The organism is Stutzerimonas stutzeri, assembly GCF_002909485.1.
GTDB lineage: Bacteria > Pseudomonadota > Gammaproteobacteria > Pseudomonadales > Pseudomonadaceae > Stutzerimonas > Stutzerimonas stutzeri_AH.
In genome coordinates, this window is record NZ_PPXG01000004.1 from 344,210 (window position 1) to 398,352 (window position 54,143).

Genomic DNA, 54,143 nt, shown 5'->3' on the forward strand with positions numbered 1-54,143 from the left:
GTAATTCAAGTGCTTAACGCACTCCGATGGGGCGCTCGGGTGGTTTTGATCAAAAAGTGTGCAGTTTTCTGAAGCGCCCGCAGCAAGCGCTTTCCAGGCGGCCATACAATTGTTATCCACAATTGCGTCCACAGTATTTGTGGGCAACGGCGTGTCTAGTTCAAGGTTTCCAGCTGGCTGCGCCCGCGGGTGATATCAGCGAGCAATCTTTCCAGCGGCTGCAGCTGAGCGGCGGGAAGGGCAAGCTCCAGGGTCGCGCCTTCGGCATCGAAGTGCTCGGCTTCCAGCAGCGCGTCGAACTCTGCCAGGCGTGCTTTGAACAGCGCCAGCTCGGCGAAACGGCAATGACAACGGCAGCGCGAGCGCGACACCAGCTCGCTGCGCTCGCCAGCCTGCAGGCATTTGGCCGTGGTGCCGCCATAGGCACGGGCGAGGCCGCCGGTGCCGAGCTTGATGCCGCCGAACCAGCGGATCACCACCACCGCAACCCGGTCGAAATCCTGTCCTTCGATGGCGGTGAGCATCGGCCGACCCGCCGTGCCGCCCGGCTCGCCGTCGTCGCTGAAGCGGTACTGGCTGCCGATTTTCCACGCCCAGCAGTTGTGCGTGGCGCCGGGGTCGCTGACTGACTGGATGAACGCTTGCGCTTCTTCCGCGCTTTGCACAGGGGCAGCCTTGGCCAGAAAGCGGCTCTTGCTGATGACTTCCAGCAATTCGCAGGGCGCGGACAGGGTGAAGGGCATGGCAGATACGGCGTCGCTGATGGTGTACGGGCCGCCATTGTAGCGACGCAACGGCCGCTGCGCTGTGCCTGTGCGGCCGAGGCCATCCGGCGAATGGTATGAACTTCCGCGGAGCTGTTGGCCCCTTAACCAGATAGGTGCGGTTCGCACACGGCCGTGTTTGAGCCTTGTGAAACCGTTTCCGCTGGCACACCAGATGGAGGAGAACCCATGCTCAATTCCAGTTACCAGTCATGCATCCAGGCCTGTTCAAATTGCGCACTGGTCTGCGAGACCTGCGCGGCATCCTGCTTGCGCGAAGACGACGTGAAGATGATGGCGCGCTGCATCGAGCTCGATCGTGACTGCGCAGATATGTGTGCGATGGCGGCAGTGCTGATGACCCGCGACAGCGCCTACGCCAAAGCTTTCTGCAAGCTCTGCGCACAGGTCTGTCGCGACTGCGCCGAGGAGTGCGGCAAGCACAAACACGACCATTGCCAGGCCTGCGCCGAAGCCTGTCGCAAGTGCGCTGAAGCGTGCGAAAAGATGGCCGCCTGATCGGTCGTTGGTTGGGAGGGTCGCAGCCGCGGTTGTTGGCCCTCCGGCTTCAGGCCAGCCAGTCCAGCGTCAGAATCAGACGGCGCTCAGCCGTTGTCGCTTGCGGCGAGCGATGAATGATCCCGGCGCCTTCGTTACCCAGCCATTTCTCCCCCTTGAACAACGCCACGTCTCCAACCCCGAGCTGCTGGATGGCAGCCGGATCAGTCGGTTCGGCTGCCGGATCGCCCAGGCGCCGACGCTGCATGCCGCCCTCATGAAGCCATTCGCTACCTGCGCCGGCGTAGGTGGTGATCAGCCGCAGCGGTACATGATCGACGTGAAAGCGCGGGCACATGGGTTTGTCCAGCACGCGCAGGCGCAGGCCGATACGCCGCGCGTCGACCAGGCAGCTGAACGCCCGCACGAGCCAGGCGATGTCGGCGACGAAACCGGCATGGCCGGACAGGTCCCGATAAGCAGCGGCCAGGGTTGGTAGCTGCACCTCGTCTTCGTCGACGGGTTCGAGGGTCAGCGATTCGGCCAGCGGCTCGCCCAGGGCCAGGAGTGTCTCGGCGAACTCGGCAATGTGCAGCGGCAGCTGGCGCTGCCATACGCTGAGGTTGACGCCGTCGTTCAGCGCTTCGCCGAGTACTGCCGGGGTGTCGCCCAGCAGCTGGCGCGGCTGTGGGCGGATGATCTGCTGCGCCAGCATCAGGCGACTTGCTCGTGCCAGGGGCCGAACGGGTCCGGCAGGCGCAGCCAGCCGGTGGCGCCCACTGCCCACTCGCTGTCGTTCAGCAGGCAGGCGTCGAGTTCGCGGCGCAGCTGGTCGAAGTTGATGTTCTGCCCGATGAAGACCAGCTCCTGACGGCAATCGCCGAACTCGCCACGGCATTTGGCCAGGATTGCCGTGCGGCTTTCGCTGTCGCTCGGCCAGGCCGATTCAGGGGTGAAGTGCCACCAGCGGCCGGCATAGTCGTAGCGCATCAACCCACCGGCCTGGGACCAGCTGCCTGCCTCTTCTGGCCGGGTGGCCAGCCAGAAAAAGCCTTTGGAGCGCAGCAAACGGCCGTTGCTCCATTCGCGATTGAGGAAGTTGTAGAAGCGTTGTGGGTGGAACGGCCGGCGCGCCAGGTAGGCGGTCGAGGCGATGCCATATTCTTCGGTTTCCGGCACATGCTCGCCGCGCATTTCCTTGAGCCAGCCCGGTGCCTGGGCGGCGCGCTCGAAGTCGAAGCGACCGGTGTCGAGGATGCTTGCGAGCGGCACCTGGCCCATGCTCATCGGCAGGATCTCGGCATGGGTGTTGAGCCGGCCGAGGATGGCGGTCAGCTCTTCGCGCTCGGCGGCGGAAATCAGGTCGATCTTGCTGATCAGGATGACGTCGGCGAACTCCACCTGCTCGATCAGCAACTCGGTGACCGAGCGCTCGTCGTCCTCACCAAGGGTTTCGCCACGGTTGGCGAGGCTCTCGGCCTCCTGGAAGTCGCGCAGGAAATTAACCCCGTCGACCACCGTGACCATGGTATCCAGCCGTGCAAGATCGGCCAGGCTCTGGCCCTGCTCGTCGCGGAAGGTGAAGGTTTCGGCCACTGGCAGTGGCTCTGAAATGCCGGTGGACTCGATCAACAGGTAGTCGAAGCGACCCTCACGGGCGAGCTTGCCGACTTCCTCGAGCAGGTCCTCGCGCAGGGTGCAGCAGATGCAGCCGTTGCTCATCTCGACCAGCTTTTCCTCGGCGCGATTGAGGCTTACACCGCGCTGCACCTCGTTGCCGTCGATGTTGATCTCGCTCATGTCGTTGACGATCACCGCGACGCGGCGGCCTTCGCGGTTCTTCAGAATGTGGTTGAGCAGGGTGCTCTTGCCGGCGCCGAGAAAGCCGGACAGGACGGTAACGGGGAGGCGGTTCATGGCAGTCTCTCAGGCGGATCGTTGGTGTTTTTCGCGCTGTTCCTGGCGTTGTTTCGCCTCGATGGACAGCGTCGTGGTGGGGCGCAGCAACAGCCGCTGCAGGCCGATGGGTTCGCCTGTTTCGGCGCACCAGCCGTATTCGCCGCGGGCGATGGCATCCAGTGCGTCGTCGATCTTGTCCAGCAGCTTCTTTTCCCGCTCCAACACGCGCAGCTGCCACTGGCGCTGCTCTTCGGCACTGCCGATGTCGGCTGGATCGCTGCTGGGTTCAACTTCGCGCAAGGCGTCGAATTCCTCGGCGATGCGGCTCTGCAATTCCTGGCGCTGTTGCAGTAGCAAGTCGCGGAAGAAAGCCTGTTGTTCGGCGTTCATGTACGCCTCGGTGGGTTGGGCGAGAAGTTCGGCTTCGGTCATGAGCGGGTGCCCGGCAAGATTGATTGTTTAGTTATAACATAACATTTGCGATCGGTACGAGTGCGTGTCGGGTAGTGGCGGGCGTTGCGCAAAGGATGGGTAGGCTTGGATCGGTGTACGAGGATGTTGCGATAGCGGTCTTTTCGCCGGTTGGGGCGAGTTGGCGCGCTCTGGTGGGCTGAAGCCCACCCTACGAGGGATGCGACGTGGAGCGCAGGCACAGAAAGCTTTGAGGCTTTGTAGGGTGGGCTTCAGCCCACCGCATTCACCACCGCGGATGCGCCCAAGCCCGCCCGATGGGAGAGCATTCGTTTGCTCAGCTGCTTGAAAGGCCGTGGTAGTTGCGGCCGAAGTAGACCAGCGCATCGCTGCTGTCACGGCGGTACACGGCGAGCACTTCGCAATAGAGGATGTCGTGGGTGCCGACGCTGGCGCTGTGGCTGATACGGCAGTCGAACGAGACAGTCGCGCCGTCGAGCAGCGGCGAGCCCGTCGCCCCTACACTCCACTGCGCCGCTGCGAATCGCTCGGCCATGGGCGTCTTGCCGCCGAACAGGTTGGATAGGTCCCGCTGTGCGCCGGCCAGGGTGTTCACGCACAGCTGCCCGTTGGCGGTGACGATCGGGTGCGCCGAGGCGCTGCGGTTCAGGCATACCAGCAGCGTCGGCGGTTCGTCGGTGACGCTGCACACCGCGGTGGCGGTGAAGCCGGCGCGCCCGCTAGGGCCGTCAGTGGTAATGATGTTGACCGCCGCGGCCAGGCGCGCCATGGCGTCGCGATAATCCTGACGAATCACTGGAGCGCTGAATTGACTGGTGGTTTCGCATTGAGCCAGTTGCATGGTCGTTTCTCCATCAGGCAAGAACGCAGGCCCGGTCGAAGGGCAGGCGTGGCAGGCGGTCGCGCAGCTTGCTGGCGTCGCCGTAGCCGAGGTTGATCAGCAGGTTGGATTTCCAGCTCGTGCCGGCGAAGAAGGCGGCATCCAGCGCCTTGCCGTCGAAGCCGGACATTGGTCCGCAATCGAGCCCCAAAGCGCGGGCAGCGAGGATCAGATAACCGGCCTGCAGCGAGCTGTTGCGCAGCGCGTTCTCGGTGATCAGCGCCGGCTGCCCGGCGTACCAGCTGCGGGCGTCGGCAAAGGGGAACAGCTCCGCCAGGGTTTCCGGAAAGTCCTCGTCATAGGCGACGATCACCGTGACCGGCGCGGCCATGGTCTTTTCCAGATTGCCCTTGGACAGGCAGGGCGCGAGCTTTGCCTTTCCCTCCGGCGTGCGTACGAAGACAAAGCGGCCGGGGCAGCTGTTGACCGCAGTGGGGCCGAGGCGGACGTGCTCGTAGAGTTGTTCGAGCAGTGCGTCCGGCACCGGCTTGTCCAGCCAGGCGCTGTGGGTGCGGGCCTCGCTGAACAGCGTTGCGAGGGCATTCAAGTCGATGGGGGCGTGCATGTTCGGGTCCTCAGGCTGCTGCGACCTGGCCGCATTGCTCGGCAAGATGGTCCAGCAGGATCTGGTTGAAGGGTTCGCTGTCGCTGACGCTGGACGCGTGGCCACCGTAGTTCAGCAGCGCCAGCTGTGCGTTGGGCATGACGTCGGCCAGGTGCTGCGAGCGCTGCCAGGGCACCAGCATGTCGTCGCGGTTGGCGATCAGCAGGGTCGGGGTGGTGATGCGCGGCAGCTCGGCCTCGATATCGAAGGCCAGCAGCGCCTCGATGCGCCGCACCAGATTCATCGTCGGCGGAAAGTGCGCCAGTGCATGGGCATCGTCGCGTGCTAGTCGCTCGCTATTGGCAGCGATCCAGTCGGCCGGGTAGAGGAACAGCGACTGCGCCTGCACATAGGCTGCCGGGCCACTGTCGTGCAGCAGTTTCAGGCGCACCGCGAAACAGCGCGCGCTGTGCGGGTTGGGGCTGCCCCAGGCATTGATCGGCACCAGGCTCTGCAACAGCTGCGGCCGCAGCAGCGCAATCTGCATGCCGATTAGCCCGCCGAGGGCATGCCCGATGAAGTGGCAGCGGCGGATGCTCAGGGTGTCCAGCAGCTCCAGTAATTCCACTGCCATGGATTCGATGGAATAGCCCGCCGGCAGGTTCGCCGGACTCTTGTTGGTCCCCAGCTGATCGTAGACCAGCACCCGGTAGTCCTGGGTCAGAGCGGGCAGCTGCGGCGTCCAGAAGGCGCCGGCGCCGCCGAGGCCGGAGCTGAGCACCAGGGTTGGCGCATCCGGCTCCATGCGGCCGTGAAGTTCGTAGTGCATGTCATACCTCCGCGGGGTCGAGATGCGGGCCGCCGGCGCGACCGGACGGCCCGCCCTGCAGGCGCTATTGGCCGACGTGGGCGATGCTGGCGATCTCGATCAGCGCATCGGGCTTTACCAGCCCGCATTGAATGCAGTAGCGCGCGGGCTTCTCGCCGGGGAAGAACTCGGCGTACACCTCGTTGACCTTGGCGTAGTTGGCCCAGTCGGTGAGCATGATCATGTTGAAGGTGACGTCGTCCATGCTGCCGCCGGCGGCTTCGACGACGCCCTTGATGGTTTCCAGCACATGGCGGGTCTGCGCGGCGGCGTCGCCGACGTGGACCACGTTGTTGTCCTTGTCGAAGGGCAGGGTGCCGGAGACGTAGACCACGCCATCGGCCATGGAGCCGGGCACGTAGGGGGCGAGCGGTTTGCCGGAGCCGGCGGGGATGATGGATTGCTTGGGCATGTCGTTGATTCCTTGCAAGGCATTCAGGCGAACCCGGCGGGCACCTCTGCGGGCGTCGCGGTCGGGCACTGGGGTGTAAATCAGCTGGCGACCGCCACTTCAGGTGCGGTCGCGAAGGTCTGGCAGAAGGCGTCGACGCTGGACACCCAGCCGAAGAACGTTTCGATGTTGTACAGCGCCGCCTGCTGGGCGAATTCCGGCCCGGCCTGGTGGGTGGCATCGGCCAGCACCACACCGAAATATTCCAGGTGGAAGCCGTCGCGCAGCGTCGATTCCACGCACACGTTGGTGGCGATCCCGGTGAACGCCAGGTTGCGGATGCCACGGGCACGCAGGGTGCTGTCCAGCTGCGAATTGAAGAAACCGCTGTAGCGCGGCTTGGGCACCAGGATGTCGCCGGTCTGCGGCGCCAGCTCATCCACCAGCGCGTAATCCCAACCGCCCTTGGCCAGCAGCGAGCCGGCCAGTTCCGGACGCTTGCGCATGGTCTTCAGCGCATTGGACTTGTGCCAATTGGGCGAACCCGGCCCGCCCGCCTCGACGTACCCGTTGTCCCAGCCGTTCTGCAGAAAGATCACCTGCATGCCGGCGGCGCGGGCTGCGCCCAGTGCCTGGCGGATCTTCTCGATCACCGGCTGGGTCGCCGAAACATCGAAACCTGCCAGGTCGAGATAGCCGCCGCGGCTGGCGTAGGCGTTCTGCATGTCCACCACGATCAGCGCGGTTTCGCTCGCCTTCATCGCCAGCGGCTCGGGTCGTGCCGGCAGTTGCACAGGTTCGTCCGTTGCGCTCAGGCCGTAGCCGGAGATCTGTTCGACGGCGTTCATCAGGCCGATTCCTTTAGCACGGTGACGTGCCGGCGGCTCTGCATCAGCGGCTGGATCTTCTGGCCGAAGGCTTCGACGCCCTCGAGGAAGTCATCGAAGGTCAGCATCACGCCCTGCATACCGGGTACGGTGGCGATCTCATCGAGCATCCTTGCCACGTTGGCGTAGGAACCCACCAGCGTGCCCATGTTGATGTTCACTGCCGAAGTCGGGTCGGCCATCTGCCGGATGTTGCTGTCGGCGCCCTTGTCGGCGGCACCCTGCTCGCCAAGCCAGGCGATGGCTTCCTCATCGGCGCCGGCCTTGTAGTGCTCCCACTTGGCGCGGGCGGCTTCGTCGGTTTCGTCGGCGATCACCATGAACAGCACACAGGAGGTGACGTGGCGGCCAGTCTTCTCAGTGGCCTTGAGCAGCCGCTCGGTGGCCGGGGCGAAGGCGGTGGGGGTGTTCACGCCCTTGCCGAAGCAGAAGTTGTAATCGGCGTACTGCGCCGAGAAGGCCATGCCGGCGTCCGAGGAGCCAGCGCAGATGATCTTCATGTCCGCCTGGGGTTTCGGGCTGACGCGGCAGTCCTCCATCTGGAAGTGCTCGCCCTTGAAGTCGCTACGCCCGGTGGCCCAGAGGTCGCGCAGCACCTGGGCGTACTCTCCGAGATACTGGTAGCGCGTGCCGAAGAATTCGTCGCCCGGCCACATGCCCATCTGGCTGTATTCCGGCTTCTGCCAGCCGGTGACGAGATTCACGCCAAAGCGCCCGCCCGAGATCGAGTCGATGGTCGAGGCCATGCGCGCGACGATGGCCGGCGGCAGGGTGAGCGTTGCGGCAGTCGCGAACAGCTGGATCTTGCTGGTGACCGCGGCCAGGCCCGCCATCAGCGTGAAGGATTCCAGGTTGTGCTCCCAGAACTCGGTCTTACCGCCGAAGCCACGCAGCTTGATCATCGACAGCGCGAAATCGAAGCCGTAGCCCTCGGCCTTCTGCACGATGGCCTTGTTCAGTTCAAAGGTCGGCATGTACTGCGGCGCATTTTCGGAAATGAGCCAGCCGTTGTTGCCGATCGGAATGAAAACACCAACATCCATGGGTAGCACCTCTGTACGCAATGGCTAGAAAGCGCTGCCCGAACGTGACGGGCAGGGTCGCAAGTGCATTAGCAGGATGCAGGCCAGAATCTTATTTTGCTTTTTAATCAAGGAGATGAGTTATCTAGGTGGTGTAATGTGGACCATTTGGTCTGAATCGGAGCACCTGGTTTGTGCGCGACGCACGAAGATCGTGCAAGCGCTGCTTTTCTTCGTTGCTCGTGCGCCACACGCTCACCGCGCTACAGTAGCGGCTCGTACGAACCCATCCGGTAATCCCGTGACAGATCAGCCTCCCGTTCCGCCCCGCAAGCGCCTCACTGCCAGCAAGACCCCTCGGCTCAAGGGTGCAACCCGCGTACCAAGCGCCAGCGCCCAGGACCGCCGCCTGCGCATGATCGAAAGCAAGCGCACCAGCATCCTCCAGGCCGCGCTCGAGCTGTTCTCCCGCTTCGGCCTGCACGGCACCAGCCTCGATCAGGTGGCGACCCAGGCAGACGTCTCCAAGACCAACCTGCTGTACTACTTCGGCAACAAGGAAGAGCTGTACACCAACGTCCTGCGGCAGCTGCTGGAGGTCTGGTTGCAGCCGCTGCAAGCATTCAGCGTTGAGCAGGACCCAGTCGAGGCGATCAGCGAATACCTGCGGGTCAAGCTCGAACTCTCCCGCGACCATCCCGCCGAATCGCGGCTGTTCTGCATGGAGATCATGCAGGGCGCGCCATTGCTACTGGGCGAGCTACAGCAGCCGCTGCATGACCTGGTCGAGAACAAGGTCGCCGTGATCCAGGCCTGGATCGACGCCGGCAAGCTCGCACCCATCGCGCCGCATCACCTGATCTTCTCGCTCTGGGCGACCACCCAGCACTACGCCGACTTCCGCGTGCAGGTCGAGGCGGTGGCCGGCAAGACGCTGGATGATCCGGCGTTCTTCGAGGAAACGCTCAAGAGCTTGCAATCGCTGATACTCAATGGGGTGAGGCCACGTTGAGGCATTAGGTCGGAACCGATAGCGCCCGCTCCTTGGCTTGCACGATTGGCCTCTGCTGTCTGTACTGGCTGATCAACCCACGCGCGGGCCGGGGCGCCTTGGGTAAGTCACCCTCCGGTCAGCGCCCCCACGGAGTGAAACGATGAAACCGACATTCCAGCCCGGCCGAAACATCGCGATGAAGGTACCTGCCCACGAGTACCAACACACCGTCGCGTTCTACCGCGAGATGCTCGCACTGAAAGAACTCACCCCTGCAGGCGCTGAAGGCGAGCATACGCCGCGCTTCGATTTTGGCGACAAGGTGCTCTGGCTGGATTGCGTGCCAGGCATCAGCCAGGCGGAGATATGGTTGGAGGTCGTTACGGATGACCTGGAAGGCGCCGCCGCCCACCTTGAGCGGCACGACTGCGCTCGGCGGGATGAAATCGAACCCCTGCCGGAAGGGTTCAGGGCTTTCTGGATATCGAGCCCCGCCAATATCATCCATCTGGTTTCCGAACGAGCTACGCTCTGAACACGCGAAGTGCCGGGCTCATTCAAGCCATCTGCCGCTGCCGATACCCCTGCGCGATCTGCACCATCACCACCAGCGTCACGATCGGCAGCAGCCCGATATTCACCGCCGCCCAGCCCGCGTGCGCGATCAGCGCGCCGGAGGCGAACGACATCACCGCCGCGACGCTGCCGTTACTCAGCTCCATCAAGCCTTGCGCCCGTGCGCGCTCATCCAACGCATGGCCCTGTCCCAACTGCGTCGAGCCGGCGACAAGCATGAGGTTCCAACCGATACCGAGTAGGCAGCTGCTGACCATGAAGTGCCAGTGGCTGACGCCAAGCAGGGCGACGACTGCGCTTGCGATCAGCAGGCCACCGCCCACGCAGGCCACCATGCGACTGCCCAGCCGATCTACCAGTGGCCCGGCGACGAAGGCCGGAAGGAACATCCCGAGCATGTGCCACTGGATCACCTGGCCGCTGGCCTGTAGATCCATCCCCTCGCCATGCATCGCCAAAGGCGTTGCGTTCATCACCAGAATCATCAACCCGTGACCGGCGGCGGTGGTCAGCACCGCGGCCCTGATGGTCGGCCGAGAAAGCAGTTCTCGCCACGACACCCGCGACGGTGCGCTCGGTGATGCGCTTGCCGTGCCAGTCGTGCTGAGGCCGGAAAGTACCGCTACACCCACTGCTGCCAGCGCAGCGATCAGCAGATAGGCGCCCGCGAAGGGTGTATCGATCAGTCCGCGAGCGGCATTGCCGAGCGAAGGGGCGACCAGCGCGGCGACTACGCCACCGCCGATCACACAGGCCGTGGCGCGGCCCTTGAAGGCTTCGCTCACTGCCTCCATCGCCGCAAAACGGTAGTACATGGCCGATGCCTGATAACCGCCGATCAGCAAGGAGCCGAGGCAGAGCAGGGTGAAGCTGTCGAGCCACAGCGATAGCGCGCTCATCAGCCCGCCAAGCACACCGGCCAGCGCGCCGAACAGAAAGCCAACTTTGCGTCCATGGCGCTGCATGAGCCAGGCGATCGGCTGCAGAGCGAGCAGGCCGCCAAGCATCAGCACCGCAAGCGGCAAAGACGCCAGGCTCGCGAAGGGTGCCAAGCGCAGGCCGACGATCGAAGTGAGGATGATGCCGGTCATCGAACAGGACCAGAACAGCGCCTGAGCCATGAACAAGCGAAACACCTGGGGGTTGCGGAAAAGTAGATGCATGAAGATCGCCTCGCGACGCTGGAAAACAGGCACAGCTGTGCCCGGCGATGTGCCAAGGGCCTGCTGTGAGCGAAAGGTGTGGCGCGTCGGGCTCAGCCGAAGCGCTGTGAGAAGTCCCGTGGGCTTACCGACAGGTGCTTCTGAAAGCTGCGCCGCAGGTTCTCCGGATGCCCGAAACCGGTCAGCCGTGCCACCGTTGTGATCGAGGCTTCGGCGCTCAACAGCAAGCTGCGCGCGGCTTCCAGGCGCAGCCGCTCGATATAGCGGCCCGGCCCCATGCCGACTTCCTGATTGAACAGCCGGCACAAGGTGCGTGGCGTCATGTGCGCATGCTCGGCCAGGGCTTCGATGGAAAGATCGTCACTCAGATGAGCTGGCAGCCACTCGAGCAGCGCGGTCAGGCGGCCTACCGCGCTGCTGGGCGCTGCGAGCATCGGGCTGAACTGCGTCTGCCCGCCGGGCCTGCGCAGAAACATCACCAGCCGCTGGGCAACCGAGAGGGCCAGCGCACGGCCTAGATCCGCCTCCACTAGGGCCAGCGCCAAGTCGATGCCCGCCGTGACGCCAGCCGAGCTGAACAGATGCGCCGCAGCAGAATCAGCCGGGTCAAAGGTATGCAGACTGTCGCCATGCACCTCTACGCCTGCGTACTCGCCAAGGGCTTCGAGGTCTGCCCAGTGGGTGGTCGCCCTGCGCCCGTCGAACAGCCCAGCTTCGGCGAGGATCAACGCGCCGGAACACACCGATCCCAGCCGCCGCACCCGTTGCTCGGCGGCTCTAAGCCAATCCAGCAGGGGCCCGTTGTGCATCTGCGCGGTGACGCCAAGGCCACCCGGAACCAGCAGGGTATCCAACGATCCAGGATCGATCTCGGGCCAGGCTGCATCGGCGACCAACTTGAACCCCGCCGAAGTGGCAACGGCGCCTGGCGCCTCACCAAGCAGAAGGAGCTCGTAAGCAGCCGGCCAGCCCTGCCGCTGCCGCTCCACATTGGCCGAGGCAAATACCTGCAGCGGACCGGTGACGTCCAGGCTCATGACATCTGGATAAACAAGGCAAGCGATGGTGCGAATGGCGTCCATGGGTGCACCTCTGCGGGAAGATGCATGCAGTGTGCGGCGGCTCGGGCGTTGTCACAATGACAAGGTTCCCACGGATCTTGCCACCTCCGGTCCTGCCTTAGCCAGCCGGAGTGCTTTGCAGGACAGGGCAACTAGACGGCCGTGTTCGCATCCGCCCTAGATAATCGCGCAGCCGCGGCCATTGGCTGAGTAGGTTTGCAGGTTCGGTGATGAGAGTCAGGTAGTCGAGCATGGGTGTCAGCAACGCATCCGCGATGCTCCAGTGTTCTGCACAAAAAAACGCGCGCTCGCCCAGTTGTGCGTCGAGTATCGATAACGTGCGTTCTGCCTCCAGCCGGGCGACCTCCAGAGTTTTCGCATCGATTGGTGTGGATTGGTTTGGCCCGACAATAGGCAGAATGTAGTTTCGAACCAGCGATGCGTCGACGGAGGTAACCAAGGCGCTCGACCATTGTTCTAGGAGCATCTGGGTGGCCGGTGCGTGTGTTGGCGAGCGCTCCGGATGCGCCGCATCGAGATAGCGAAAGATTGCCATGGTTTCAAATATCGCAGTGCTGCCGTGCAGCAGAACAGGGACCTTTCCGAAAGGGTGCAGAGCCCTGTGAGCCTCGCTGCGCCAGCTGACCGGAAAGCCGTTCAGGTGCATCCCATATGTATACGTCAGCCCTTTCTCCTCGCAGTAAAGCCGAACGCTACGGACCAGGGTGCTAAAGCCAGGGCCGAAAATATGCAGATCCATGATGAGTCGCTCTGGTTGGGGAGCTGGAATTCTGCTGGCTGGCACTCTATGTTCAAGAACATAGACTGAAGGATCACTTATGCCTTGGCCCACCGATCAACGCGACCGCACTCGATCCCGCATTCTGGAAAGCGCCTCACGCTTATTCGCCGATAAGGGGTACGAGCAGGTATGCATCGACGATCTTATGGCCGACGCGGGCCTGACGCGGGGCGCGTTCTACAGCCACTTTCAAACAAAAGCCGATCTCTATGCGCAGGCGATTCGATATGCCGCGAGTGCCGGCGGTGCGCGCCTGCAGGAGTTGGGTGAAGGGGGATTGGGAGCGCTAGTGGAAGGTTATCTTCAGCGTTCACATGCAACCGGTGAGTCGATGAGGTGCCCACTGGCTTTTATGGCTGCAGATGTCACCCAGCGAGAGCCTGAGATTCGACAGGTCTACAGCACGGCCCTGCAGAACTTTATCGCCCGACTGCAACAGGCTTCACCGACAAGTGAACGCACGCAGATTCTGCAAATGGTCGTTGCGCTCATTGGCGGGTTGGTATTGGCGCGCGCTGTGGAAGAACCAGATCTGTCTGAAGAGATTCTTGCCGCCTGCCGGTCAGACTGTTATGACCTGCTTGCGCAGCAGCACTTGGCCACGTCCGAACATTGGGGATAACGCGCGCTTTCGGCCTCTGTAATCGCTACCGTCCAGACAAGCAGCCGTTGCCGAGCGCCTGTCCCCAAAATGGCTTTGGACGCCTATGTCTAGCATGGTTGTATCTGGATATTGACATTTGCCGATATTAGGCCGAGGATCATCCGCTCGGCAGGACTGGATTACCGGACTGCACAGCCCTCACGGGGCGGTACTCACATTGTGGTGAGGTAGCCTCGGTCTTAAATATCTATAAATCACGATATCTAAATATTACGCTATGAATCATACAGCACTCTTCACTCCCAGCTCGCTTGGCTCTTTCAAGCTACGTAACCGCATCGTGTTACCTCCGTTGACACGCTCGCGCAGTTCTCAGCCAGGCAATATTCCAAACGCGCTAATGGCGACCTACTACCGGCAACGAGCCAGTGCGGGTTTCATGGTGACGGAAGGCATTCAGATCGAGCCGCGTGGGCAGGGCTATGCCTGGACGCCTGGAATTCACAGCCCTGAGCAGGTTGAGGGCTGGAAGGCCATCACCCAGGCGGTGCATGACGAGGGCGGCGTGATTTTCGCCCAGCTGTGGCATGTCGGCCGTGTTTCGCACACGTCGCTGCAACCCGGCGGTGAGCAACCTGTTGCGCCGTCGGCCATCCCGGCAACCAACGTCAAAGTCTTTATCGAGACGGCGCCCGGCGAGGGTGCGCTGGCTGAGCCTTCGATGCCGCGGGCACTGTCCAATGCCGAAGTCAAAGAGCTGGTGCAGCTCTATGCCCAGGCCGCGCGCAACGCGATGGAGGCAGGCTTTGATGGCATCGAAATTCACTGCGCCAATGGCTATCTGGTCAACCAGTTCATCTCCGCTCACACCAATCGCAGGACTGACGAATACGGTGGCTCGCTGCAGAACCGGCTGCGCTTCCTGCGCGAAGTGGTCCAGGCGATAGCCGATGCCATAGGTGCCGAGCGCATGGGCGTTCGCTTTGCGCCGCTGTTCGCCAGTACTGATGAGGAGCGCGTCTACCTTGGCCTCGTGGAACAAGACCCGCATGAGACCTACATCGAAGCGGTGAAGATTCTGCAAGCCATCGGCGTGGCTTACGTATCACTGGCGGAGGCCGATTGGGACACCGCGCCCGAGTTGCCTGGCAGTTTCCGCGAGGCAGTTCGCGCGGCGTTCAGCGGTACGATCATCTATGCGGGCAAATACACCCCCGAGCGCGCCGCTGCGGCAGTTGAGGCCGGTTGGGCGGATTTGATCGCCTTCGGCCGTCCTTTCATTGCCAACCCCGACTTGCCGGCGCGTATCGCCAACGGTTGGCCGATGAACCCGCTGGATGCCAGCAGCATGTATGGCGGCACCGAGCAAGGTTACATCGACTACCCGGCGTACTCGCACTGAGTCGGCATGCGTGCGCTCCCGTGGAGTGCGCGCAGCCTGCACCGACAAAGTATCGTAAGATCGCGAAAACCCATTACCTGCCGCGGATATGAGCATAGACATTAGTGAAGCGCTGAAGGCCCTGGATAACCCCACACGCCTGGCCATCCTTACCCTGCTGAAGGACCCGAAGACCAACTTTCCCGAGCAGGAAGCTGATCCCGAACAGCTGGGTGTGTGCGTCAGCATCATCCAGGAGCGTGTGGGGTTGTCACAGTCCACCGTCTCGAACTACCTGGCGGCGCTGCAGCGCGCGCAGTTGGTGACGTCGCAGCGTATCGGTCCCTGGACCTACTACAAGCGAAACGAAGAGAAGGTCGCCCAGTTGCTCGAAGCGCTCAGCAAAGCCATCTGAGCGGGCTAGCAGAGCCTTGAGCGTTTCGCGTTCAGGGCCACCCCGGCCGATCCCTTCCCGCAGGTGGTGACACGCTGGCCCAGGGCTTACGGCCGTTATCGCCTTATCCTGCTCGCCCGATACTGCCCCGGCGTCATGCCGACCACCGTCTTGAAGTCATGAATGAAGTGCGCTTGGTCGCTGTAGCCGCAAGTAAGCGCGGTATCCAGCAGCGGCTCGCCCTGTTGCAGGTGCTGACGAACCAGCGCGACACGCTGAATACGGCTGAACTGCTTGGGCGTCAGGCCCACCTGATAGCGAAACAGGCGCTCCAGCTGGCGTTGCCCGAGTGGCACCGTCTGTAGCAGATCAGCCAGACGCTGCCGGCCCTGGGTCGCAGTGATCTGCGACAGTAGCTGTTGCACCGGTGAGCGTCGCTCCTGCGTCGCCTGCAAACGCCTCATCAACTCCTGCTCCACCAGCCGCTGCTGCGCCTCGCGGCTCAACTCGGCCAATTGGTCGACCATTGCGGCGAAGCCCAGCCGCTGCCAGTCGGCACCGTGGAAGCCGGCCAGCTCATCCAGGCTGACGCCAAAGAACGCCGCGCCCATCCCAGGACGAAAGCGCACGCCCATCAGCCTTACCGGCCCCGCCAGTTGCAACCGCGAACTCACAAGCTGCGGCCCGGCGATCAGTGCACGCGGATTGTGCAGATGGCCATCGAAGGCCAGTGGGTCGGCGAAATTGAAGATGACGCCGCAGGCGCCGTCCGGATGCAGCATCTGCTCGTCATACGCCGTGGCGGCGTCACCCTCCAGCCACCAGAAACGCTGAACATAAAGCGCCAGGGCGGGCGTCGGCGGGCGGCTCAGGAAGCCTTCAATACGTGGCAATCGTTCGTGCAGGGCGGTCATAGCGGGCGACGTTCGAAGATGTCGAAAATCTACAATAGCGCAGCGTGGCGGCTGCGTAGCCTTGGCTGCACATTCAAACCGAGGAGTGACCACCATGCGCATGAACTACCAGGCTGCCGCCCCCGATGTAATGACGGCAATGATAGGGCTGGAAACCTACCTGGCGCGGCAGAGCCGCCGCGAGGATGGCGTCGACAAACCGCTGATGGAGCTGGTCAAGATCCGCGTCTCGCAGATCAACGGGTGCGCCTACTGTCTCGACATGCACACCAAGGACGCCCGCGCCCTGGGCGAAACCGAGCAGCGCATCTATGCCCTGAGTGCCTGGCGCGAAACCCCGTTTTTCAGCGACCGCGAACGCGCCGCCCTGGCCTGGGCAGAGGCCAACACCCTGTTGCCTCAGGGCGTGTCGCAGCAGCTGTTCGAGGAGGCGCGCGAACAGTTTTCCGAAGCCCAGCTCGCCAACCTGACGCTGGCGATCGCCACCATCAACGCCTGGAATCGCTTCGGCGTGTCCTTCGCGCCTGTGCCGGGCAGCTACCAGCCGGGCTGATGCATTCCGTTCCGCCTGACCTGTTGGTCGGGCGGTTCCGGTTCAGGGCTGGAGTTCCTGATTGCCCATGGCACAGAAGCTCTGCGCCTGCCGTGCGGCCGGCAGCGCGCGCAGCTGGGTCGTGCACTGCGCTTGGCTGGGCGTGCGCACCACCCTGAGCTCAGCGTTGTCGTTCACACCAATCAGGTACGGCTTGTTGTAGCGCGGGCCGTCGTGCCAGCTGCTGAAGCGCTGCTCGCTGTAGCCGCATTGGTAGCGGATATGGCCGGAGAAGCCCTTGAAGCGGTCGCGGCGGAAGATGTGTCGGTACAGGAGCCAGTCACGCTTGCTCTGGCCGTCGCGCACCGCGTCGAGGCAGCCTTGCAGCTCGGTGATCTGCGGCTCGTGAAGAAAGATGCTCTGCGCCAAGCTGGAGCCATCCAGCTGCACCGTGGCCACCAGATAGACCTGCCGCTCGGCCGCCTGTGCCGATAGCGCCAGGGCTAAACCCAGCGCCAACATCCCTGTTTTGATCAATCTGCGGTGCCCCGATGCCGTTCAGTGGGCCGCACCCTAGCGGATCGTCGCGTCGGGAAACAAGCCTGCGCGAGTGCCAAGTCGTCACGGCCGTGATTCAGCCCGTTTGGATCAGCGGACTGGATCGCTCCTGTGGTCCATCCGGGCGTCCGGCTCTCGCTCGTAAAGCTCCAGCGGCAGGCCGTCAGGATCGGCAAAAAAAGTGAAGTGGCGCCCGGTGTACTCATCCATGCGAATCGGCTCAACCGCGATGCCCTTCGCCTCCAGCGCGGTCTTGCAAGCAGCGACGTCATCCACGGCAAACGCCAGATGCCGCAACCCCTGCGCCTCCGGCCGCGAGGGGCGAGGCGGGGCGTCGGGAAAGGAGAACAACTCGATCTGCCCGCCGTCCGGCAAGGCCAGGTCGAGCTTGTAGGACTGCCGTGTTTCCCGGTAATGCTCGGCGATCACCACGAGGCCCAACGTTTCGGTATAGAAGCGCTTCGAGACGGCATAGTCCGAGCAGATGATCGCGGCGTGGTGGATCGAGCGCAGCATGCAGAAGGTCCAGCTGTGGTGAGTAGGTAAAGACCGGTTGCGTAACCGGGTGTTCCGAACGTGACGGCAACCCAGCAAGTAATCGGCATAGCCCGAATGCAGTTGCGCGGAAGTCGCGTACCTATTGCGTGGCTCGATGGAGCTACTGAGGCGCTCGCCTATTTGTCGCCGGCATTTGGATGCAATACTCGTTTGTCATGTGCCTGGCCCGTGAGTGGCATTTTGGTTTTGGCGGGCTCTAACCTTTTAAATTCTTTTCTTACGTTCACTTAAAACAGCGCTTAGCAGGTCAGGCAACCACTCCGGCTTGAATGCGGCGGTATCCTCATTCTGGATTTCGGCAATGTCCCACCACTTCCATTTTTGAATGGTGCTTTTTTCTTCGTCTGTCCATTCCGCCGCGAATATGTCTGTATTTGGCGGGCACTCCACAAGGTAATATTTTTCTAGCCAGCGTGCAGGGGTTGACCGTGCGACGGCATACACTTCATCTCGCTCCTTCAGAAGGCTGCCAATCTTCAAGGTAAGCCCCGTTTCCTCATATAGTTCTCTTGCCGCAGCGTCAGCGTAGCTCTCGCCAGTCTTAAGTTCGCCGCCAGCGGTCGCCCAGAAAGGCGCTTGATGTTCGTCCTTGTATAAAAATAATAAAAGTCGGCCATCGCTATCTAGGATGAACAATCTGGAACATTTTCTGATTTGCACGTTTTCTCGTTATCTTGTGGAGGTTGATGTTATTTAGCCCAACATTTGCTTCAGGAGGGATTAATCCGTTTAGGTAGGCGAAGTGAGCGGCTTGAACCAGTTATAGTTGAACTAGCCTGAGTGAACACCTTTGAAATAGTCTGTACGCTCAATGGTCATGCGTAGCTTGCATTCTTCTACCTGAACGCCCCGCCAAGGAGATGGGGTGGAAGATATTCCCGTGTATTCGCACTCGGCATCTCTGAATTTTAGCCAAGCTCTTTGGGCAGAGCGAAATAAGCTAACTATCTCAGTGCTTGGCCACGTTTCGCGTAAGGCACGCTCTTCTTCTTCGGTTCTTTTAATGGCTTTTTTGTATTCGATATTCAGCTGATCGTCAGCAGCTTTATTTTTTTGGGCTACGCATAGATAGCCTGCGGTAACTCCACCTCCTTGGGCATTGCATGGGTCATCGCTATTCTCAGTGCCAAAAGCTACTGTGGGGATTAACATGAATAGAAAATATATTGCTTTCAAAGCTAAACCTAATACGAGCGTAGAGTTAAGAATTGGCCCAGCCGCGTCTTGTGGATGCCACCTGCTGAGCGAAAAGCGACTTGAGTGCCTTTTTGAGCTACCTTGTAGGAATCTTATTATAGAGGTTTGGGTCTTCCAAGCATTGCTTCAAAAGCAACTGCTGCCCGCTATAAACCTTCATTATCTTGGATCTCGCTTTGTCTGTTTTTACGCTTAGGCAAACACATGAAAATCCGTAATACCCATTTGTGCGAACAAATTCTTTATCGTCAATTTTTGGCATGTGATCCATTGACGCTTCATCAGCACACCCAATGCCTTGGGTTGAAATTATCCATTCGGCATCAGCGTCAATTAGCCATAGATTTCCCGGAGTGGGATTTTCTAGCCAGCCGCAGCGTTTTTCAGCGGACATGGCACTAATGGGTGTTGCAATAAGCAGCATCAAGAGCAAGTGGCGCACTTGTGTTTCCTTAATAATAAATATAGTGGGGCGCTTCGCTCACTTCGGTGAGCGAAGCGAATGGTTTGAGCCGCTTGCTAGAACGGTGCGAATGAAATCCAAGGCTCCCTGAAAAACTTCGTGCCACTGTGAGTTGGCTGGTTGCGCGAGAGGGTACCAAAAAAATTTGAAGTCATGCCCACCGTCATCGGATGCCTGATGAACCCATTCATCAGGCATTTCTTGGTCAACTTCACAGAGATGAAATGACCAGACTTGCTCCTGATACCCTGATTTCCATAGCCCTAAATTAGACACGTTTTTTGCTTCTAGAATACCTGCCTCTTCCGCGAGCTCACGTATGGCTGCTTCATCAGCACTTTCGCCTGATTCAATGGTGCCTTTTACTAACTGACGGCCAGCAATGGGTGCACAAATGCAAGTATTTGTAGTTGTGCGTTGTTGCGAATAACTACAGGGCAGGATTTTGTTGGTTTCATTGTGTTGTCCAATCCATCGGCAAAGGAGCGTTTTTTGCCCCTAGTAGAACGTCGGGGACTTGTAAAGGCTCTTAGCCAAGGACGGGCCTGAAGAATGTTCGCTCGTAGCTGACTATGCATTTTGTTTCTTCGGCATATTTGAAGGCAGCTATACAGTCTGCGTCTTGAAACGATTTTTCTCGATATTGTTCATGGTCCGCCAAGCTTGAGAATGTAAACATGGCAAGGGCAACGTTATTTGCGCCCTCTGATGGAAGGAAGTAACCGTGGTGACTTCCACCAAATTTCTCAACCAAAGGAATCCACATTTTTCCGTAATGCTCAAATTCCTTGAATTTATATGGGTCTATTATGTATCTGATATGGCAAGTAACCATAGCGTTCCCCTGTATAGCTAAAAATTGTTCTAGAGCTGCTTAAGCTCTAACCCGGAGCGAGGTGAGCAGCTTGGAAGCCGTATGGACTCTCTCTGCATCACGTTCTTCTATAGCACTGCGGCGACTGTTTGGGAGAGGTGCGATGAAGCGTATAGCGGTTGATTTGGCGAAGTCCATTTTTCAGGTTGCCGAAAGGCTCCTGGTCGGCCAGGTAGGTCGGTGCGAAGTCGCTCAATTCTGGGGCCGCATGCGTGATCAAGCCGATCGCTTCGCCAGTGGCCGCCACCTAAGCGCCTGGCTGGGCATGACGCCCAGCGAATACAGCAGTGGTGAGCGGCGGCGACTCGGTCGAATCAGCTGTAAGGGCAACGTCTACGTGCGCACCTTGCTGATTCATGGTGCACGAGCGGCGCTACTGGCAGCCAAGCGCTGCAAGGCGCGAACACCGGAGCGCCTGACCCAGTTGCAAAGTTGGGCGCTGCAAACCGCCGAACGCATCGGCCACAACAAGGCCGCGGTGGCGCTGGCAAACAAACTGGTGAGGATCTGCTAGGCGGTTTGGTGCCATGAACGACGGTTCAGCGGTAACTGGCGCAGCACAAAGCCCGCCTGATGGCGGGGGTAAATCAGAAAGGTGTTTCTAGTGGTTGTGGTGAGAAGCGAGACTGTCGGAACAGGCGAGTCCTGCAGCGGAACAAGGCCGATAACAATGATGATCTTCGCGATCGCTTGAACGCTTGGCCCCCGCTGCGCGAACTACAGGATGGCCAGGGCAATGCCCAGAACAGGCCGGATATACGAATGCAACCGCGCTGACGACAGGATCGAAAAAAGCTAATCCTCACTGCTTGTGGGGAGAGTCCATATAGGCTGTTATGTTCTCGGTACAAATACATAGCCATAAGGTAATCGATTTTCATCGTAGTGATTTGCATAGGGGCCAATGCAGCACTGACCTAGGGTCATGACTTCTACTTGATTTGTAAGATCGTTTTTTGTGTAGAACAAATAAAAGCCTTCCATGTCATCAGCATATTCGCAGCAATTCACCCCAGATCCAATAGCGCCAACTAATCTTTGATGAGTTTCTGGCAGGTACTGCTGGATTAATGGATATTGGTGGGGGGAAGCGAGCATTCTGTGCGCTATGTCATGCCCATTGAAAATAATGTAATCGCACCTTGCGTAGTTACACGCTCTTTCTATTGAGGCTCTAAGGTCTTCAGTATAATTTGTTGAATACAAAAACATGAATCCGTGGCAGTTGTGCTCTTTGAGCTTGTTGATATTGGCTTCGTCGTCTTTTATTCCTACTGACCTGCCGCTTCTTGAAAAATGCTTACAGCTGACCAGCCATCTGTAACCACCTACTCCAAAATTTCCTGGCTGCTCGGCAATTATGTCGCGCCCGCCATCATGCCCCACCGCAGGTTTAACTAGGATTCTATATCCGATATTCTCAAGGAAGATTTTTGAGAAGTTTTCAAAATCATCCCCTGAAGGGATTTCAGAGAAGTCTAGGTACATACTTTAATTCCTGATGCCGAATTTGAGACAGCCTTGCATAACGTTTGGTTAAGGGGCGGGCTTTAGCCCGTCCCAGTGAGCGAAGCGAACGATTTGAAGGCTGTAATGGACTCTCCCCGCACCACGTTTCTTCTATAACACCGTGGTGACTGTTCGCTGGGAGAGGTGCGATGAAACGCATAGCGATTGATTTGGCCAAGTCCGTTTACCAGGTTGCCGAGAGTGTCCAGGTCGGCCGGGTGGATCGGCGCAAGCGGCTCGATGCCGGGGCATTTGCGCGATATGTACAGGAGCAGATCGAGCCTGTCGAGTGGGTGATGGAAGCCTGTGGCACGGCTCACCATTGGGGGCGATTAATGCAGGAGAAAGGCCATCGCGTCGTGCTCTTGCACCCTCGTTACGTGCGCCCGTATCGGCGGCGCAATAAGACCGACCGCAACGATTGCGACGCCATTCTGGAAGCAGCGCGCTGCCAGGATATTCGCCCGGTGCCGGTCAAAAGTGTGCAACAGCAGCAAGTCCAACAGCTGCATAAGTTGCGCGAGGGTTGGAAGAAGTCCCGCGTGCAACGCATCAACCTGTTGCGCGGCATCCTGCGTGAGGCTGGGGTTGAAACACCGAACGGCATCAAGCCATTTCTGCGCCAAGCGTGCGAACTGATCGAACGGCCTGAAGTGCGTGCACTGCGTGGGGCGCTGCAAGTGGTACTGGCTGAGATCAACCTCTATGAACAGTCGATGCGCGAGTGCGAAGAACAATTGGCACGCTGGCATGCCGATGACGAGATAGTCCGTAAGCTCGACGAAGTCAGTGGCATCGGCCTGCTGACCGCGAGTGCCTTTAAAACTGCAGTCGGCAAGCCCGAGCGCTTCGCCAGTGGCCGACACCTAAGCGCCTGGCTGGGCATGACGCCCAGCGAATACAGCAGTGGCGAGCGGCGACGCCTAGGGCGAATCAGCTGTAAGGGCAACGTCTACGTGCGCACCTTGCTGCGAAGGACTTCATAAAGCGCCTAACGCAAAGCACACGGGCGACGAGCCGCGCAGCGGGTTGACGTCCCAGCGACCGCAGGGAGCGCGTGCTGCGTTTTGTTAGACATTATTTCGCAGGTGCTCCTGCTGAACCCGCGAGAATGCCACCATCAATGTTTATCTCCGTTCCTGTCAAATAGCCCGATTCATCTGAAGCCAACATAACAGCAACACAGGCTACTTCCTCGGGCAAACCAAAACGCCTAAGCGGTGTATTTTGAACAAAAGCGGCCATACTAGCCTCACGCTCTGGCCCATTACCCAGCATCGGTTCCCACATAGGCGTCAGAATTGCGGCAGGGTGAATTGAATTACAGCGTACATTCAAATTCTGCTGCGCGCAGTACAAGGCTACACTTTTAGTATGATTCCGCACACCTGCTTTGCTAGAAGCATAGGCTGCGGCAGTTGGAATACCGACTATGCCAGAGCGCGATGATATATTTACAATGGAGCCCTTGCCCGTGGCACGCATGGCTTTAATAGCGTATTTACACCCTAGAAAGACACCATCGAGGTTTGTCTCATGTACCTTGCGCCAAGCGTCTAAGGTTGCGTTCTCTGGATCATGCGGAACGAAGCCTTCTTCAAATCCTGTAATACCAGCATTGTTAACGACAATATCAAGGCGGCCGTGTGCGTCGATTATTTCACTAGTAAGCGTTTGCCAGGCGGTTTCATCACGAACATCCAACAAAGCAAAGCAAGCAGATTGACCAAGGGATAACGCTACTTGCTGCCCCTTATTCTGATCAATATCCGTCATATAAACAAAAGCACCTTCTGCTGCAAAATGACGAGCAATCGACTCACCAATGCCTTTGGCAGCACCGGTGACTAAAGCAACTTTTCCTTCGAGTCTCAAAATTCGGTCCTCTTAATGTCTAACGCCCGCAATAAACGGCGCGAGGAACGAGCGTCCGGCGACCGCAGGGAACGAATTTAATTGCTTTGTTAGTTCATTCACGACGAGCTAGTAGAAGCCCAATACCAGCACTGCCAAGTAGCCCCGAGCAAATCCGGTTGAACACACGACGCATCGAAGGTCGAGAGAACCAATGCCGCAATGCTTTCCCAAAAAATGCATACCCAGCTATCGCTACCCATTCAAGCATCAAGAACAGAACACCTAGAACTAGGAACTGAAATCCTACAGAGCCAGTGGGGTCAACAAACTGAGGGAGAAAAGCTGTAAAAATCAAGATAGCCTTTGGGTTTCCAGCTGCCAGAAGAAACTCTTGCCGCCCCAATTGGAGCAAGCTACTCTCTCCGAGTGCCTCGTCACCACTGTCAGAAGGATCTGCAGTCCACAATTGAAACGCAATCCAAAGCAGATAAAGCCCACCGACAATCTTTATGATGAAGAATAACTTTTCTGATGTGTATAGCACAGTCGCAAGCCCAGTTGCTGCCAGAGTAATCATCCCCACGAATGCAACAAGGCGACCAATCCCAGCATAACAGGCGACTCTGACGCCGTAGCGCTTCGCATTGGCCATTGACAGCAGATTATTTGGCCCGGGTGCCATGTTCAGAGCAAAGCATGCTGGTATGAACAATAAAATTGTTATTAGCGACACAACTGATTCTCCTTTTTAACTAACTATAATTAGACACCAATTGGTGTATAAGACGCCCAGCGGGCGTGGTGTAAACATTCCTTGTCGTCTGGGCTTTCCTTGTCAAGGCTGGGCCTCTCAAGGGCGTGATGATTGTATAAGGGAGTTATACACCATGGATGAGAAGCCGCGACTGTTGGATCAGGTGCGGGAGCAGATTAGGCTCAAACATCATTATTAGAGACGGTAAAGGCCAGAAGGACCGCGTCACAGTATTGCCGGCGACGTTGGTCGCGCCCCTCAAGCAGCACCTTGCCCGGGTTCGGCTTATGCACCAGCAGGAGTTGGCGGAGGGGAGGGGGGACGTCTATCTGCCTGATGCCCTTTCTCGCAAATACCCACGGGCGCCTTGGGAGTGGGCTTGGCAGTATGTATTCCCGGCCTCAGGTCTTTCGGTCGACCCACGCAGCCAGGCGGTGCGTCGGCATCATTTCGATGAAAAGCGTATACAGCGCGCATTCAAGCGAGCGCTCAACGCGACCGGCATAGCCAAGCCTGCAACGCCTCATACATTGCGACACAGCTTCGCTACGCACTTGCTGGAAAGCGGGCAGGACATACGCACGGTGCAGGAATTACTGGGGCATGCGGACGTCAAGACGACCATGATTTACACCCATGTGCTCAACCGGGGCGGCTTGGCGGTGCTGAGTCCGCTCGATCGTATGTGACCCGCTGTTTGCTGAAAGACGCGAGCATGGCGGTTGCGGGCTAGCGGCACCGTCGCAGACTACGATCATGCGGATCGTTGCCTGCGACGGTGTTCAGTAAAACTTACTGATTACGCGTCACCCGCCACACCACATTGGCTAGGTCATCGGCGACGATCAGCGCGCCGCGCGGGTCGACGGTCACGCCGACCGGGCGACCGCGTGTCTTGCCGTCGTCGGTGCGAAAGCCCGTGGCGAAGTCGATCGGCTCACCGGCGGGGCGACCGTCGCGGAAGGGTACGAAGATCACCTTGTAGCCGACCGGTTCCTTGCGGTTCCAGCTGCCATGCTCACCGATGAACACGCCTTCGGCGAACTGTTCGCCCATCACGTCCGACGAAAAGTCCAGGCCAAGCGCGGCGACGTGCGAGCCCAGGGCGTAGTCCGGCGTGATGCTGGCAGCGACCTTGTCCTTGTCCAGTGGGCGCACGCGGTCATCGACGTTCTGGCCCCAGTAAGCGTAGGGCCAGCCGTAGAAGCCGCCTTCCTTAACCGACGTCAGGTAGTCCGGCACCAGGTCTTCGCCAAGTTCGTCGCGTTCGTTGACTACCGTCCACAACTGGCCGGTTTCCGGCTGTATCGCCATTGCGGTGGGGTTGCGCAGGCCGGTGGCGTAGGGTTTGTAGGCGCCGGTTTCGGCGTTGACCTGCCAGACCATGGCCCGGTCGACCTCGGCTTCCATACCACGCTCGGTGATGTTGCTGTTGGAGCCGATGCCGACATACAGGTACTGGCCGTCCGGGCTGATGGTCAGGGCCTTGGTCCAGTGGTGGTTGATCTCCGACGGCAGGTCCGCCACTTTGGTTGGCGGGCCGCTGGCCTCGGTCTGGCCGTCCTGATAGTCGAAGCGAACGAGTTCGTCCTGGTTGGCGACATACAGATTGCCGTCGTGGAAGGCCAGCCCATACGGCGCGTTGAGGTCTTCGGCGAATACGGTCTGCAGCTCGTAGGTGCCGTCACCGTCCGCATCGCGCAGCAGGGTCAGGCGGTTGCCGCTTTCTACCGAGGTGTTGCCCTTGGCCTTGAGATAACCGGCGATGACGTCCTTCGGCTTGAGCTTAGCCGCGTTGCCGCCGCGGCCCTCGGCGACAAGGATGTCGCCGTTGGGCAGCACCAGGGTCTGGCGGGGGATCTTCAGATCGGTGGCGATCGCGGTCACACTGAAGTTCTCCGGCACAGTGGGCACTTGATCGCCCCAGGGTGTGGGCTCGGCGATCTTCATGCTGGGCAGCAGGCCTCGCTCCGGTTCGGGCAGCTTGGGGTTGGTGCCGTAATGCTGCGAGGCATCCTGCTCGCCGCCGCATGCGCTCAGCAGTACGGCCATGGTCAGGGCGGTCAGTGCGCTGGAATGCTTCATGCCTCACCTCCGTCACGCAGGTTGCTCAGGCCAATCCACGTCGCCGCACAGGCCAAGACCGTGACGATCACCGACAGCACCAGGCCCAGCGGCATGGTCGCCCAGGCGTCCTTGGCGTGCTCCAGGGCATTTATGAACCCCAGGACCCAGGTCGCCAAAAGAAGCAGAAAGTACATCAGTGGCCGCCCTTTTTTGTAATGGGCGCGGAGCAGGTTCACTACAGCGAACAGCAGTGCCAGGCCGCAGAAGACCAGCCCTCCGGCAATCAGCCACGCGGCAAAATTGCTCCATTGAATCTCGTAAGTCTTGAAGTAGGCGATGTCGCTGAGCATGGCGCCGAGGTACAGAGGGACCGTGCCGGCCAGCAATGTCGCATGCAGTGGGTTTGGGACGTGGCGGGAGATGCTATGGGTGGTGGTTTGCGTGCTGCGGGTGATAACGGTCACGAAGGAGTCCTCATCGCTTACGACCCATGACCTCATGCTCGGCGCGGTTGCGCTGGGCGATCCGGCTCGGTCTGACTGACTGACTGTGCTTAAAAGGGGATCGTGACTTACGCCTGTTAGTTCACTTTGGCGTTTATCACGCGGGCTGTTTGCGATGCATGACGGCGAGGTTCGAAGTGTGCAGGGGCACGTCTGAGCGAGATGACGGAGGACATCGAATACCGCAAGTGCCGCGTAAGTCAGCGGATTGGCTTCGGTAGGTGAACTAGAACTGCGGTATTTTTCGTCAATTTTGACGCAAATCGATTGTCAGAATCAGCGAGATGAGGAAATGAAATGTTGCAGGTCCACCCGCGCCCTTCGTCGATGTTTTGCGGCGTTGCTGTAAATTGGTAGGCCCTCAGTAACGATACTCTTTGCTCATGACCCTCCTGATAGCGTTTGCTGTCTTATCCATTCTGGTTTCCTTCATCTGCTCGATTCTGGAAGCCGCGTTGCTCTCGCTAACACCCAGCTTCATCGCCCACCAGAAAACCTCCAAACCGAAACTCTACGAACGGCTCAAAGTGCTGAAAGATAAGGTCGATCAGCCGCTCGCCGCCATTCTGACGCTCAACACCGTTGCGCACACGGTAGGTGCTACCGGAGTGGGTGCGCAGGTGACTGTAGTGTTCGGGAACGGCTATGTCGGGATTGCCTCCGCGATCATGACCATCTTGATTCTGGTGCTCTCCGAGATTCTTCCTAAGACCATCGGTGCTCGCTACTGGCGGTCGATTGCGCCTTACCTGCCGCCTCTTCTGGGCGCCATGATTATGTTGCTCAAGCCTTTCATCATGCTGTCTGACTTGATGATGCGGATGTTCGGCGGCAAGGAACCGGAGCATGACATTCGCCAGGAAATAAAGGCGCTGACCATCCTCGGCCGCGAAACGAAGTGCCTCGACGAAGATGAGCAACGCGTTATCAGCAACATTCTCGATCTGCACGAGATCAAGGTTCGCGACATCATGACGCCACGCACGGTATGTGATTACACCGCGCCAGATGCCACCATCGGGACATTCAAGGAGAAGGTTGCAGACAGCCAGTACTCGCGCTACCCCGTGATCGGTGAAGATGAAACTCCCATGGGGGTCATATTCCGCTACGACGCGTTGGCGGCCGAAGACAACGACGCGCCGGTTTCGTCCATCATGAAGCCGCTGAAGGTGACCCCTGAGACGGCGAGTGTGGAAAACCTGATGACGCAGCTTATGCATGAGCGCCAGCACATGTGTCTCGTGTATGACGAGTTCGGCAGCTGGCGTGGCTTGGTTACGATGGAAGACATCATGGAAACCATTATCGGTAAACCGATCATGGACGAGACGGATGACATCCCGAACATGCGTCGTTTTGCCAAGCGTCGCTGGGACCACCGGATCAAGAGCGCCCGCGACAACTGATTACTTTTGCCCAGCTGCTAGGTGTCAGCAACCCTAGCGGCTTGGCTGCCAGTAAGGCTTGGCCGCGACAGTGTTGCCGGCTACCTTCATTCGCAGTTGCATCCTGCAGCGATTCGGCGACTAAGTCGGCATCCCCAATCCATATGCATGAGGCAGCGATACCGCAGCGTGTCGCCGCAGCATCCTCTTTGCGCCCGCTTTTCGTGCCTCACGCACAAACCAAGTGCTCCGAACCGGACCATTTGATCCGTTTCGCCCTCGTCAAAACGCTAAGCCACTGATCCATAAGCGAATCGATCCGATGGCACGCTTTCTGCTCTCTCCTCGACAGTCGCCCGTGTGCAACGGGCGGCGGCGTCACGCATACAGAGAAGCGCCTGCGCCATTGGCGACGCGCTCAGGTTTCCGCCTTGCGTCAGAGGAGTGCATTACATGACTCTGCAATACGTTCCCATCATCGACCTGGCGCCGTATTTCTCGGGCGCGCCGGAGGGCAAGGCCCAGGTGGCCAAAGCCGTGGACCAGGCCTGTCGCGACATTGGCTTTCTGGTCATCACCAACCACCAGATCCCCAGTGAACTGATCGAGCGCGTGTCGCGGCTGACGCGGCAGTTCTTCACCTTGCCGTTGCCGGAAAAGCGCAAGGTCGACCGGCCCAGCCCGGAAATGGTGCGCGGCTACAGCGCCATCGCCGAAGAGAGCCTGTCGTACTCAATGGAGGAGGCCGCGCCCGGCGATCTCAAGGAATCCTTTTCCATCGGGCCCAGCGATGTGCCGGATGAGGACTACTACCGTTGCGCCGCAGCCGGCCCGCATTTCGCGCCGAACGCCTGGCCCACCGGCATCGAGGGGTTCGAGCAAACCTACCGCGAGTACTTCGCCGCCATGAGCGAGCTGTCGCAGTCGCTGATGCGCATCTTCGCGCTAGCGCTGGAACTGCCGGAAACCTTCTTCGACGACAAGATCGACAGGCACATCAGCATGTTCCGCAGCCTCAGCTACCCGGACGTGAAGGGCACGGTGGAGCCCGGCCAGATGCGCGCCGGTGCCCACACCGATTACGGCAGCCTGACCATCGTCAAGCCGGACAACGCTTTGGGCGGCTTGCAGGCCCGCAACCGTCAGAGCGAATGGGTCGACGTGCCCTACGTGGAGAACGGATTCGCCGTGAACATTGGCGACCTGATGATGCAGTGGACCAACGATCAGTGGATTTCCACGCTGCATCGGGTGGTCAATCCGCCGGCCGACAGCCCTGCCGACAACGGCCGCCAGTCACTGGTTTTCTTCCACCAGCCCAACTATGACGCGCTGATCGAGTGCCTGCCGGGATGCCTGAGCGAGGGCGAAGCGCCACGCCACGCGCCGGTCACCTCCGGCGACAACCTGCTCTCCAAGTTCGTCAAGCAGACCACCTTCGGCAAAGGCCTGGAGGTCGCATGAGCACGCTTTCCTACGTCAACGTGTTCGCCCGCGACATCGACGCCCTGAGCGGCTTCTACCGCGAGCTGTTCGGCTTCAGGAACATCCCCGAGATCGCCTCGCCGATCTTTCGCGGGCTGGATACCGGCAAGAGCTGCATCGGCTTCAACGCGCCGGAAGCCTATGAACTGCTGCATCTGAACGAGTTCGCCGACACCCGCGGCTGCAAGTTCCTGCTGAACATCGACGTCGATACGAAAGAAGAGGTCGAGCGTCTGGTGCCCATCGCTGTCGCCATGGGCGCGCGGCTGATCAAGGCGCCCTACGAAACCTATTACCACTGGTATCAGGCGGTGCTGCTGGACCCGGAAAACAACGTGTTTCGCATCAACCACATGCTTTGACGTGCCAACCTCAGGAAGACCAAAAATGCTCAATCAGATGAAACGGACCTTGTGTGCGGCGGTGGCTCTCGGCCTGGCGACGACTGTTGGCGCCGCCGCGGCGCAGGAAGGGCAGGGGCTGACCCTCGATAAGCCGGCGAAGATCGCCATGCTCTACATCAGCCCGCGCAACGACGGCGGCTGGACTCAGGCCTTCGACGAGGCGCGGCAGAAGCTCGAAACCGAGCTGGATACCAAGATCCAGTACGTCGAGAGCGTGCCGGAGAATGCCTCCTCGATCCGCCCGGCCGTGGACCGGCTGATCCAGCGCGGCGCCAACGTCATCATCGGCACCGCCTTCGGCTATTCCGACACCTTCAAGGAGCTGGCCGACAAGTATCCGGACGTGGCCTTTCTCAATGGTTCGGGCACCACCAACAGCGGCAACCTTGAATCCTTCTACGGGCGCACTTACGAGAGCCAGTACCTGTGCGGCATGGCAGCGGGCGCGGCGTCGAAGACTGGCAAGCTCGGATTCGTCGCGGCCAACCCCTTCGGCCAGGTGAACTGGACGGTCAACGCCTTCGCCCTCGGCGCCCAGCAGATCAATCCGGAAGCCACGGTCACCGTGGTCTACACCGGCGCCTGGAACGATCCGGTCAAGGAGCGCGCCGCCGCCATGGCGCTGATCGACTCTGGCGCCGACGTGCTCGGCCAGCACGTCGACAGCCCGACGCCACAGATCGTCGCCCAGGAGCGCGGCGTGCACGGCACCGGGCACCATCGCGACATGAGTGAGTTCGCCCCTGACGCCACCGTCTGCTCGTCGGTCTGGGTGTGGGACAAGTTTCTTGCGCCGGAGCTGAAGAAGATCAGCGCCGGCAACTGGATGCCGCCGGAGAACGGCGCGCTGTTGTCCATGGCCGAGGGCGGCACCGACGCGGCCTGCTGCGGCCCGGCGGTTTCCGAAGCGGACAAAGCCAAGATCATGGCCACCCGCGAAGCGCTGCTCAAAGGCGAGAAGAAGATCTACGCCGGGCCGATGCTCGACCGCGACGGCACCGAGCGGATCGCCGCTGGTGACGTTATGGCAGACCCGGCGCTGTGGCAGATGGACTGGTTCGTCAAGGGAGTGATCACCCAGCAATGAGCAACCTGAACGCGATCCAGCTGACCGGGGTGAGCAAGTCGTTCGACGGCTTCATGGCCCTGTCCCAGGCGGATTTCACCGCCAAATGGGGCGAAGTGCACGCGCTGCTCGGCGAAAACGGCGCGGGCAAATCCTCGCTGATGAACATCGCCGCCGGCCTCTACGCACCGGAAAGCGGATCGCTGTTCATCAACGACAATGCGGTGCGCTTGACCGGCCCGCGGGATGCGAGCCGCTACCACATCGGCATGGTTCACCAGCATTTCAAGCTGGTGAAGCCGTTCACCGTGGCCGAGAACATTCAGCTGGGGCTGCCCGTGGGGCCCGGCAATCACGCTTTCGCGGGCAGCCACCGGCAGCGGCTGACAGCTTTGGAACAGCGGATCAGCGACAAGGCGGCAGAGTTGGGTTTCACCATCGACCCGCGCAAGGTCACCGAGTCGCTTTCGGTGGCCGAGCAGCAGCGCGTGGAAATCCTCAAGGTGCTGCTGGCCGGCGCGCGGATCCTGATCCTCGACGAGCCGACGGCAGTACTCACCGATCAGGAAGCCGAGCGCCTGCTGGAAACCGTGCGGGCCTTTGCTCGTCAGGGCGCTGCGGTGATCCTGGTCACCCACAAGATGAGCGATGTGAAGCGCTTCGCCGACCGCGTCACCGTGATGCGCGGCGGGCGGACGATTCAAACCCTCGATCCACAATCGGTCTCGGTGCCCGAGCTCGTGCGCCTGACCGTGGGCGAGTCCGCACCGGCCAGCGAATACCAGCCGGCGACGCCGGGCGAGGTGCGGCTGCAGGTGCGGGATCTAAGGTCGACGGGTGCTAGTGGGCATGGCGCACTCAATGGCGTGACCCTGAGCCTAAGGGCTGGCGAGGTCTACGGGATCGCCGGTGTGGGCGGCAACGGCCAGAGCGAGTTGGCAAATGTGCTGATGGGCTTGCCCGAGTCCTGCGAAGGCACGTTGGAATTGACTGGTTTTGGCGACCTGCGCCGGGCCAGCCCTGAACAACGCCGGGAGTTGCGCATTGCCTCGATTCCTGCCGACCGCTACGGCACGGCGCTGGCTGGCGAGCTGTCGGTGGCCGAGAACTTCGGTGTCGGGCAGATCCACAGTGGGCGCTATGGCTCGTTCTTCAACCTGCGGCGCAAGCGTCTGGAGGCGGACGCGGCCGAGGCGGTGGCCGGGTTCGATGTGCAGGGCGTGCGCTCGCTGAAGCAGAAGGCCGCGCTGCTCTCCGGCGGCAACGCGCAGAAGCTGGTGATCGCCCGCGAATTCTCCCGTGACCCGCAACTGGTGTTGGTACATAGCCCCAGCCGCGGGCTCGACGTACGTGCCACCGCTGCCGTGCATGGGCGCCTACGCGCCGCCCGCGATGCCGGCGCGGCCGTGCTGCTGATCAGCGAAGACCTCGACGAAGTGCTGGCCCTGGCCGACCGCATCGGCGTGATGAACGCCGGGCGCGTCGTCGCGGAATTCAACCGGCCGGCGGATCGCCAGGCCATTGGTAGGGCGATGGTCAGCCATGCAGAGCTGAGCCATGGCGAGTTGAATCTAGAAGGGGTAAACCATGAATGACCAGGTACGCCCCGTAATGCTTGAGCAGGCTACGCAAGCGGCCGAGCGCCCGAAACAGCCGCTGCTGTCGCGGCGTTACGCATTGGAGATCCGCCAGCAACTGGCTTGGCATTGGCAGGCTGTGATCATCGGTCTCGCGCTGCTGCTGGGGCTGGGTATTTCCGCCGCCATCCTGATCGCCGCTGGCGTACCGGCCGGTGAGCTGCTCAACGAGTTCGTCATCCTCACGGTATTCGATGCACAGAGCCTGAAAGCGGTCTTGTTTCAGGCATCGCCGATGATCCTCGTCGGCCTGGCCGGCTGTATGGCCTTCCGCGCAAAATTCTGGAACCTGGGCCTCGAAGGCCAGATGATCTGGGGCGCTATCGGTGCCACGGCAATCTCACTGTTCGAGATAGGCCCGCAGGCGCTACGTCTGCCGCTGATGCTGGCGGCAGCAATCATCTGCGGTCTGCTCTGGGCGCTGGCGCCGGTGTTGCTCAAGCTGCGGTTGAAGGTCAACGAGATCATCTCGACGCTGATGCTCAACTACCTGGCGATCAACTTCCTGCTGCATCTGCTCTATAGCAGCTGGAAAGATCCGAAGAGTTCGTTCCCCTACTCACCGCAGTTCCAGCCGTTCGAGCGCCTACCGGAGCTGTTCGACGGCATCAGCGCGGCAGTGCCGCTGGCCGTGTTCGTCGCGTTGCTTGCGCTATGGTTTCTCGGCATTTCCCGCGCGGGGCTCTACCTGCGGTTCGTCGATGCCAACCCGCGGGTGGCCGGAGCGGTGGGTGTGCCGGTGCAGAAAATGATCATCGGCACGGTGCTGGTTTCCGGCGCCATGGCCGGGATTGCCGGTTTTCTCGTCACGGCGGGGCAGGAAGGGCGACTGACCCAGTCGTTCTATCAGGGCTACGGCTTCTCCGGGATTCTTATCGCCTTCCTCGCGCGTAACAACCCGGTGGCGGCGCTGGTGGTAGCGCTGTTGATGGCGATGCTCTTCGTCGCCGGGCGCAGCCTGCAGGTGTTCTATCAAATCCCGTTTTCCATGGTGCAGCTGATCCAGGCGATTCTGGTGATCTGCGTCGCCTCCTCGGATTTCTTTATCCGCCACCGTATCCGCCGCGTTCAGGGAGGCGAAAGCTGATGGACATGATCGCCAACTGGCTCGGCAACACGCCGGACTTCGCCGTACCTTTCGCTCTCGCGGCGTTGGGGCTGATCCTTACCGAGCGCGCTGGCGTCCTGGCGCTGGGCGCCGAAGGGCTGATGCTGGTCGGCGCGCTGGCCGGGATTGGCGCGCAACTGGCGTTCGGCAGCCACGGCACTTCGCTGCTGATGGCGATGGGCGCGGCGGCGGTGGTGTCGCTGCTGTTCGCGCTGATGGTGCTGGTGCTGCGCATCAATCAGGTGATAGCCGGCCTGGCGCTGGTGTTCTTCTGCCAGGGGCTGACCGGCTTGCTCGGCACCCTGCTGGACTGGACCAACAAGCCGGTTAAGGGGCTGGGCGCGGTCGAGCTGTGGCCGCTGTCGGAGCTGCCGCTGCTGGGCAAGGTCTTCGTGCAGAACCCGCTGGTGTTCATGACGCCGCTGATCTTTCTTGCCGTGGTCTGGTTTCTGACCCGAACCACTACTGGGTTGCGCATGCGCGCGGTTGGCGAAAACCCCCAGGCGGCCGACGCAGCAGGCATTTCCGTGCTCGGCTATCGGCTGGCAGCGATTCTCGCTGGCTCCGCGCTGATCGGACTGGCGGGCGGTTACATCTCGGTGCTCAGCACCAAGCTGTGGATCGCCGACATGACCGGCGGTCGTGGCTGGATCGCCGTAGCGCTGGTGATCTTCGCGCGCTGGTCGCCGTGGAAGGCCCTGGCCGGTGCGCTGCTGTTCGGCTGCATCGAGGCGTTGATCCCGCAGCTGGCCGCCGCCGGCGTGCGCCTGCCGCAATACTTCGTGCTGATGACGCCCTATGCCGTGACCCTGGCGGTGATGATCTGGGTCGCAAGCGGCAAGAACGTCTCCGGCAACCAGCCGGGCGCACTGGGCATTCCCTTCATCCGTGAAGAGCGCCGCTGACGCCCGCGACGCTTATTGCGACGGGCTTTGGTAGCTCGAGCGGCAGGTGACTTCCGCGTAGGGTTCGTCCGGCGAGTAGTCGCCTGGAACTCGCTCGGTGCGCTGGGTATTTGGCGCAACGGTGAATACCGGCGATGCCGAGGTATCCGAGCGCGCATCATCCGGTACGCGGAATTCGCAGGTGATCTGACCGCCGGTGCGGTTCATGACCTTTACCGCCCGTACCCCGAGCAACTCCCCCTCGACCCCTTCAGATTTGGCTGGCACGCCCATCGGGCTTACTTCGACATCGAGGCCGTTGAGGTGGGTGACAACCTCCGGTGGGGGCGTTTGCGCCAAGGCCAGCGGGGCGCAAAGCGCCAGTCCGCAAGCGAGGATTTGTTGTCTAGTCATGAGAACCTCCGTCAATTCGGTCCCCTTTAGAAGAGGCTACCGGCGGTCGGTTCGATCGCCGGGTCAATCAATGGTTGCAAATAATTAGAAGCGTCAAAAAACCGTTTGGCACGATATGTGATAGCTCATAGCCATGATCTGTCTTGCCGTACCGTTTACGTCGTGTTGATTGCAACCGTCGCGAACGTTACGCGCAGTCCTTCCAAAGGGTGGCTGAAGTGACTAGGTATTTGCTCATCGTGTTGCTGACTCTGGCGGGCAGTGCGGCGGCGTCCGTCGATGTGGCGCTCGAGCTCAGTGCTGTCGAGCGTGAATGGTTGGCTGAGAACGGGTCGGTGAGCATATGCGTCGATCCCGACTGGCTTCCGTTCGAGATGCTCAACGCCCAGGGTGAGCATGAGGGAATCGCGGCGGATCTTCTGCGGCTCGTTGCGCAGCGGGCAGGGTTGCAGCTGCAGATCCTGGCAACCAAGGATTGGGATGAGTCGGTCACATTCTCCCAAGCGGGTCGCTGCCAGCTGCTGAGCTTTCTCAATCAGACGCCAGCGCGCGATGCTTGGCTGATCTTTACCAAACCGCTGTTCACCGATGCCAACGTCGTCATCGCGCGGGAAGATCATCCCTATGTGGCAGACCTGTCTGCGCTTTCAGGCGCGACTGTCGCGTTGCCGTCCGGTACCTCCGTGGAAGAGAGCGTGCGGCGAGATTATCCTCAGCTGCGCATTATCCGTACTGATACGGATGCCCAGGCGTTGGAGCTGGTCAATGAGCGCAAGGCGGATCTGACGGTTCGCTCTCTGACCGTGGCTGCCTACACCATTCGCCGGGAAGGCTGGTTCAATCTGAAGATTGCCGGACAACTCAGCAGTTTCGATAACCAGTTTCGAATTGGCGTGCTCAAAAGCGAGCCCGTGCTGCGCGACATACTGAACAAGGCCATTACCACCATCACCCCGGGTGAGCTGAACCAGATAGCCAACAGCCATGCGCCCGTTCGCCTCGAATCAGGTACTGACTACCGACTCGTCGCGCAGATCGTCGTGATTTTCTCGGTGATGCTGCTCACCAGCCTGTTCTGGATCGGCCGACTGCGCCGGTTGAACGAGCAGTTGCAGGTCAAGTCGCAGACTGACGCGCTGACCGGACTGGCCAATCGTGCGGCGCTGGATCGTCGTTTCGCCAGGGCGCTGGAGCAGGCACGGCGTTATCAGCGCCCGCTGTCGATCGTCATGCTCGACATCGATCACTTCAAGCGGATCAACGATGAGCTCGGCCACCAAATGGGCGACCGGGTGCTCAAGGAATTTGCCGATCTGCTGGCAGGTAGTCTGCGCGGCGCCGATGCCGTGGGGCGTTGGGGTGGCGAGGAGTTCCTGGTGCTGTGCCCGGAAACTGGTGGCCAGCAGGCGGTGACGTTCGCCGAACGACTGTGCGAACGATCGCAGGCTTTCGCTTTCAGCACCGGCCGAATGCAGACCCTTAGCGCCGGCGTGGCCGAGCTGAATGCGACGGACACGGTGGACAGCCTGCTGCGTCGTGCCGATGCCGCCCTGTACTGCGCCAAGCACGAAGGGCGCGATCGGGTTTGCTTTATGGCGTCGGACGAGCAGATCTGAGTCTTTGGGTTTAGTGCTTGCCGGATTTGCGCAACCGGACATAAAGGTCCTTGCCGCCTGTGGCGCTGCCACCACGTGACTCCAGATCGAAGCGTTTGGGTTGGGCAGCGATCAGGTCGCTGAGCTTCTTGCAGCCATACAGGCGTGGATCGAATGCCGGCCGCAGTTTGCTGATGTTCTGCCCCAGGGTGCCCAGCTGAATCCAGTCGTCCTCCTCGGAGAGGTCATCGAGCACTTTGGCGATGAAGTCCACCGGCACCTGCTGGCTTTTGATCGCTTCGTTCTTGTCGCTCGGCTTTGCTGGCTTGGCGTTGGCATCGGCCACTTGCGCCGCGGCGGCAGCGAGTTTGTCCGATGATGGCGGCTCGGCTGCCGTCTTCGGTGCATCGGCGCGCAGGATCTCGGTGTAGATGAACTTGTCGCAAGCCGAAACGAACGGTGAGGGTGTCTTCTGCTCGCCGAAGCCATACACCGTCAGGCCTTCTTCACGGATGCGTGCGGCCAGACGGGTGAAGTCACTATCGCTGGAGACCAGGCAGAAGCCATCGAAGCGCCGGGTGTAGAGCAGGTCCATGGCGTCGATGATCAGTGAGCTGTCGGTGGCGTTCTTACCCGAGGTGTAGGCGAACTGCTGGATCGGCTGAATCGAGTAGTCGAGCAGGACCTTCTTCCAGCTGCCCAGGTTGGGCTTGGTCCAGTCGCCGTAGATGCGCTTGACGCTGGCGACGCCGTACTTGGCGATCTCCTCGAACAGCCCTTCGACGATGGCGGCGGGCGCGTTGTCGGCGTCGATCAGGACGGCGAGGTGTTTCTGCTTGTTCGAGCTGTTGGGCTTGCTGGCCATGTTTCTTCCCTGGACTGGAGATCGCCCGACCTTAACGCCGACAGGCGTGCCATGACCATAGCAGTGTGCAGCCAATGCATGCCGAGCTCGGTTAGGATGCGCGGCTTTGATCATATGGATTTCGGTGCATGGAACAGCGAGGCACGCTGAAAAGCTGGAATGACCAGAAAGGCTTTGGCTTCATCCGTCCGGAGGATGGCGGCGAGGACGTGTTCGCGCACATTTCGGCTGTGCATGGCGAGCGCCGGCCGTTGGTCGGGGATCGGGTGCTCTATGTGGCGGGACGTGATCCCAAGGGCCGGCTGCGTGCCGAGCACCTGCGCCTGGATGCGCCGATGACGTTGGACCAGCCCGTTATTCGCCAGCGCCCAGGTAGTCAGCGTCAAGCCAAGCCGCAGCAGACCGACTCGCGCGGAGCTGGTCGAGTCGTCGGAAGAACGTCGCGGCGCTTGTTCGCCAACAGCATTCGGTACTTGCCCTTCAAGTTGGGCGTATTTGTCGTGCTGTGCCTGCTGCCGCTGGTGGGCAGCCTCTACCGGCTGGGTGCGGTATTGCCGTTGGTGATCTATGCCCTGGCCAGCCTGCTGACCTTCTTCCTTTATTGGCGCGACAAGCACAGCGCGCTGAAAGATCGCTGGAGAACACCGGAAACCACGCTGCATCTGTTCGAGTTAGCCGGTGGCTGGCCTGGGGCGCTAATAGCGCAGCAGCTATTCCGCCACAAGACGCGGAAGCTGAGCTATCAGCTGGCGTTCTGGGCGATCGTGGCGTTGCATCAGGCGTTCTGGATTGATCTGCTATTCATCGGCAGCGGCGTCACCCGCGAGCGATTGGATTGGTTGTTGCGGTTTCTGTGAAGGCGCAGGTCGAGCCGAAGCGGATTGGCTTATAGGCGGGCTTGCAGCGCGCATTCGCCGCGAGGGCGCGCCTCCTACAGGTTCGGCTAGCACCGGCCTGCTTTTGTGGGAGGCCCGCCCCCCGGGGCGAAGCTTTTGGCTTTGCGCTGGCTTGCAGCGCGCATTCGCCGCGAGGGCGCGCCTCCAACAGGTTCGGCTAGCACTGGTCGGGCTTTTGTGGGAGGCCCGCCCCCGGGGTGAAGCTTTTGGCTTTGCGCCGGCTTGCAGCCCGCATTCGCCGCGAGGGCGCGCCTCCTACAGGTTCGGCTAGCACTGGTCGGGCTTTTGTGGGAGGCCCGCCCCCGGGGCGAGGCTTTTGGCTTTGCGCGGGCTTGCAGCGCGCATTCGCCGCGAGGGCGCGCCTCCTACAGGTCGGGGTGCACTGGCCTGTTTTTGTGGGAGGCCCGCCCTCGGGGCGAAGCTTTTTGGTAGGCGGTTCGTGCGTCTGCCCGGATTATCGAAGCTAAACCGGCGGGCGTGGCAGGTCAGACTTTCTTGACGAACTCCGACTTCAGCTTCATGGCTCCGATACCGTCGATCTTGCAATCGATATCGTGGTCGCCGTCGCACAGGCGGATGTTCTTCACCTTGGTGCCAACCTTGACCACCAGCGACGAGCCTTTGACCTTGAGGTCCTTGATCACGCTGACGGTGTCGCCGTCCTGCAGGGTGTTCCCCACGGCATCCCTGATCACCTTGTCAGCGTCGCCTGTGGCAGCTGCGCTTTCGGTAGCGGACCATTCATAGGCGCACTCCGGGCACACCAGCATCTGGCCATCTTCGTAGGTGTATTCGGAGTTGCATTTGGGGCAGGGTGGCAGCGTGCTCACGGCGGGTCCTCTAGGGGGGAGATGCGAAAGCCGTGCATTGTATAAGGTTTTGTTACAAATCGGGGGCTGGCATGGACTCCGGGAGGAAGGGAATCCATGCAGATCATGGGCCGGGGCTTATTTCACCGCGGTGAGGCGCTCGTTGCCGGCACGCAGTTCGCTGTAGCGGTGCTCCAGTTCACGGCGGATTTCGCGGCGCTGGTAGGCCTGGGCGAAGCGCCGCTGTTGCTCGGCAGTCTTCGGGTTAAGCGGTGGTACTGCTACCGGCTTGCCGTCCTCGCCGAGGGCCACCATGGTGAAGAAGCAGCTGTTGGTATGGCGTACGGTTTTCTCGCGGATGTCTTCGGTGATGACCTTGATGCCGATCTCCATCGAAGTGGTTCCGGTGTAGTTGACCGAGGCAAGAAAAGTGACCAGTTCACCCACATGCACCGGCTGACGGAACACCACCTGGTCCACCGAGAGGGTGACGACATATTGCCCGGCGTAGCGGCTGGCGCAGGCATAGGCGACTTCGTCGAGATACTTGAGCAGCGTGCCGCCATGTACGTTGCCGGAGAAATTGGCTTTGTCCGGCGTCATCAGCACGGTCATGGTCAGCTCTGCATGTCCATCTAGCATGGGGGTTACAGCTCCTCGGTGGTCAAGGGTTGCTACTTTAGTCGAATGCCTCCTTTCTGTCTGGCCAAACGTGCAAAACGCTTCATCGAAATTTTCTATCGTCAATGCGGCAAAGGCGCGCACTTCCGGTATCTGGCATGCCTGGCCGGTTGTTCGGCGGCATCGTCGTCTGTTCGCAGTTGTATGGGCTGGGTTCGTGATTTCGGTCACGGAAGGTATCGGCATACCCATCAGGTAGCACTTTTGTTGACTTATGCCGGGGTCCTGATCGCGTCGGCTTTCTATAGTCGTGCATCCAAAAAGAAAACACTCCACCGGCTACTTCAGTAAACGGATGCCTCTCATGCGCATGCTCGTCCTTGCTCTGCTCGCCAGCTTCGTACCGCTCTCCCACGCCAGCAACGAGGCGATCGAGCGTTTCAACCATGTGATGGCTGACGATCAGCGCCGCGAGCAGGCGAGCCTGGCTGGCCAGGAGCGCGCGGTATTCTGTTCCTATTGCCATGGCGAGACTGGCAACAGCAAGCGCAAGCACATCCCCAATCTTGCCGGCCAGAATCCGCTGTACCTGTTCCATGCCTTCGAGAAGTTCGCCAGCGGCGAGCGCACCGATTTCGTCATGTCCAAGCTGGCGCAGAACCTCAGCATGGAGGAGCGGGTGGACATCGCCGTGTTCTTCAGTCAGCAGAAGGTAAATCCGCCTGAAGGCACGCCGGATGCAGGGCTGCGCAAGGCCGGTGAAAAGATCTTCCAGACTACCTGTACCGGCTGTCATGGTGCCCACGCTGAAGGCATGGAGACCATGCCGCGCCTGGCTGGGCAGCCAGATGAATACATCCGCAAGGCGCTCACGCGCTTCCGTGAGAACGATCCAAGTCGTGCTGGCTCGGTGATGATCGGCGTGGCCAGTCACCTCTCGGCCGCAGACGTCGAGGCGCTGGCGGCCTATCTCTCGCAGTTGAAGCTGACGCCGGCCGAAGAGATGGTCAACATCAACCGTTTGCGCAAGACCACAGCCGCCGCTCAATAACGCTGGATATGCGCTGGTGTGCGGCGCATCAGCACCTCACCATTGCGCACCGAAAGCAGAGCATGGCCCTGGGTGCGCAGCATCTCGTAGTCGTCCGGCGCCGACAGCACCAGCAGGTTAGCCGGGCGCCCCACTTCCAGTCCGTAGCGCTCGCCCAGGTTCAGCGTCCGTGCGCTGTTGTCGGTGATCAGGTCCAGGCCGCGCTGCAGGTCCTCGTAGCCGAGCATGTGGCAGATGTGCAGCCCGGCTTCGAGAATGCGCAGGATGTTGCCGTTGCCCAGCGGATACCAGGGGTCGACGATGGAATCCTGGCCGAAGCAGACGTTCATCCCGGCGCGGTCGATCTCGGCCACACGGGTCAGCCCGCGACGCTTGGGATAGGTGTCGAAGCGGCCCTGCAGATGGATGCTCTCGGTCGGGCAGGAGACGAAGTTGATCTTCGATAGCTTGAGCAGACGGAACAGCTTGGAGCAGTAGGCGTTGTCGTAAGAGCCCATCGCCGTGGTGTGGCTGGCGGTGACGCGCTCACCCATCTCGCGCACGCGGGCTTCCTCGGCGAGCACTTCGAGAAAGCGTGATTGCGGGTCGTCGGTTTCGTCGCAGTGCACGTCCACCAGGCAGCCGCTGCGTTCGGCCAGGTCCATGAGGAACTTGATGGAGCTGACGCCCTGGTCGCGGGTGTTCTCGAAGTGCGGAATGCCGCCGACCACATCGGCGCCCATTGCGATCGCCTCGGTCATCAGCTCGCGACCGCCCTTGAACGACTCGATGCCCTCCTGCGGGAAGGCGACGATCTGCAGGTCGATCAGGTGGCGGGTTTCCTCGCGCACTTCGAGCATCGACTTGAGCGCCGACAGCGTCGGGTCGGTGACGTCGACGTGGGTGCGCACATGCTGGATGCCGTGGTCGACCAGCATGTCGATGGTCTTCTTCGCCCGCGCCTTGGTGTCCTCGTGGGTGACCAACGCCTTTCGCTCGCCCCAGCGCTCGATGCCTTCGAACAGCGTGCCGCTCATGTTCCAGGCTGGCTGACCGGCGGTGAGGGTGGCGTCGAGGTGAATGTGCGGCTCGATGAAGGGCGGCACCACCAGATTGCTGGCGGCGTCGATATCGCCCTCGTTGGCTTCGGCCGGCGCCTGCTGCGCGCTGATCGCGGCGATCCGTGCGCCGTCCAGTTCGATGCGGTACAGACCGCTGCGACCCCGCAGGCGGGCGTTGAGGATGTTCATGGCGACTCCTTGGTTCAGCGTGCGTCAGTTCGCGTCAGCACCGTGCGCGATTGGGCCAGGCGCTGGCCCTCGTACAGCACAATATAGGCCGCGGCGGCCACCAGTATGCCGACGATGGGCGCCACCCAGGGCGAGAAATACGCGCAGGCGGCGCCCAGCACATAGGCCGCCAGGCCCAGGCTGTTGTACTTCGGCAGGTGCGCTTCGGCCAGTTTCGGATAGTGCCCGCGATGGCGGTAGAAGTAGTCGGCCATGATCACGCCGCCGATGGGCGGGATGATCGAACCGAGCAGGATCAGGAACGGGATCAGCAGTTCGTACATGCCGCCCAGCGCCAGCAGCGTGCCGACGAATGCGCCGCCAAGGGTCACCAGGCGGCGGCGCTCGGTGCGCAGCAGGTTGCAGCCGGCGGCGGCGAAGTTGTAGATGGTGTTGTCCTGGGTGGTCCAGAGGTTGAGGAAAAGCATCACCACTGCGGCCATCGACAGGCCCTGCAGCACCAGCACTTCGACGATATCCGGCTGCTGGTAGACGATTGCTCCGTAGGCGCCGGCGACGATCATCAGGCCGTTGCCGATGAAGAAGCCGATCAAACTGGCCCATACGGCGACCTTGCTGCTGCGGGCGAAACGCGTCCAGTTGGTGGCCTGGGTCGCGCCGCTGACGAAGGTGCCGAAGATCATGGTGATGGCCATGCCGAGGGTCAGGCTGTCGCCCGGCTGCACGGCGAGCAGCCCGTCCATTCCGCCAATGTCACGGGTCGCGGTCCACAGCGAAGCGATCAACAGGATCAGCATCGCCGGCACCGCGATACGCGAGAGCAGGTCGAGGCCCTTGTAGCCAACGAAGGCGGTCAGGCAGAAGCCGAACCCAAACAGCACCATCAACGGCAGCGTCCAGCTTTCCGGCAACTCCAGCAGCCGCACCAGAACGATGGCGATGGTCGCCGTGCCCCAGGCGTACCAGCCGATCTGGGTGAAGCCGAGCAGAAAGTCGGACAGCCGGCTGCCGACTTCGCCGAAGCAGAAGCGCCCCATCAGTACCGAGTTCAGCCCGCTGCGGCAGGCGATCAGGCCGAGCACCGCGGCATAGGTCCCGAGCAGCAGATTGCCGATCACCGCTGCCCAGAGCATGGTCTTGAAGTCGAAGGCCAGGCCGATCTTGCCGCCAGCGAACATGGTGGCGGTGAAGAAGGTGAAGCCGAACAGCAGGATTGAGGTGGACCACAGCCCCTTGCGTGCGCCGGCTGGCACTTCGCTCAGGGGGTAGTCGGTGTCGACAGGTTGTTTCATGTGAATGCTCCGCAGGTGGATCTAACGGGCGGTGCAGATGCCATGCCATTGCTGACCGATCGGCCAGGTCGCGCGCCGACGATGACGCTGCCGACACCGCTGATTCATGCCGGTGCATCGGCCCGTCTGCCTGCACCGGGATGGCTCCTTAGCGCGAAGTTCCCGCAAACGGAGCGACATTTTCTCTATCGCGGCGTTCGGCTTATTCAATTGGGGCATCAAAGCCGCGGCTCTTAGGCTTTCCGACGCGCCATAAGCGCATCAGAAAATCGAAGAGGAATCACCCATGTCCCGAATGACCTTTGGCTCCACGCCAGCGCGGCTTGCGCTTGGCGTCATTTCCGCGAGCCTCCTTGCGCTGTCCGCCAATGCTACCCCACTGACCCGCGACAACGGCGCGCCGGTCGGCAACAACCAGAACTCCCAAACTGCCGGCCCTAACGGCCCGGTGCTGCTGCAGGACGTGCAATTGCTGCAGAAGTTGCAACGCTTCGGCCGTGAGCGCGTGCCCGAGCGGGTGGTGCATGCGCGCGGTACCGGTGCCCACGGCGAGTTCACCGCCACCGACGATATTTCCGACCTGACCCTGGCCAAGGTCTTCGAGAAGGGCAGCAGCACACCGGTGTTCGTGCGCTTCTCCACCGTGGTGCATGGTCTGCACTCGCCGGAAACCCTGCGCGACCCGCGCGGCTTCGCTACCAAGTTCTACACCGCCGATGGCAACTGGGACCTGGTCGGCAACAACTTCCCGACCTTCTTCATCCGCGACGCGATCAAGTTCCCGGACATGGTCCACTCGTTCAAGCCGGACCCGCGCACCAATCTGGATGACGATACGCGGCGCTTCGACTTCCTCTCGCACCACCCAGAGTCGACCCGCACCCTGACCCTGCTGTACTCCAACCAGGGCACCCCGGCCAGCTACCGGATGATGGATGGCAATGGTGTGCACGCCTACAAGTTCGTCAACGAGCAGGGCGAAACCCACTACGTTAAATTCCGCTGGAAGAGCCAGCAGGGCCTGAAGAACCTCGACCCGAAAGAGAACGAGGCGATGCAGGGCAAGGACTACAGCCACCTGAGCCGCGATCTGATCACCGCCATCGACAACGGCGACTACCCCAAATGGGACCTGATGATCCAAGTGCTCAAGCCAGAGGACCTGGCCAAGTTCGACTTCGATCCGCTGGATGCCACCAAGATCTGGCCTGACGTGCCCGAGCGCAAGATCGGCCAGATGGTGCTGAACAAGAACCCTGACAACATCTTCCAGGAAACCGAGCAGGTCGCGATGGCGCCGGCCAACCTGGTGCCGGGTATCGAGCCGTCCGAGGACCGCCTGCTGCAGGGCCGTCTGTTCTCCTATGTCGACACCCAGATGTACCGCGTCGGCGCCAACGGCATGAGCCTGCCGATCAATCGGCCGAAAGTGGACGTCAGCAATGGCAATCAGGACGGCCAGCTGAACGCCGGTCACACCACCACCAGCGTCAACTACCAGCCGAGCCGCCGCGAGAATCGCGAGGAAACCTCGCGCGCCGTTTACAGCAAGCTTGAGCTGAGCGGCACCACCCAGCAGGCGCCGATCCAGCGCCAGCAGAACTTCAAGCAGGCCGGCGATCTGTATCGCTCGTTCAGCAAGAAGGAGCAGGCCGACCTGATCAACACGCTGGGCGGTGAACTGGCCAAGGCTGACGACGAGGCCAAACACATCCTGCTGTCGTTCTTCTACAAGGCTGACGTCAATTACGGCGAGGGCCTGACAAAGGTCGCCAAGGCCGACCTCAAGCGGGTCAAGGCGCTGGCTGCCAAACTGCAGGACTAAGCAACCGGTTGTATTCGACCCGGGTCGGGCGATGGCCCGGGTCTTTTTTTATCGTGGAGGCACCATGAAAGGTCTTTTGCTGATGGCAGCGCTGCTGTTGGGCAGCGGGGCCGCCCTGGCCGCTGATGGCCCGCTGACGAATGCCGCGGACACGCCAGAGGCGGTGCAGCAGCAGTTGCGCGACTACTTCTTCAATGCGGCGCGCTTCGGCGGTAACGAGATTCTCGACGAGTTCATTCAGGCCGGTTACGACCTGAATACCGCCGATGACAAGGGCTACACCGCCCTCATCCTGGCGGCCTACAACGGCCATGGCGACACGGTGGAGCATCTGCTCGCCGCCGGGGCCGATGCCTGCGCCGAAGACAAACGCGGCAATACGGCGCTGCTCGGCGCGATCTTCAAAGGCGAGCTCAGCATCGCCAAGCGGCTACTGGCCACCGAGTGCGATCCGAATCAGCGCAATGCCGCCGGCCAGACTGCGGCCATGTACGCCGCGCTGTTCCAGCGCGAGGCATTGCTCGAAGCGCTGCGTGAACGTGGCGCGGACCTGACCGCGGCGGACCCGCTGGGTAACAGCGTGGAAAGCCTGGCGCGCGGGGAGATCCGCACCCGCTGATGGGGTTGGCCCGGTCCCTTAGTAGCTCTTGTAGGGCAGGAACTTGCCCGACAGCACCACGTTGACGCGATCGCCCTTGGGGTCGCTCTGGCGCTGGATATCCATGGAGAAGTCGATGGCGCTCATGATGCCGTCGCCAAACTCCTCGTGGATCAGCTCCTTTATGGTGGTGCCGTAGACGTTGACCAGCTCGTACCAGCGGTAGATCAGCGGGTCGGTCGGCACCGCGGTGGGCAGCGAGCCTTTGTAGGGCGCGATCTGCAGCCAGGCGATGGCCTCGTCGGAGAGTTCGAAGAGCTGCCCCAGGGTTTCGGCCTGGGCCTTGTCGAAGGCCATCTGGCCGAGGCAACCGGCGGTGGTCCATTCCTTGGACATGCCGATGCTTTCGGCGACATGAGCCCACTTCAGGCCCTTGCGCACCTTGGTGGCGACGATCATCTGGGTGACCTGTTCACGACTGCTGATCATGGCGAATCCTCATCTGGCGAATGCGAGTGAATGGCCGCACGGGCGCGGCCGGCCTCAATCGATGCAGGTTCGGTGCCAGGGGTTTCAGTCGTACTCGGCCGCTTCGTGCTCGCCGAGCAGGCGACGCTGGCGCGGCGTGGCGGCGGCCAGCACCTCGGGATTGAAGCTGAAGTGCAGGTAGGGCGAGAACTTCTGCGCGACCATGCGCCGGCCGTAGTGGATCTGCAGCAGGTAGCGGCAGCGCTCGGCCGTGCGGTTGCGACTGCCGGCGTGCCAGAGGTCGCTGCGAAACAGCAGCACGTCGCCGGCCTTGCACAGCACTGGTTCAGCTGCGCGGCCGTGCCACTGGGTTTCGCCCGGGCGCGGCTTGCGCCCGGCGCGGTGGCTGCCGGGGATCACCAGGGTCGGACAGAGGTCGGCGTCGATGTCGTCCAGGTACAGGTGCGCGGTGCAGATCTGCATCGGCAGCTCGAAGGCGGGATCGGCGAGCAGGCTTTCCGGCAGCTCCATGGCCAGATAGTCCGCGTGCAGCTCGCCGCCGATAAACCCCGGTCGGCTGCGCCAGGCGGTCTGGCCGATGATGTGGCAGTCACTGCCGAGCGCCGCTTCTGCCAATTCGATCACCCCGGGCAGATCGAGAAAGCGCAGCCAGAACGGCGAGCGATTGAAGACGCACTTGTAGTGGTCGTCGACCAGGCCCTGGTAGTCCCAGTGGATGGGTTCGAGCCGGTCGATGGCTTCACGCAGTTCCGTGATCGTTGGCGGATCGATCACCGCGGGCAGCAGGACGAAGCCCTCTTGGTGCAGGGCGGCGAGCTGTTGCTGGAGGTCGCTGGACTCAGGCATGGCGGTAAACGGTCGGACGACTATCGCTCAGCATAGGCGGCGTGGGCGCCTGTTGAAAGCCAGATGAAAGCTTGACGCGCTACTGTGCCGGCGCTGCTTCGGCAGCCAGCTGCGTGGTCACGAGCCGCGCGACTGTCTCCTCGCTCCGGCGTACCCGGCGGCGTCGCCAGAAGCGGCGTCACCGGCGCGCACCTCGCTTAGTTCGAAACCACTCGTGCGATGGCCTTGGCCAGCGCATCCAGGCGCTCGGCATCCAGTCCGGCGACGTTGGCCCGACCGCTTTCCACCAGATACACCGAATCCTCGGCACGCAACCGACGTACCTGCTCGGCGGTAAGGCCGGTGTAGGAGAACATCCCGCGCTGCTGGGCGATGTGCGCGAAGCGCTCGGCCAAGCCGTAGGGCGTCAGCGCCTCGACCAGACCGGCGCGCAGACTGGCGATGCGCCGGCGCATGCGCTCGACCTCGTCCTGCCAGATCTGTCGCAACGGTTCGTCGGCGAGGATCGTCGCCACCACCGCGGCGCCATGAGAGGGCGGTGTCGACCAGAGATTGCGCGCCAGGGAGGCGAGCTGGCTGCGCACGTCGAGCAGGCGCTCGGCATCGCTGGTGACGGCGATCAGCGCGCCGGTACGTTCGCGGTAGAGGCCGAAGTTCTTCGAGCAGGAGCTGGTGATGAGCATTTCCGGCAGCGTTTCGGCGAACAGTCGAACTGCCCAGGCGTCCTCTTCCAAGCCATCGCCAAAGCCCTGGTAAGCGAAGTCGAACAGCGGCAGCAGCTCGCGTGCGCGCACCACCTCCAGCACCCGCAGCCAGTCGTCGTGATTCAGGTCGAAGCCAGTGGGGTTGTGGCAGCAGGCGTGCAGCAGCACCACGTCACCCGCCGGCACCTGCTGCAGCGCGTCGAGCATGCCGTCGACATCGAGGCGGTTGTCGGCGCCGACGTAGGGGTAGTGCTGCACGTGCAGGCCGGCGGCGGCGAACAGGGTTTCGTGGATCGGCCAGGTCGGATCGCTCAGCCAGATGCTGCGGCCGGGCAGGCACCTGGCGATGAACTCGCCGGCCAGCCGCAGCGCACCGGTGCCGCCCGGCGCCTGGGTGCAGCCGGCGCGCTGCTCGCCAAGGGCAATGGCGCGGCTGCCGAGCACCTGACGCAGCAAGAGGGCGCCGAACTGTGCGTCGCCGTGGCCGCCGATGTAGCTCTTGGTCTGCTCGCTGTCGACCAGGCGCTGCTCGGCCAGCTTCACCGCGCGTGGGATCGGCGTCAGGCCCTGGGCATCCTTGTAGACGCCGACACCCAGGTCGAGCTTGGCCGGGTTGGGGTCGGCGCGATAGAGGTCGAGCAGGCCGAGGATCGGATCGCCGGGCACGCGGGGAATTTGGCCAAAGTGCATTACTTGCGGCCCTCCGCGCTGGCGGCGAGCTGGTCGGTGCGTGCGGCCATGATGAAATCGTTGCGGTGCAGGCCGCGCATCTCGTGGCTCCACCAGGTCACGGTCACTTTGCCCCACTCGGTGAGCAGGGCGGGATGGTGGCCGACCTCCTCGGCGATGGCGCCGACGGCATTGGTAAAGGCCAGCGCGTGGCGGAAGTTGCGGAACAGGAAGACACGCTCCAGCTCCATATGGTCGCCGCGGGTCTCGATGTTCCAGTCGGGGATTTCGCGGATCAGCTCGGCCAGTTCTTCATCGGATACCTTGGGCGCATCGGCGCGGCAGGCTTCGCACTGGGCTTGGGCGAGGGCGGTCATGGTGTCGGTCCTTTTGTTTGATGGTTGGAAAGCGTAGGTGAGATAGACGGGTCGTACTGGCCGCGTGGATAAGCCTTCGGCGTTATCCACCCTACAAGGCAAGAGGATTCGCGGCCAGGTTCCTTCCGCAGGGGTGTTGGTCAGCGTCGGCTTCGACCAGCACGCTTGGCCTGTAGGCCGAACGGTGTCTTGCGAAACGAGTGGGCCAGCCTTCGGCGTTGTCCACCCTACGCCGCCTTTGGCGGAAACTTCGGCTGGTGCAGCCCCAGGCGCATGGCCTCGCGCACCATGGCCATGATGTCCTGCTGGGCCAGATCGAACAGCTGCTTGAGATCCGGCAGGACGAAGTACAGCGGCTGCAGGATGTCGATGCGATAAGGCGTGCGCATGGCTTCCATGGCGTCGAACGGCTGCCGCTCTGGCTCGTTGGACAGGCTGTAGAGCGTCTCCTTCGGCGAAGAGAGGATGCCGCCGCCGTAGATGCGCAGCCCGGCCGGGGTATCCACCAGGCCGAACTCGACGGTCATCCAGTACAGCCGGGCGAGATAGACCCGTTCCTCCTTGCTGGCTTTCAATCCGAGCTGGCCGTAGGTGTGGGTGAATTCGGCGAACCACGGATTGGTCAGCAGCGGGCAGTGACCGAAGATCTCGTGAAAGATGTCCGGCTCCTGCAGGTAATCCAGCTCTTCCGGGGTGCGGATAAAGGTGGCGACGGGAAAGCGCTTGCTCGCCAACAGTTCGAAAAAGCGTTGAAAGGGGATCAACGCCGGCACACGCTCGACCTGCCAGCCGGTGGTGGCGGCCAGCACGCGGTTGATCTCGCCGAGCTGCGGGATGCGCTCGCGGGGCAGGGCAAGCTGGTCGAGGCCGTCGAGGTATTCCTGGCAGGCGCGCCCTTCGAGCAACTTCAGCTGCCGCTCGACCAGCGTCTGCCACACCGCGTGCTCCGCGTCGGGGTAATGAATATGCCCCTGCGCGTCCGGTTCGCGGGCTACGTAGTGGGTCGTCTTCATCGGTACTCCTGGCCGCTTGGGCATTTTGTTGTTGCCCTCATTCGAACGCGAAGACGCGCCGCCGGGGAGTACGAATGTGGCGGAATGTCGCACTGTGTGCTGTGTTGCCTGTAAGGAAAGTGTGACGTTTTCGTCGATGGCCGGATCGACGGCATTGCCAAGTGCATTAACTGGCAAATAATCTTGACGGAAATTTGCGGCGTTCCAGTGAAGCGTCGCCAGCCCCACAACAAAACAACAGGGCTTCGTCATGCGTATCAAGATTCTCTGCCAGAACCGCGTCGGCATCCTGCGCGACATGCTCAACCTGCTGGTCGACTACGGCATCAACGTCGCCCGCGGCGAGGTGGGGGGCGAGCAGGGCAATGCCATTTACCTGCACTGTCCCAACCTGATGAACCTGCAGCTGCAGGCCCTGCGGCCAAAGATCGAGGCACTGCCGGGCGTGTTCGAGCTGCGCAAGGTCAGCCTGATGCCCAGCGAGCGGCATTCGCTGGAACTCAATGCACTGCTCGGTGCGCTGGAATTCCCGGTCCTGTCCATCGACATGAGCGGCGCTATCGTCGCCGCCAATCGTGCCGCCGCGCAACTGCTCGGCGTGCGCGTCGACGAGGTGCCGGGCATGAGCCTGTCGCGCTACGCCGAGGACTTCGACCTGCCCGAACTGGTGCGCGCCAACAAGGCGCGGATCAACGGCCTGCGGGTGAAGATCAAGGGCGACGTGTTTCTCGCCGACATCGCCCCGCTGCAATCCGAACACGACGACAGCGAGGCATTGGCCGGCGCGGTACTGACCCTGCATCGCGCCGACCGGGTCGGCGAGCGGATCTACCAGGTGCGCAAACAGGAGCTGCGCGGCTTCGACAGCATCTTCCAGAGCTCGAAAGTGATGGCCGCGGTGGTGCGCGAAGCGCGGCGCATGGCGCCGCTGGATGCGCCGCTGCTGATCGAAGGCGAGACCGGCACCGGCAAGGAGCTGCTGGCGCGCGCCTGTCACCTGTCCAGTCCGCGCGGGCAATCGCCGTTCATGGCGCTCAACTGCGCAGGCCTGCCGGAGTCGATGGCCGAGACCGAGCTGTTCGGCTACGGCCCTGGCGCGTTCGAGGGTGCGCGCCCGGAAGGCAAGCTCGGTTTGCTGGAACTGACCGCAGGCGGCACGCTGTTTCTCGATGGCGTCGGCGAGATGAGTCCACGATTGCAGGCCAAGCTGCTGCGCTTTCTGCAGGATGGCGGTTTCCGTCGGGTCGGCAGCGACGAGGAGGTTTATCTCGATGTGCGGGTGATCTGCGCGACGCAGCTTGATCTTTCAGAGCTCTGCGCCAGCGGGCAGTTTCGTCAGGATCTTTATCACCGGCTGAACGTGCTGTCGCTGCATATCCCGCCGCTGCGCGATTGCCTCGACGGCCTGCAGCCGCTGGCGCTGCACTTCATCGATCAGGCCAGCCGGCAGATCGGTTGTCCGCTACCGACGCTCTCGCCGCAGGCCTTGGAGCGGCTGGCCGGTTATCACTGGCCGGGCAACGTGCGGCAGCTGGAGAACACCCTGTTCCAGGCGGTTTCGCTCTGCGAAGGCGGCACCATCAAGCCCGAGCACATCCGCCTGCCGGGCTACGGCGCGGCGCAGCCATTGGGCGATTTTTCGCTGGAGGGCGATCTGGCGAGCATCGTCGGGCGCTTCGAGAAGGCCGTGCTGGAAGGGCTGTACAAGCAGTTCCCGAGCAGCCGCCAGCTTGGCAAGCGGCTCGGGGTGTCGCATACCACCATCGCCAACAAGCTGCGCGAGCATGGAGTGGGCAAGGCGGAGGGGTGAGGCCTGTGGGCATCGGTATTCATAAAGCTTCGCGCCGAGGTCGGCCCTCCCACGAGCGCCTGCATGGCGACACAAAGGTAGTGGGAGGCGCGCCCTCGCGGCGATTGCAGGCCGCAGGCTTGCCTCCGCTTGCCAGCTATATCTGATGCTGACGGCGCTCATGCGGGAGCGTGGGAACCATCAGATCGTCGTCGCTGCACTGAAAAAGCTTCGCGCCGAGGTCGGCCCTCCCACGAGCGCCTGCATGGCGACACAAAGGTAGTGGGAGGCGCGCCCTCGCGGCGATTGCAGGCCGCAGGCTTGCCTCCGCTGGCCAGCTATATCTGATGCTGACGGCGCTCATGCGGGAGCGTGGGAACCATTAGATCGTCGCCGCTGCACTGAAAAGCTTCGCACCGAGGTCGGCCCTCCTACGAGCGCCTGCATGGCGACGCACAGAGTAGTAGGAGGCGCGCCCTCGCGGCGAACGCACACCGTGGGCCGCCCCGGTTGTACCTCAGCATTCGACGATATTGACCGCCAGCCCGCCACGGGCCGTTTCCTTGTACTTGCTCTTCATGTCGGCACCGGTCTGGCGCATGGTGCGAATCACCTTGTCCAGCGAGATAAAGTGGCGCCCGTCACCACGCAGCGCCATGCGCGCGGCGTTGATTGCCTTCACCGCGCCCATGGCATTGCGTTCGATACAGGGCACCTGCACCAGCCCACCGACCGGGTCGCAGGTCAGTCCGAGGTTGTGCTCCATGCCGATCTCCGCCGCATTTTCGACTTGCTGCGGCGTGCCGCCGAGCACCTCGCATAGCGCGCCGGCGGCCATGGAACAGGCCACGCCCACTTCGCCTTGGCAGCCGACCTCGGCCCCAGAGATCGAGGCGTTCTCCTTGTAGAGAATGCCGATGGCTGCGGCAGTGAGCAGAAAGCGCACCACGCCATCCTCATTGGCGCCGCGAATGAAGCGCATGTAGTAATGCAGCAACGCCGGGATGATGCCGGCGGCGCCGTTGGTGGGAGCGGTGACCACGCGCCCGCCGCTGGCATTCTCCTCGTTGACCGCCAGGGCGTAGAGGTCGACCCAGTCGAGTACCGTCAGCGCGTCGCGCAGATTGGCTTCGGGATGTTCGCTGAGCTGGCGGTACAGTCCGGCCGCACGGCGCTGGACCTTGAGGCCGCCAGGCATTACGCCTTCGGTGCGGCAGCCCGCTTTGACGCAGTCCTGCATCACCTGCCAGATCCGCAACAGGCCGGCACGGGTTTCGGCTTCCGGGCGCCAGGCCGCTTCATTGGCCAGCATCAGCTGGCTGATGTTGAGGTCGTGGGTCGTGCAGAGGGCAAGTAGCTCTGCGGCGCTATGAAAAGGGAAGGGCAGCGTGGTGGCATCCTCGACGATGCGGTCATCGCCAGCGGCTTGCTCGTCGATCACGAAGCCACCGCCCACCGAATAGTATTCACGGCTGCGTACCTGCAGGCCGGCGCCGTCGAAGGCGCGGAAGATCATGCCGTTGGGGTGAAAGGCCAGTGGCTTGCGGATGAATTGCAGGTCGTTGCTGACATCGAAGCGAACGAACTTTTCCCCCAGCAGGCGCAGCTCACGGGATTCGCGCATTGCCGCCATGCGCTGGGGGATGCTCAGCGTATCGACGCTTTCCGGTAGCTCGCCTTCGAGGCCGAGCAGCACCGCCTTGTCGCTACCGTGTCCTTTGCCGGTGGCGCCCAGTGAACCGTACAGTTCTACCTTGAGGTGGTCGGTGGCGGCGAGCAAATCGTCGTCCCGCAAGCCGTTGGCAAAGCGCAATGCTGCCCGCATCGGCCCCACGGTGTGCGAGCTGGATGGGCCGATGCCGATCTTGAACAGGTCGAAGACGCTGAGTGACATGAGGTGCTCCGAGGCGAGGCTGGTGTAAGCCTAGACCTTCAGTCGGTGATCGATGTAGATGATATTCGGCGGCGCGTCGCGATCTGATTGTCGCCAGGAAGACGATAGCCGATTCGCGTTTTGCCTAATTCGGCGCTGCGCCCACGCCACCCCAGGGGTTGGCTTCCAGGCTGTTGTGCACTGCGGTCGCGGCCTGGGCGGCTTGCCCGATGGCGACGCTGATCTGCTTGAGCCCCATGGTCACGTCGC

60 protein-coding genes and 2 pseudogenes (1 of these 62 cut by a window edge) are annotated in these 54,143 nt (G+C 61.5%); 23 read left to right on the forward strand and 39 right to left on the reverse strand.

The window, feature by feature from the left end; genetic code table 11:
* Positions 1-155 precede the first annotated feature (155 nt).
* Complete coding sequence (locus tag CXK91_RS11915; RefSeq protein WP_103456476.1) at positions 156-743, reverse strand: IMPACT family protein; 588 nt, start codon at positions 741-743, stop codon at positions 156-158.
* Positions 744-953: 210 nt separating this feature from the next.
* On the opposite strand from CXK91_RS11915, the gene CXK91_RS11920 reads away from it, so the two are divergent.
* Positions 954-1,283, forward strand: coding sequence for a four-helix bundle copper-binding protein (locus CXK91_RS11920; RefSeq protein WP_103456276.1), 330 nt, complete (start codon positions 954-956; stop codon positions 1,281-1,283).
* A gap of 49 nt (positions 1,284-1,332) precedes the next feature.
* Here CXK91_RS11920 and CXK91_RS11925 read toward each other — a convergent pair whose 3' ends face one another.
* The 9 genes from CXK91_RS11925 to rutA form a co-directional block, all read right to left on the reverse strand.
* Positions 1,333-1,977, reverse strand: a complete 645-nt coding sequence (locus CXK91_RS11925; RefSeq protein WP_103456277.1) for a DUF1826 domain-containing protein — start codon at positions 1,975-1,977, stop codon at positions 1,333-1,335.
* Complete coding sequence (gene zigA / locus CXK91_RS11930; protein WP_103456278.1) at positions 1,977-3,179, reverse strand: zinc metallochaperone GTPase ZigA; 1,203 nt, start codon at positions 3,177-3,179, stop codon at positions 1,977-1,979. Before zigA ends, CXK91_RS11925 begins: the two co-directional genes overlap by 1 nt.
* Before the next feature lie 9 nt (positions 3,180-3,188).
* Positions 3,189-3,593, reverse strand: a complete 405-nt coding sequence (gene dksA / locus CXK91_RS11935) for an RNA polymerase-binding protein DksA (protein WP_103456279.1) — start codon at positions 3,591-3,593, stop codon at positions 3,189-3,191.
* Between the two features lie 316 nt (positions 3,594-3,909).
* Entirely contained in the window at positions 3,910-4,434 is a 525-nt protein-coding gene (gene rutF / locus CXK91_RS11940) for an NADH-dependent FMN reductase RutF (protein ID WP_103456280.1), read from the reverse strand.
* A 13-nt stretch (positions 4,435-4,447) separates the two neighbouring features.
* Entirely contained in the window at positions 4,448-5,038 is a 591-nt protein-coding gene (locus tag CXK91_RS11945; RefSeq protein WP_103456281.1) for a malonic semialdehyde reductase, read from the reverse strand.
* A gap of 10 nt (positions 5,039-5,048) precedes the next feature.
* Positions 5,049-5,846, reverse strand: a complete 798-nt coding sequence (rutD, locus tag CXK91_RS11950; protein WP_103456282.1) for a pyrimidine utilization protein D — start codon at positions 5,844-5,846, stop codon at positions 5,049-5,051.
* Between the two features lie 64 nt (positions 5,847-5,910).
* A complete protein-coding gene (gene rutC, locus CXK91_RS11955; RefSeq protein WP_102832700.1) occupies positions 5,911-6,297 on the reverse strand; it encodes a pyrimidine utilization protein C in 387 nt (128 codons plus the stop codon).
* An 80-nt stretch (positions 6,298-6,377) separates the two neighbouring features.
* Entirely contained in the window at positions 6,378-7,124 is a 747-nt protein-coding gene (gene rutB / locus CXK91_RS11960) for a pyrimidine utilization protein B (protein WP_103456283.1), read from the reverse strand.
* On the reverse strand, positions 7,124-8,206 hold the full coding sequence (gene rutA / locus CXK91_RS11965) for a pyrimidine utilization protein A (protein ID WP_103456284.1): 1,083 nt from the start codon (positions 8,204-8,206) through the stop codon (positions 7,124-7,126). Before rutA ends, rutB begins: the two co-directional genes overlap by 1 nt.
* A gap of 280 nt (positions 8,207-8,486) precedes the next feature.
* Between rutA and rutR the strand changes: the two genes are divergently transcribed.
* Positions 8,487-9,197, forward strand: coding sequence for an HTH-type transcriptional regulator RutR (gene rutR, locus CXK91_RS11970; protein WP_103456478.1), 711 nt, complete (start codon positions 8,487-8,489; stop codon positions 9,195-9,197).
* A 142-nt stretch (positions 9,198-9,339) separates the two neighbouring features.
* Positions 9,340-9,714, forward strand: coding sequence for a VOC family protein (locus CXK91_RS11975; RefSeq protein ID WP_103456285.1), 375 nt, complete (start codon positions 9,340-9,342; stop codon positions 9,712-9,714).
* Positions 9,715-9,736: 22 nt separating this feature from the next.
* Here CXK91_RS11975 and CXK91_RS11980 read toward each other — a convergent pair whose 3' ends face one another.
* The 3 genes from CXK91_RS11980 to CXK91_RS11990 form a co-directional block, all read right to left on the reverse strand.
* Entirely contained in the window at positions 9,737-10,918 is a 1,182-nt protein-coding gene (locus CXK91_RS11980; protein ID WP_103456286.1) for an MFS transporter, read from the reverse strand.
* Between the two features lie 92 nt (positions 10,919-11,010).
* The gene (locus tag CXK91_RS11985) at positions 11,011-12,000 is read right to left on the reverse strand and encodes a GlxA family transcriptional regulator (protein WP_103456287.1); all 990 of its coding nucleotides are present in this window, start codon (positions 11,998-12,000) and stop codon (positions 11,011-11,013) included.
* A gap of 97 nt (positions 12,001-12,097) precedes the next feature.
* Positions 12,098-12,739, reverse strand: a complete 642-nt coding sequence (locus tag CXK91_RS11990) for a glutathione S-transferase family protein (protein WP_103456288.1) — start codon at positions 12,737-12,739, stop codon at positions 12,098-12,100.
* A gap of 79 nt (positions 12,740-12,818) precedes the next feature.
* On the opposite strand from CXK91_RS11990, the gene CXK91_RS11995 reads away from it, so the two are divergent.
* The 3 genes from CXK91_RS11995 to CXK91_RS12005 all read left to right on the forward strand — a co-directional run bounded on the left by CXK91_RS11995 (position 12,819) and on the right by CXK91_RS12005 (position 15,181).
* On the forward strand, positions 12,819-13,403 hold the full coding sequence (locus tag CXK91_RS11995; protein ID WP_103456289.1) for a TetR/AcrR family transcriptional regulator: 585 nt from the start codon (positions 12,819-12,821) through the stop codon (positions 13,401-13,403).
* Positions 13,404-13,662: 259 nt separating this feature from the next.
* Entirely contained in the window at positions 13,663-14,787 is a 1,125-nt protein-coding gene (locus tag CXK91_RS12000) for an alkene reductase (RefSeq protein WP_103456290.1), read from the forward strand.
* A gap of 88 nt (positions 14,788-14,875) precedes the next feature.
* Positions 14,876-15,181, forward strand: a complete 306-nt coding sequence (locus CXK91_RS12005; protein WP_102824408.1) for an ArsR/SmtB family transcription factor — start codon at positions 14,876-14,878, stop codon at positions 15,179-15,181.
* A 95-nt stretch (positions 15,182-15,276) separates the two neighbouring features.
* On the opposite strand, the gene CXK91_RS12010 is transcribed toward CXK91_RS12005, so the two are convergent.
* Positions 15,277-16,074: a helix-turn-helix transcriptional regulator gene (locus CXK91_RS12010; RefSeq protein WP_103456291.1), complete on the reverse strand. Its 798-nt coding sequence runs from the start codon at positions 16,072-16,074 to the stop codon at positions 15,277-15,279.
* A gap of 94 nt (positions 16,075-16,168) precedes the next feature.
* On the opposite strand from CXK91_RS12010, the gene CXK91_RS12015 reads away from it, so the two are divergent.
* Positions 16,169-16,627 carry a carboxymuconolactone decarboxylase family protein gene (locus CXK91_RS12015; protein WP_103456292.1) on the forward strand — a complete coding sequence of 153 codons (459 nt, stop codon included), beginning with the start codon at positions 16,169-16,171 and terminating at the stop codon, positions 16,625-16,627.
* A gap of 42 nt (positions 16,628-16,669) precedes the next feature.
* Here CXK91_RS12015 and CXK91_RS12020 read toward each other — a convergent pair whose 3' ends face one another.
* The 7 genes and pseudogenes from CXK91_RS12020 to CXK91_RS12050 form a co-directional block, all read right to left on the reverse strand.
* Positions 16,670-17,128, reverse strand: a complete 459-nt coding sequence (locus tag CXK91_RS12020; RefSeq protein ID WP_103456293.1) for a hypothetical protein — start codon at positions 17,126-17,128, stop codon at positions 16,670-16,672.
* Between the two features lie 126 nt (positions 17,129-17,254).
* On the reverse strand, positions 17,255-17,680 hold the full coding sequence (locus CXK91_RS12025) for a VOC family protein (protein ID WP_103456294.1): 426 nt from the start codon (positions 17,678-17,680) through the stop codon (positions 17,255-17,257).
* Between the two features lie 246 nt (positions 17,681-17,926).
* The gene (locus CXK91_RS12030; RefSeq protein WP_103456295.1) at positions 17,927-18,382 is read right to left on the reverse strand and encodes an NUDIX hydrolase; all 456 of its coding nucleotides are present in this window, start codon (positions 18,380-18,382) and stop codon (positions 17,927-17,929) included.
* Positions 18,383-18,493: 111 nt separating this feature from the next.
* Entirely contained in the window at positions 18,494-18,874 is a 381-nt protein-coding gene (locus CXK91_RS12035) for a lysozyme inhibitor LprI family protein (RefSeq protein WP_103456296.1), read from the reverse strand.
* A gap of 121 nt (positions 18,875-18,995) precedes the next feature.
* Positions 18,996-19,361, reverse strand: a complete 366-nt coding sequence (locus CXK91_RS12040; protein ID WP_219811497.1) for a DUF4087 domain-containing protein — start codon at positions 19,359-19,361, stop codon at positions 18,996-18,998.
* Between the two features lie 39 nt (positions 19,362-19,400).
* Positions 19,401-19,840, reverse strand: a pseudogene (locus CXK91_RS12045) (NUDIX hydrolase).
* Between the two features lie 71 nt (positions 19,841-19,911).
* Positions 19,912-20,217, reverse strand: coding sequence for an NIPSNAP family protein (locus tag CXK91_RS12050; protein WP_103456297.1), 306 nt, complete (start codon positions 20,215-20,217; stop codon positions 19,912-19,914).
* Between the two features lie 142 nt (positions 20,218-20,359).
* Here CXK91_RS12050 and CXK91_RS22905 point away from each other — a divergent pair, with 142 nt between their 5' ends.
* Entirely contained in the window at positions 20,360-20,770 is a 411-nt protein-coding gene (locus CXK91_RS22905; protein WP_423833875.1) for a transposase, read from the forward strand.
* 320 nt (positions 20,771-21,090) lie between these two features.
* On the opposite strand, the gene CXK91_RS12060 is transcribed toward CXK91_RS22905, so the two are convergent.
* Complete coding sequence (locus CXK91_RS12060) at positions 21,091-21,744, reverse strand: restriction endonuclease (protein WP_103456298.1); 654 nt, start codon at positions 21,742-21,744, stop codon at positions 21,091-21,093.
* Between the two features lie 170 nt (positions 21,745-21,914).
* Between CXK91_RS12060 and CXK91_RS12065 the strand changes: the two are divergent.
* Positions 21,915-22,736: pseudogene (locus CXK91_RS12065) on the forward strand (IS110-like element ISPst6 family transposase); the annotation flags it as partial.
* A 106-nt stretch (positions 22,737-22,842) separates the two neighbouring features.
* On the opposite strand, the gene CXK91_RS12070 reads toward CXK91_RS12065, so the two are convergent.
* Both CXK91_RS12070 and CXK91_RS12075 read right to left on the reverse strand, forming a co-directional pair.
* The gene (locus CXK91_RS12070; RefSeq protein WP_256055792.1) at positions 22,843-23,640 is read right to left on the reverse strand and encodes a glucose 1-dehydrogenase; all 798 of its coding nucleotides are present in this window, start codon (positions 23,638-23,640) and stop codon (positions 22,843-22,845) included.
* A gap of 94 nt (positions 23,641-23,734) precedes the next feature.
* A complete protein-coding gene (locus CXK91_RS12075) occupies positions 23,735-24,355 on the reverse strand; it encodes a LysE family translocator (RefSeq protein WP_103456300.1) in 621 nt (206 codons plus the stop codon).
* Between the two features lie 158 nt (positions 24,356-24,513).
* On the opposite strand from CXK91_RS12075, the gene CXK91_RS12080 reads away from it, so the two are divergent.
* Positions 24,514-25,065 carry an integron integrase gene (locus CXK91_RS12080; RefSeq protein ID WP_103456301.1) on the forward strand — a complete coding sequence of 184 codons (552 nt, stop codon included), beginning with the start codon at positions 24,514-24,516 and terminating at the stop codon, positions 25,063-25,065.
* A 103-nt stretch (positions 25,066-25,168) separates the two neighbouring features.
* Here CXK91_RS12080 and CXK91_RS12085 read toward each other — a convergent pair whose 3' ends face one another.
* Together CXK91_RS12085 and CXK91_RS12090 are read right to left on the reverse strand one after the other, a co-directional pair.
* On the reverse strand, positions 25,169-26,461 hold the full coding sequence (locus CXK91_RS12085; RefSeq protein WP_103456302.1) for a PQQ-dependent sugar dehydrogenase: 1,293 nt from the start codon (positions 26,459-26,461) through the stop codon (positions 25,169-25,171).
* Positions 26,458-26,907, reverse strand: a complete 450-nt coding sequence (locus tag CXK91_RS12090; RefSeq protein WP_256055793.1) for a DUF2231 domain-containing protein — start codon at positions 26,905-26,907, stop codon at positions 26,458-26,460. The genes CXK91_RS12085 and CXK91_RS12090 overlap by 4 nt, the downstream gene beginning before the upstream one ends.
* Positions 26,908-27,329: 422 nt before the next feature.
* On the opposite strand from CXK91_RS12090, the gene CXK91_RS12095 reads away from it, so the two are divergent.
* The 7 genes from CXK91_RS12095 (at position 27,330) to CXK91_RS12125 (ending at position 34,939) form a co-directional block, all read left to right on the forward strand.
* Complete coding sequence (locus CXK91_RS12095) at positions 27,330-28,355, forward strand: CNNM domain-containing protein (protein ID WP_103456303.1); 1,026 nt, start codon at positions 27,330-27,332, stop codon at positions 28,353-28,355.
* A gap of 432 nt (positions 28,356-28,787) precedes the next feature.
* A complete protein-coding gene (locus CXK91_RS12100; RefSeq protein ID WP_103456304.1) occupies positions 28,788-29,798 on the forward strand; it encodes an isopenicillin N synthase family dioxygenase in 1,011 nt (336 codons plus the stop codon).
* On the forward strand, positions 29,795-30,181 hold the full coding sequence (locus tag CXK91_RS12105) for a VOC family protein (RefSeq protein WP_103456305.1): 387 nt from the start codon (positions 29,795-29,797) through the stop codon (positions 30,179-30,181). The genes CXK91_RS12100 and CXK91_RS12105 overlap by 4 nt, the downstream gene beginning before the upstream one ends.
* Positions 30,182-30,206: 25 nt before the next feature.
* Positions 30,207-31,310, forward strand: a complete 1,104-nt coding sequence (locus tag CXK91_RS12110) for a BMP family ABC transporter substrate-binding protein (protein WP_103456306.1) — start codon at positions 30,207-30,209, stop codon at positions 31,308-31,310.
* Positions 31,307-32,884, forward strand: a complete 1,578-nt coding sequence (locus tag CXK91_RS12115; RefSeq protein ID WP_103456307.1) for an ABC transporter ATP-binding protein — start codon at positions 31,307-31,309, stop codon at positions 32,882-32,884. Before CXK91_RS12110 ends, CXK91_RS12115 begins: the two co-directional genes overlap by 4 nt.
* On the forward strand, positions 32,877-34,013 hold the full coding sequence (locus CXK91_RS12120; protein ID WP_103456308.1) for an ABC transporter permease: 1,137 nt from the start codon (positions 32,877-32,879) through the stop codon (positions 34,011-34,013). Before CXK91_RS12115 ends, CXK91_RS12120 begins: the two co-directional genes overlap by 8 nt.
* Entirely contained in the window at positions 34,013-34,939 is a 927-nt protein-coding gene (locus tag CXK91_RS12125; RefSeq protein ID WP_103456309.1) for an ABC transporter permease, read from the forward strand. The genes CXK91_RS12120 and CXK91_RS12125 overlap by 1 nt, the downstream gene beginning before the upstream one ends.
* A gap of 12 nt (positions 34,940-34,951) precedes the next feature.
* On the opposite strand, the gene CXK91_RS12130 is transcribed toward CXK91_RS12125, so the two are convergent.
* Entirely contained in the window at positions 34,952-35,332 is a 381-nt protein-coding gene (locus tag CXK91_RS12130) for a hypothetical protein (protein ID WP_103456310.1), read from the reverse strand.
* A gap of 218 nt (positions 35,333-35,550) precedes the next feature.
* Here CXK91_RS12130 and CXK91_RS12135 point away from each other — a divergent pair, with 218 nt between their 5' ends.
* A complete protein-coding gene (locus tag CXK91_RS12135; RefSeq protein ID WP_103456311.1) occupies positions 35,551-36,948 on the forward strand; it encodes a diguanylate cyclase in 1,398 nt (465 codons plus the stop codon).
* 10 nt (positions 36,949-36,958) lie between these two features.
* On the opposite strand, the gene CXK91_RS12140 is transcribed toward CXK91_RS12135, so the two are convergent.
* A complete protein-coding gene (locus CXK91_RS12140) occupies positions 36,959-37,792 on the reverse strand; it encodes an NYN domain-containing protein (RefSeq protein ID WP_103456312.1) in 834 nt (277 codons plus the stop codon).
* Positions 37,793-37,920: 128 nt separating this feature from the next.
* Between CXK91_RS12140 and CXK91_RS12145 the strand changes: the two genes are divergently transcribed.
* Entirely contained in the window at positions 37,921-38,649 is a 729-nt protein-coding gene (locus tag CXK91_RS12145; protein ID WP_103456313.1) for a DUF1294 domain-containing protein, read from the forward strand.
* A gap of 524 nt (positions 38,650-39,173) precedes the next feature.
* On the opposite strand, the gene CXK91_RS12150 is transcribed toward CXK91_RS12145, so the two are convergent.
* Both CXK91_RS12150 and CXK91_RS12155 read right to left on the reverse strand, forming a co-directional pair.
* Entirely contained in the window at positions 39,174-39,518 is a 345-nt protein-coding gene (locus tag CXK91_RS12150) for a zinc ribbon domain-containing protein YjdM (RefSeq protein ID WP_103456314.1), read from the reverse strand.
* Positions 39,519-39,635: 117 nt separating this feature from the next.
* Complete coding sequence (locus CXK91_RS12155) at positions 39,636-40,139, reverse strand: acyl-CoA thioesterase (protein WP_003280008.1); 504 nt, start codon at positions 40,137-40,139, stop codon at positions 39,636-39,638.
* Between the two features lie 343 nt (positions 40,140-40,482).
* On the opposite strand from CXK91_RS12155, the gene CXK91_RS12160 reads away from it, so the two are divergent.
* Complete coding sequence (locus CXK91_RS12160; protein WP_103456315.1) at positions 40,483-41,169, forward strand: c-type cytochrome; 687 nt, start codon at positions 40,483-40,485, stop codon at positions 41,167-41,169.
* Here the strand turns inward: CXK91_RS12160 and codA are convergent.
* Together codA and codB are read right to left on the reverse strand one after the other, a co-directional pair.
* Complete coding sequence (gene codA / locus CXK91_RS12165) at positions 41,163-42,398, reverse strand: cytosine deaminase (RefSeq protein ID WP_103456316.1); 1,236 nt, start codon at positions 42,396-42,398, stop codon at positions 41,163-41,165. The genes CXK91_RS12160 and codA overlap by 7 nt on opposite strands.
* Before the next feature lie 14 nt (positions 42,399-42,412).
* Positions 42,413-43,690, reverse strand: coding sequence for a cytosine permease (codB, locus tag CXK91_RS12170; RefSeq protein WP_103456317.1), 1,278 nt, complete (start codon positions 43,688-43,690; stop codon positions 42,413-42,415).
* Positions 43,691-43,976: 286 nt separating this feature from the next.
* On the opposite strand from codB, the gene CXK91_RS12175 reads away from it, so the two are divergent.
* On the forward strand, positions 43,977-45,515 hold the full coding sequence (locus CXK91_RS12175; RefSeq protein ID WP_103456318.1) for a catalase: 1,539 nt from the start codon (positions 43,977-43,979) through the stop codon (positions 45,513-45,515).
* A gap of 64 nt (positions 45,516-45,579) precedes the next feature.
* Complete coding sequence (locus CXK91_RS12180; RefSeq protein WP_103456319.1) at positions 45,580-46,134, forward strand: ankyrin repeat domain-containing protein; 555 nt, start codon at positions 45,580-45,582, stop codon at positions 46,132-46,134.
* An 18-nt stretch (positions 46,135-46,152) separates the two neighbouring features.
* Here CXK91_RS12180 and cynS read toward each other — a convergent pair whose 3' ends face one another.
* From cynS to phhA, 5 genes are all read right to left on the reverse strand, one after another.
* A complete protein-coding gene (gene cynS, locus CXK91_RS12185; protein ID WP_103456320.1) occupies positions 46,153-46,602 on the reverse strand; it encodes a cyanase in 450 nt (149 codons plus the stop codon).
* An 84-nt stretch (positions 46,603-46,686) separates the two neighbouring features.
* Positions 46,687-47,448: a phytanoyl-CoA dioxygenase family protein gene (locus CXK91_RS12190; RefSeq protein WP_103456321.1), complete on the reverse strand. Its 762-nt coding sequence runs from the start codon at positions 47,446-47,448 to the stop codon at positions 46,687-46,689.
* 197 nt (positions 47,449-47,645) lie between these two features.
* On the reverse strand, positions 47,646-48,842 hold the full coding sequence (locus CXK91_RS12195) for an amino acid aminotransferase (protein ID WP_103456322.1): 1,197 nt from the start codon (positions 48,840-48,842) through the stop codon (positions 47,646-47,648).
* The gene (locus CXK91_RS12200) at positions 48,842-49,198 is read right to left on the reverse strand and encodes a 4a-hydroxytetrahydrobiopterin dehydratase (protein WP_003279993.1); all 357 of its coding nucleotides are present in this window, start codon (positions 49,196-49,198) and stop codon (positions 48,842-48,844) included. The genes CXK91_RS12195 and CXK91_RS12200 overlap by 1 nt, the downstream gene beginning before the upstream one ends.
* A gap of 227 nt (positions 49,199-49,425) precedes the next feature.
* Positions 49,426-50,211: a phenylalanine 4-monooxygenase gene (phhA, locus tag CXK91_RS12205; protein ID WP_103456323.1), complete on the reverse strand. Its 786-nt coding sequence runs from the start codon at positions 50,209-50,211 to the stop codon at positions 49,426-49,428.
* 250 nt (positions 50,212-50,461) lie between these two features.
* Here phhA and CXK91_RS12210 point away from each other — a divergent pair, with 250 nt between their 5' ends.
* Positions 50,462-52,021, forward strand: coding sequence for a sigma-54-dependent phenylalanine hydroxylase transcriptional regulator PhhR (locus tag CXK91_RS12210; protein WP_041016020.1), 1,560 nt, complete (start codon positions 50,462-50,464; stop codon positions 52,019-52,021).
* A 496-nt stretch (positions 52,022-52,517) separates the two neighbouring features.
* Here the strand turns inward: CXK91_RS12210 and CXK91_RS12215 are convergent, their stop codons facing one another.
* Both CXK91_RS12215 and CXK91_RS12220 read right to left on the reverse strand, forming a co-directional pair.
* The gene (locus CXK91_RS12215; protein WP_103456324.1) at positions 52,518-53,894 is read right to left on the reverse strand and encodes an L-serine ammonia-lyase; all 1,377 of its coding nucleotides are present in this window, start codon (positions 53,892-53,894) and stop codon (positions 52,518-52,520) included.
* Positions 53,895-54,018: 124 nt separating this feature from the next.
* Positions 54,019-54,143, reverse strand: partial view of an NAD(P)/FAD-dependent oxidoreductase gene (locus CXK91_RS12220; protein WP_103456325.1) — the 3' end only. The gene runs 823 nt beyond the window's last position; the window shows 125 of its 948 coding nt (coding positions 824-948); the start codon falls outside the window, past its right edge; the stop codon is at positions 54,019-54,021.

What these genes read in the sequence shown, in the direction of transcription:
- CXK91_RS11915 (WP_103456476.1), bottom strand. Translation starts at nt 743, where the DNA reads ATGCCCTTCACCCTGTCCGCGCCCTGCGAATTGCTGGAAGTCATCAGC.
- CXK91_RS11920 (WP_103456276.1), top strand. Translation starts at nt 954, where the DNA reads ATGCTCAATTCCAGTTACCAGTCATGCATCCAGGCCTGTTCAAATTGC.
- CXK91_RS11925 (WP_103456277.1), bottom strand. Translation starts at nt 1,977, where the DNA reads ATGCTGGCGCAGCAGATCATCCGCCCACAGCCGCGCCAGCTGCTGGGC.
- zigA (WP_103456278.1), bottom strand. Translation starts at nt 3,179, where the DNA reads ATGAACCGCCTCCCCGTTACCGTCCTGTCCGGCTTTCTCGGCGCCGGC.
- dksA (WP_103456279.1), bottom strand. Translation starts at nt 3,593, where the DNA reads ATGACCGAAGCCGAACTTCTCGCCCAACCCACCGAGGCGTACATGAAC.
- rutF (WP_103456280.1), bottom strand. Translation starts at nt 4,434, where the DNA reads ATGCAACTGGCTCAATGCGAAACCACCAGTCAATTCAGCGCTCCAGTG.
- CXK91_RS11945 (WP_103456281.1), bottom strand. Translation starts at nt 5,038, where the DNA reads ATGCACGCCCCCATCGACTTGAATGCCCTCGCAACGCTGTTCAGCGAG.
- rutD (WP_103456282.1), bottom strand. Translation starts at nt 5,846, where the DNA reads ATGCACTACGAACTTCACGGCCGCATGGAGCCGGATGCGCCAACCCTG.
- rutC (WP_102832700.1), bottom strand. Translation starts at nt 6,297, where the DNA reads ATGCCCAAGCAATCCATCATCCCCGCCGGCTCCGGCAAACCGCTCGCC.
- rutB (WP_103456283.1), bottom strand. Translation starts at nt 7,124, where the DNA reads ATGAACGCCGTCGAACAGATCTCCGGCTACGGCCTGAGCGCAACGGAC.
- rutA (WP_103456284.1), bottom strand. Translation starts at nt 8,206, where the DNA reads ATGGATGTTGGTGTTTTCATTCCGATCGGCAACAACGGCTGGCTCATT.
- CXK91_RS11975 (WP_103456285.1), top strand. Translation starts at nt 9,340, where the DNA reads ATGAAACCGACATTCCAGCCCGGCCGAAACATCGCGATGAAGGTACCT.
- CXK91_RS11980 (WP_103456286.1), bottom strand. Translation starts at nt 10,918, where the DNA reads ATGCATCTACTTTTCCGCAACCCCCAGGTGTTTCGCTTGTTCATGGCT.
- CXK91_RS11985 (WP_103456287.1), bottom strand. Translation starts at nt 12,000, where the DNA reads ATGGACGCCATTCGCACCATCGCTTGCCTTGTTTATCCAGATGTCATG.
- CXK91_RS11990 (WP_103456288.1), bottom strand. Translation starts at nt 12,739, where the DNA reads ATGGATCTGCATATTTTCGGCCCTGGCTTTAGCACCCTGGTCCGTAGC.
- CXK91_RS11995 (WP_103456289.1), top strand. Translation starts at nt 12,819, where the DNA reads ATGCCTTGGCCCACCGATCAACGCGACCGCACTCGATCCCGCATTCTG.
- CXK91_RS12000 (WP_103456290.1), top strand. Translation starts at nt 13,663, where the DNA reads ATGAATCATACAGCACTCTTCACTCCCAGCTCGCTTGGCTCTTTCAAG.
- CXK91_RS12005 (WP_102824408.1), top strand. Translation starts at nt 14,876, where the DNA reads ATGAGCATAGACATTAGTGAAGCGCTGAAGGCCCTGGATAACCCCACA.
- CXK91_RS12010 (WP_103456291.1), bottom strand. Translation starts at nt 16,074, where the DNA reads ATGACCGCCCTGCACGAACGATTGCCACGTATTGAAGGCTTCCTGAGC.
- CXK91_RS12015 (WP_103456292.1), top strand. Translation starts at nt 16,169, where the DNA reads ATGCGCATGAACTACCAGGCTGCCGCCCCCGATGTAATGACGGCAATG.
- CXK91_RS12020 (WP_103456293.1), bottom strand. Translation starts at nt 17,128, where the DNA reads ATGTTGGCGCTGGGTTTAGCCCTGGCGCTATCGGCACAGGCGGCCGAG.
- CXK91_RS12025 (WP_103456294.1), bottom strand. Translation starts at nt 17,680, where the DNA reads ATGCTGCGCTCGATCCACCACGCCGCGATCATCTGCTCGGACTATGCC.
- CXK91_RS12035 (WP_103456296.1), bottom strand. Translation starts at nt 18,874, where the DNA reads ATGTTAATCCCCACAGTAGCTTTTGGCACTGAGAATAGCGATGACCCA.
- CXK91_RS12050 (WP_103456297.1), bottom strand. Translation starts at nt 20,217, where the DNA reads ATGGTTACTTGCCATATCAGATACATAATAGACCCATATAAATTCAAG.
- CXK91_RS22905 (WP_423833875.1), top strand. Translation starts at nt 20,360, where the DNA reads ATGAAGCGTATAGCGGTTGATTTGGCGAAGTCCATTTTTCAGGTTGCC.
- CXK91_RS12060 (WP_103456298.1), bottom strand. Translation starts at nt 21,744, where the DNA reads ATGTACCTAGACTTCTCTGAAATCCCTTCAGGGGATGATTTTGAAAAC.
- CXK91_RS12080 (WP_103456301.1), top strand. Translation starts at nt 24,514, where the DNA reads ATGAGAAGCCGCGACTGTTGGATCAGGTGCGGGAGCAGATTAGGCTCA.
- CXK91_RS12085 (WP_103456302.1), bottom strand. Translation starts at nt 26,461, where the DNA reads ATGAAGCATTCCAGCGCACTGACCGCCCTGACCATGGCCGTACTGCTG.
- CXK91_RS12095 (WP_103456303.1), top strand. Translation starts at nt 27,330, where the DNA reads ATGACCCTCCTGATAGCGTTTGCTGTCTTATCCATTCTGGTTTCCTTC.
- CXK91_RS12100 (WP_103456304.1), top strand. Translation starts at nt 28,788, where the DNA reads ATGACTCTGCAATACGTTCCCATCATCGACCTGGCGCCGTATTTCTCG.
- CXK91_RS12105 (WP_103456305.1), top strand. Translation starts at nt 29,795, where the DNA reads ATGAGCACGCTTTCCTACGTCAACGTGTTCGCCCGCGACATCGACGCC.
- CXK91_RS12110 (WP_103456306.1), top strand. Translation starts at nt 30,207, where the DNA reads ATGCTCAATCAGATGAAACGGACCTTGTGTGCGGCGGTGGCTCTCGGC.
- CXK91_RS12115 (WP_103456307.1), top strand. Translation starts at nt 31,307, where the DNA reads ATGAGCAACCTGAACGCGATCCAGCTGACCGGGGTGAGCAAGTCGTTC.
- CXK91_RS12120 (WP_103456308.1), top strand. Translation starts at nt 32,877, where the DNA reads ATGAATGACCAGGTACGCCCCGTAATGCTTGAGCAGGCTACGCAAGCG.
- CXK91_RS12125 (WP_103456309.1), top strand. Translation starts at nt 34,013, where the DNA reads ATGGACATGATCGCCAACTGGCTCGGCAACACGCCGGACTTCGCCGTA.
- CXK91_RS12130 (WP_103456310.1), bottom strand. Translation starts at nt 35,332, where the DNA reads ATGACTAGACAACAAATCCTCGCTTGCGGACTGGCGCTTTGCGCCCCG.
- CXK91_RS12140 (WP_103456312.1), bottom strand. Translation starts at nt 37,792, where the DNA reads ATGGCCAGCAAGCCCAACAGCTCGAACAAGCAGAAACACCTCGCCGTC.
- CXK91_RS12145 (WP_103456313.1), top strand. Translation starts at nt 37,921, where the DNA reads ATGGAACAGCGAGGCACGCTGAAAAGCTGGAATGACCAGAAAGGCTTT.
- CXK91_RS12155 (WP_003280008.1), bottom strand. Translation starts at nt 40,139, where the DNA reads ATGCTAGATGGACATGCAGAGCTGACCATGACCGTGCTGATGACGCCG.
- CXK91_RS12160 (WP_103456315.1), top strand. Translation starts at nt 40,483, where the DNA reads ATGCGCATGCTCGTCCTTGCTCTGCTCGCCAGCTTCGTACCGCTCTCC.
- codA (WP_103456316.1), bottom strand. Translation starts at nt 42,398, where the DNA reads ATGAACATCCTCAACGCCCGCCTGCGGGGTCGCAGCGGTCTGTACCGC.
- codB (WP_103456317.1), bottom strand. Translation starts at nt 43,690, where the DNA reads ATGAAACAACCTGTCGACACCGACTACCCCCTGAGCGAAGTGCCAGCC.
- CXK91_RS12175 (WP_103456318.1), top strand. Translation starts at nt 43,977, where the DNA reads ATGTCCCGAATGACCTTTGGCTCCACGCCAGCGCGGCTTGCGCTTGGC.
- CXK91_RS12180 (WP_103456319.1), top strand. Translation starts at nt 45,580, where the DNA reads ATGAAAGGTCTTTTGCTGATGGCAGCGCTGCTGTTGGGCAGCGGGGCC.
- cynS (WP_103456320.1), bottom strand. Translation starts at nt 46,602, where the DNA reads ATGATCAGCAGTCGTGAACAGGTCACCCAGATGATCGTCGCCACCAAG.
- CXK91_RS12190 (WP_103456321.1), bottom strand. Translation starts at nt 47,448, where the DNA reads ATGCCTGAGTCCAGCGACCTCCAGCAACAGCTCGCCGCCCTGCACCAA.
- CXK91_RS12195 (WP_103456322.1), bottom strand. Translation starts at nt 48,842, where the DNA reads ATGCACTTTGGCCAAATTCCCCGCGTGCCCGGCGATCCGATCCTCGGC.
- CXK91_RS12200 (WP_003279993.1), bottom strand. Translation starts at nt 49,198, where the DNA reads ATGACCGCCCTCGCCCAAGCCCAGTGCGAAGCCTGCCGCGCCGATGCG.
- phhA (WP_103456323.1), bottom strand. Translation starts at nt 50,211, where the DNA reads ATGAAGACGACCCACTACGTAGCCCGCGAACCGGACGCGCAGGGGCAT.
- CXK91_RS12210 (WP_041016020.1), top strand. Translation starts at nt 50,462, where the DNA reads ATGCGTATCAAGATTCTCTGCCAGAACCGCGTCGGCATCCTGCGCGAC.
- CXK91_RS12215 (WP_103456324.1), bottom strand. Translation starts at nt 53,894, where the DNA reads ATGTCACTCAGCGTCTTCGACCTGTTCAAGATCGGCATCGGCCCATCC.